This is a genomic window from Mesorhizobium sp. CAU 1732 (assembly GCF_039888675.1).
Taxonomy (GTDB): Bacteria; Pseudomonadota; Alphaproteobacteria; order Rhizobiales; family Rhizobiaceae; genus Aerobium.
In genome coordinates, this window is record NZ_JBDQQR010000002.1 from 375,908 (window position 1) to 431,410 (window position 55,503).

At 63.9% G+C, this 55,503-nt stretch carries 56 protein-coding genes and 1 riboswitch (2 of these 57 only partly in view); of the genes, 17 read left to right on the plus strand and 39 right to left on the minus strand.

Annotated features, from left to right (window positions below):
• The 7 genes from panB to AAFN55_RS19565 all read right to left on the minus strand — a co-directional run.
• A protein-coding gene (panB, locus tag AAFN55_RS19535) for a 3-methyl-2-oxobutanoate hydroxymethyltransferase (RefSeq protein ID WP_347800644.1) crosses the window boundary here: on the minus strand, positions 1-142 show its beginning. It extends 704 nt beyond the left edge of the window; only the first 142 of its 846 coding nucleotides appear in the window; the start codon lies at positions 140-142; the stop codon falls past the left edge of the window.
• Positions 143-343: 201 nt separating this feature from the next.
• Positions 344-1,303: an ATP-binding cassette domain-containing protein gene (locus AAFN55_RS19540; RefSeq protein WP_347800645.1), complete on the minus strand. Its 960-nt coding sequence runs from the start codon at positions 1,301-1,303 to the stop codon at positions 344-346.
• The gene (locus tag AAFN55_RS19545; RefSeq protein ID WP_347800646.1) at positions 1,300-2,208 is read right to left on the minus strand and encodes an ABC transporter ATP-binding protein; all 909 of its coding nucleotides are present in this window, start codon (positions 2,206-2,208) and stop codon (positions 1,300-1,302) included. Before AAFN55_RS19545 ends, AAFN55_RS19540 begins: the two co-directional genes overlap by 4 nt.
• The gene (locus AAFN55_RS19550; RefSeq protein WP_347800647.1) at positions 2,205-3,026 is read right to left on the minus strand and encodes an ABC transporter permease; all 822 of its coding nucleotides are present in this window, start codon (positions 3,024-3,026) and stop codon (positions 2,205-2,207) included. The genes AAFN55_RS19545 and AAFN55_RS19550 overlap by 4 nt, the downstream gene beginning before the upstream one ends.
• A 6-nt stretch (positions 3,027-3,032) precedes the next feature.
• Positions 3,033-3,968, minus strand: a complete 936-nt coding sequence (locus AAFN55_RS19555) for an ABC transporter permease (protein ID WP_347800648.1) — start codon at positions 3,966-3,968, stop codon at positions 3,033-3,035.
• A 111-nt stretch (positions 3,969-4,079) separates the two neighbouring features.
• Positions 4,080-5,672: an ABC transporter substrate-binding protein gene (locus AAFN55_RS19560; protein WP_347800649.1), complete on the minus strand. Its 1,593-nt coding sequence runs from the start codon at positions 5,670-5,672 to the stop codon at positions 4,080-4,082.
• 108 nt (positions 5,673-5,780) lie between these two features.
• Positions 5,781-7,406, minus strand: coding sequence for an amidohydrolase (locus AAFN55_RS19565; protein ID WP_347800650.1), 1,626 nt, complete (start codon positions 7,404-7,406; stop codon positions 5,781-5,783).
• A 391-nt stretch (positions 7,407-7,797) separates the two neighbouring features.
• Between AAFN55_RS19565 and AAFN55_RS19570 the strand changes: the two genes are divergently transcribed.
• Positions 7,798-8,736, plus strand: coding sequence for a LysR family transcriptional regulator (locus AAFN55_RS19570; RefSeq protein ID WP_347801048.1), 939 nt, complete (start codon positions 7,798-7,800; stop codon positions 8,734-8,736).
• Here AAFN55_RS19570 and AAFN55_RS19575 read toward each other — a convergent pair.
• Together AAFN55_RS19575 and AAFN55_RS19580 are read right to left on the minus strand one after the other, a co-directional pair.
• Positions 8,726-9,523, minus strand: a complete 798-nt coding sequence (locus AAFN55_RS19575) for a M55 family metallopeptidase (protein WP_347800651.1) — start codon at positions 9,521-9,523, stop codon at positions 8,726-8,728. The two genes, AAFN55_RS19570 and AAFN55_RS19575, sit on opposite strands and share 11 nt — an antisense overlap.
• Positions 9,520-10,554: a P1 family peptidase gene (locus AAFN55_RS19580; RefSeq protein WP_347800652.1), complete on the minus strand. Its 1,035-nt coding sequence runs from the start codon at positions 10,552-10,554 to the stop codon at positions 9,520-9,522. The genes AAFN55_RS19575 and AAFN55_RS19580 overlap by 4 nt, the downstream gene beginning before the upstream one ends.
• 208 nt (positions 10,555-10,762) lie before the next feature.
• On the opposite strand from AAFN55_RS19580, the gene AAFN55_RS19585 reads away from it, so the two are divergent.
• Positions 10,763-12,232, plus strand: a complete 1,470-nt coding sequence (locus AAFN55_RS19585) for a M81 family metallopeptidase (RefSeq protein WP_347800653.1) — start codon at positions 10,763-10,765, stop codon at positions 12,230-12,232.
• Positions 12,233-12,266: 34 nt separating this feature from the next.
• Here AAFN55_RS19585 and AAFN55_RS19590 read toward each other — a convergent pair whose 3' ends face one another.
• Genes AAFN55_RS19590 through AAFN55_RS19610 form a run of 5 tightly spaced genes read right to left on the minus strand, consistent with a single transcriptional unit; the run spans position 12,267 to position 17,125 of the window.
• Positions 12,267-13,727: an aldo/keto reductase gene (locus tag AAFN55_RS19590; protein ID WP_347800654.1), complete on the minus strand. Its 1,461-nt coding sequence runs from the start codon at positions 13,725-13,727 to the stop codon at positions 12,267-12,269.
• Entirely contained in the window at positions 13,724-14,698 is a 975-nt protein-coding gene (locus AAFN55_RS19595) for a branched-chain amino acid ABC transporter permease (RefSeq protein ID WP_347800655.1), read from the minus strand. Before AAFN55_RS19595 ends, AAFN55_RS19590 begins: the two co-directional genes overlap by 4 nt.
• Positions 14,695-15,606 (minus strand): branched-chain amino acid ABC transporter permease, encoded by a 912-nt coding sequence (locus AAFN55_RS19600; RefSeq protein WP_347800656.1) that lies wholly within the window; start codon positions 15,604-15,606, stop codon positions 14,695-14,697. The genes AAFN55_RS19595 and AAFN55_RS19600 overlap by 4 nt, the downstream gene beginning before the upstream one ends.
• Positions 15,603-16,343: an ABC transporter ATP-binding protein gene (locus AAFN55_RS19605; RefSeq protein WP_347800657.1), complete on the minus strand. Its 741-nt coding sequence runs from the start codon at positions 16,341-16,343 to the stop codon at positions 15,603-15,605. Before AAFN55_RS19605 ends, AAFN55_RS19600 begins: the two co-directional genes overlap by 4 nt.
• The gene (locus AAFN55_RS19610) at positions 16,340-17,125 is read right to left on the minus strand and encodes an ABC transporter ATP-binding protein (protein ID WP_347800658.1); all 786 of its coding nucleotides are present in this window, start codon (positions 17,123-17,125) and stop codon (positions 16,340-16,342) included. The genes AAFN55_RS19605 and AAFN55_RS19610 overlap by 4 nt, the downstream gene beginning before the upstream one ends.
• Positions 17,126-17,240: 115 nt before the next feature.
• Between AAFN55_RS19610 and AAFN55_RS19615 the strand changes: the two genes are divergently transcribed.
• The 4 genes from AAFN55_RS19615 (at position 17,241) to AAFN55_RS19630 (ending at position 20,703) form a co-directional block, all read left to right on the plus strand.
• A complete protein-coding gene (locus AAFN55_RS19615; protein ID WP_347800659.1) occupies positions 17,241-17,966 on the plus strand; it encodes a GntR family transcriptional regulator in 726 nt (241 codons plus the stop codon).
• A complete protein-coding gene (locus tag AAFN55_RS19620) occupies positions 17,963-18,313 on the plus strand; it encodes a TIGR04076 family protein (protein WP_347800660.1) in 351 nt (116 codons plus the stop codon). The genes AAFN55_RS19615 and AAFN55_RS19620 overlap by 4 nt, the downstream gene beginning before the upstream one ends.
• A gap of 1 nt (position 18,314) precedes the next feature.
• Positions 18,315-19,364, plus strand: a complete 1,050-nt coding sequence (locus AAFN55_RS19625) for an aldo/keto reductase (RefSeq protein WP_347800661.1) — start codon at positions 18,315-18,317, stop codon at positions 19,362-19,364.
• Positions 19,365-19,437: 73 nt separating this feature from the next.
• A complete protein-coding gene (locus AAFN55_RS19630) occupies positions 19,438-20,703 on the plus strand; it encodes an ABC transporter substrate-binding protein (RefSeq protein WP_347800662.1) in 1,266 nt (421 codons plus the stop codon).
• A gap of 192 nt (positions 20,704-20,895) precedes the next feature.
• Here AAFN55_RS19630 and AAFN55_RS19635 read toward each other — a convergent pair whose 3' ends face one another.
• From AAFN55_RS19635 to AAFN55_RS19660, 6 genes are all read right to left on the minus strand, one after another.
• A complete protein-coding gene (locus tag AAFN55_RS19635) occupies positions 20,896-21,123 on the minus strand; it encodes an NINE protein (protein ID WP_347800663.1) in 228 nt (75 codons plus the stop codon).
• 88 nt (positions 21,124-21,211) lie between these two features.
• Positions 21,212-21,901: a YafY family protein gene (locus AAFN55_RS19640; RefSeq protein ID WP_347800664.1), complete on the minus strand. Its 690-nt coding sequence runs from the start codon at positions 21,899-21,901 to the stop codon at positions 21,212-21,214.
• A gap of 108 nt (positions 21,902-22,009) precedes the next feature.
• Entirely contained in the window at positions 22,010-22,192 is a 183-nt protein-coding gene (locus tag AAFN55_RS19645; RefSeq protein ID WP_347800665.1) for a hypothetical protein, read from the minus strand.
• Between the two features lie 71 nt (positions 22,193-22,263).
• Entirely contained in the window at positions 22,264-23,052 is a 789-nt protein-coding gene (locus AAFN55_RS19650; protein WP_347800666.1) for an SDR family oxidoreductase, read from the minus strand.
• A gap of 62 nt (positions 23,053-23,114) precedes the next feature.
• Positions 23,115-24,383 (minus strand): Hsp70 family protein, encoded by a 1,269-nt coding sequence (locus AAFN55_RS19655; RefSeq protein WP_347800667.1) that lies wholly within the window; start codon positions 24,381-24,383, stop codon positions 23,115-23,117.
• A gap of 123 nt (positions 24,384-24,506) precedes the next feature.
• Positions 24,507-26,414 (minus strand): propionyl-CoA synthetase, encoded by a 1,908-nt coding sequence (locus tag AAFN55_RS19660; protein ID WP_347800668.1) that lies wholly within the window; start codon positions 26,412-26,414, stop codon positions 24,507-24,509.
• 152 nt (positions 26,415-26,566) lie between these two features.
• Between AAFN55_RS19660 and AAFN55_RS19665 the strand changes: the two genes are divergently transcribed.
• Complete coding sequence (locus tag AAFN55_RS19665) at positions 26,567-26,728, plus strand: hypothetical protein (protein WP_347800669.1); 162 nt, start codon at positions 26,567-26,569, stop codon at positions 26,726-26,728.
• Here the strand turns inward: AAFN55_RS19665 and AAFN55_RS19670 are convergent.
• From AAFN55_RS19670 to tkt, 5 genes are all read right to left on the minus strand, one after another.
• On the minus strand, positions 26,725-27,468 hold the full coding sequence (locus AAFN55_RS19670) for an SGNH/GDSL hydrolase family protein (protein ID WP_347800670.1): 744 nt from the start codon (positions 27,466-27,468) through the stop codon (positions 26,725-26,727). The two genes, AAFN55_RS19665 and AAFN55_RS19670, sit on opposite strands and share 4 nt — an antisense overlap.
• 81 nt (positions 27,469-27,549) lie before the next feature.
• Positions 27,550-28,458 carry a fructose bisphosphate aldolase gene (locus tag AAFN55_RS19675; protein WP_347800671.1) on the minus strand — a complete coding sequence of 303 codons (909 nt, stop codon included), beginning with the start codon at positions 28,456-28,458 and terminating at the stop codon, positions 27,550-27,552.
• A gap of 124 nt (positions 28,459-28,582) precedes the next feature.
• The gene (locus AAFN55_RS19680) at positions 28,583-29,776 is read right to left on the minus strand and encodes a phosphoglycerate kinase (RefSeq protein WP_347800672.1); all 1,194 of its coding nucleotides are present in this window, start codon (positions 29,774-29,776) and stop codon (positions 28,583-28,585) included.
• A gap of 23 nt (positions 29,777-29,799) precedes the next feature.
• Complete coding sequence (gene gap, locus AAFN55_RS19685; protein ID WP_347800673.1) at positions 29,800-30,807, minus strand: type I glyceraldehyde-3-phosphate dehydrogenase; 1,008 nt, start codon at positions 30,805-30,807, stop codon at positions 29,800-29,802.
• A 160-nt stretch (positions 30,808-30,967) separates the two neighbouring features.
• A complete protein-coding gene (tkt, locus tag AAFN55_RS19690) occupies positions 30,968-32,962 on the minus strand; it encodes a transketolase (RefSeq protein ID WP_347800674.1) in 1,995 nt (664 codons plus the stop codon).
• Between the two features lie 277 nt (positions 32,963-33,239).
• Between tkt and AAFN55_RS19695 the strand changes: the two genes are divergently transcribed.
• Positions 33,240-33,512, plus strand: a complete 273-nt coding sequence (locus AAFN55_RS19695; RefSeq protein ID WP_347800675.1) for a DUF4164 domain-containing protein — start codon at positions 33,240-33,242, stop codon at positions 33,510-33,512.
• 10 nt (positions 33,513-33,522) lie between these two features.
• Entirely contained in the window at positions 33,523-33,894 is a 372-nt protein-coding gene (locus AAFN55_RS19700) for a cell division protein ZapA (protein ID WP_347800676.1), read from the plus strand.
• A gap of 10 nt (positions 33,895-33,904) precedes the next feature.
• Here AAFN55_RS19700 and AAFN55_RS19705 read toward each other — a convergent pair whose 3' ends face one another.
• The gene (locus AAFN55_RS19705; protein ID WP_347800677.1) at positions 33,905-34,204 is read right to left on the minus strand and encodes a CcdB family protein; all 300 of its coding nucleotides are present in this window, start codon (positions 34,202-34,204) and stop codon (positions 33,905-33,907) included.
• Positions 34,204-34,443 carry a type II toxin-antitoxin system CcdA family antitoxin gene (locus AAFN55_RS19710; protein ID WP_347800678.1) on the minus strand — a complete coding sequence of 80 codons (240 nt, stop codon included), beginning with the start codon at positions 34,441-34,443 and terminating at the stop codon, positions 34,204-34,206. The genes AAFN55_RS19705 and AAFN55_RS19710 overlap by 1 nt, the downstream gene beginning before the upstream one ends.
• 155 nt (positions 34,444-34,598) lie before the next feature.
• Between AAFN55_RS19710 and AAFN55_RS19715 the strand changes: the two genes are divergently transcribed.
• Positions 34,599-34,994 (plus strand): DUF1801 domain-containing protein, encoded by a 396-nt coding sequence (locus AAFN55_RS19715; protein ID WP_347800679.1) that lies wholly within the window; start codon positions 34,599-34,601, stop codon positions 34,992-34,994.
• Positions 34,995-34,996: 2 nt separating this feature from the next.
• Here the strand turns inward: AAFN55_RS19715 and AAFN55_RS19720 are convergent, their stop codons facing one another.
• Both AAFN55_RS19720 and AAFN55_RS19725 read right to left on the minus strand, forming a co-directional pair.
• Complete coding sequence (locus AAFN55_RS19720; protein WP_347800680.1) at positions 34,997-36,820, minus strand: ABC-F family ATP-binding cassette domain-containing protein; 1,824 nt, start codon at positions 36,818-36,820, stop codon at positions 34,997-34,999.
• A gap of 14 nt (positions 36,821-36,834) precedes the next feature.
• Complete coding sequence (locus AAFN55_RS19725; RefSeq protein WP_347800681.1) at positions 36,835-37,467, minus strand: thiamine diphosphokinase; 633 nt, start codon at positions 37,465-37,467, stop codon at positions 36,835-36,837.
• Between the two features lie 143 nt (positions 37,468-37,610).
• Positions 37,611-37,732, plus strand: a riboswitch (TPP riboswitch).
• Positions 37,733-37,772: 40 nt separating this feature from the next.
• Here AAFN55_RS19725 and thiB point away from each other — a divergent pair.
• The 4 genes from thiB to AAFN55_RS19745 all read left to right on the plus strand — a co-directional run bounded on the left by thiB (position 37,773) and on the right by AAFN55_RS19745 (position 42,850).
• On the plus strand, positions 37,773-38,768 hold the full coding sequence (gene thiB, locus AAFN55_RS19730; RefSeq protein WP_347800682.1) for a thiamine ABC transporter substrate binding subunit: 996 nt from the start codon (positions 37,773-37,775) through the stop codon (positions 38,766-38,768).
• Between the two features lie 67 nt (positions 38,769-38,835).
• Positions 38,836-40,443 carry a thiamine/thiamine pyrophosphate ABC transporter permease gene (thiP, locus tag AAFN55_RS19735; protein WP_347800683.1) on the plus strand — a complete coding sequence of 536 codons (1,608 nt, stop codon included), beginning with the start codon at positions 38,836-38,838 and terminating at the stop codon, positions 40,441-40,443.
• Entirely contained in the window at positions 40,440-41,168 is a 729-nt protein-coding gene (gene thiQ / locus AAFN55_RS19740) for a thiamine ABC transporter ATP-binding protein (RefSeq protein ID WP_347800684.1), read from the plus strand. Before thiP ends, thiQ begins: the two co-directional genes overlap by 4 nt.
• 251 nt (positions 41,169-41,419) lie before the next feature.
• A complete protein-coding gene (locus tag AAFN55_RS19745) occupies positions 41,420-42,850 on the plus strand; it encodes a M48 family metalloprotease (protein WP_347800685.1) in 1,431 nt (476 codons plus the stop codon).
• Between the two features lie 79 nt (positions 42,851-42,929).
• Here the strand turns inward: AAFN55_RS19745 and AAFN55_RS19750 are convergent, their stop codons facing one another.
• The 5 genes from AAFN55_RS19750 to AAFN55_RS19770 form a co-directional block, all read right to left on the minus strand.
• Positions 42,930-43,793, minus strand: a complete 864-nt coding sequence (locus AAFN55_RS19750) for an RNA polymerase factor sigma-32 (RefSeq protein WP_347800686.1) — start codon at positions 43,791-43,793, stop codon at positions 42,930-42,932.
• Between the two features lie 289 nt (positions 43,794-44,082).
• The gene (locus tag AAFN55_RS19755; protein ID WP_347800687.1) at positions 44,083-44,661 is read right to left on the minus strand and encodes a CarD family transcriptional regulator; all 579 of its coding nucleotides are present in this window, start codon (positions 44,659-44,661) and stop codon (positions 44,083-44,085) included.
• A gap of 382 nt (positions 44,662-45,043) precedes the next feature.
• Complete coding sequence (gene fdxA / locus AAFN55_RS19760; RefSeq protein WP_347800688.1) at positions 45,044-45,382, minus strand: ferredoxin FdxA; 339 nt, start codon at positions 45,380-45,382, stop codon at positions 45,044-45,046.
• A gap of 119 nt (positions 45,383-45,501) precedes the next feature.
• Entirely contained in the window at positions 45,502-45,888 is a 387-nt protein-coding gene (locus AAFN55_RS19765; RefSeq protein WP_347800689.1) for an RNA-binding S4 domain-containing protein, read from the minus strand.
• Positions 45,889-49,248 (minus strand): helicase-related protein, encoded by a 3,360-nt coding sequence (locus AAFN55_RS19770; protein ID WP_347800690.1) that lies wholly within the window; start codon positions 49,246-49,248, stop codon positions 45,889-45,891.
• A 776-nt stretch (positions 49,249-50,024) separates the two neighbouring features.
• On the opposite strand from AAFN55_RS19770, the gene aqpZ reads away from it, so the two are divergent.
• On the plus strand, positions 50,025-50,750 hold the full coding sequence (gene aqpZ / locus AAFN55_RS19775; protein ID WP_347800691.1) for an aquaporin Z: 726 nt from the start codon (positions 50,025-50,027) through the stop codon (positions 50,748-50,750).
• Between the two features lie 56 nt (positions 50,751-50,806).
• On the opposite strand, the gene phbB is transcribed toward aqpZ, so the two are convergent.
• Positions 50,807-51,532: an acetoacetyl-CoA reductase gene (gene phbB / locus AAFN55_RS19780; RefSeq protein WP_347800692.1), complete on the minus strand. Its 726-nt coding sequence runs from the start codon at positions 51,530-51,532 to the stop codon at positions 50,807-50,809.
• A gap of 116 nt (positions 51,533-51,648) precedes the next feature.
• Positions 51,649-52,824 (minus strand): acetyl-CoA C-acetyltransferase, encoded by a 1,176-nt coding sequence (locus tag AAFN55_RS19785; RefSeq protein WP_347800693.1) that lies wholly within the window; start codon positions 52,822-52,824, stop codon positions 51,649-51,651.
• Positions 52,825-53,153: 329 nt separating this feature from the next.
• Here AAFN55_RS19785 and phaR point away from each other — a divergent pair, with 329 nt between their 5' ends.
• Complete coding sequence (gene phaR, locus AAFN55_RS19790) at positions 53,154-53,765, plus strand: polyhydroxyalkanoate synthesis repressor PhaR (RefSeq protein ID WP_347800694.1); 612 nt, start codon at positions 53,154-53,156, stop codon at positions 53,763-53,765.
• Between the two features lie 159 nt (positions 53,766-53,924).
• Positions 53,925-54,356 (plus strand): heme-binding protein, encoded by a 432-nt coding sequence (locus tag AAFN55_RS19795; protein ID WP_347800695.1) that lies wholly within the window; start codon positions 53,925-53,927, stop codon positions 54,354-54,356.
• A 48-nt stretch (positions 54,357-54,404) separates the two neighbouring features.
• On the opposite strand, the gene AAFN55_RS19800 is transcribed toward AAFN55_RS19795, so the two are convergent.
• The 3 genes from AAFN55_RS19800 to mtgA form a co-directional block, all read right to left on the minus strand.
• Positions 54,405-54,806, minus strand: a complete 402-nt coding sequence (locus AAFN55_RS19800; RefSeq protein ID WP_347800696.1) for a hypothetical protein — start codon at positions 54,804-54,806, stop codon at positions 54,405-54,407.
• A 150-nt stretch (positions 54,807-54,956) separates the two neighbouring features.
• A complete protein-coding gene (gene rpmF / locus AAFN55_RS19805; protein WP_047147461.1) occupies positions 54,957-55,139 on the minus strand; it encodes a 50S ribosomal protein L32 in 183 nt (60 codons plus the stop codon).
• A gap of 153 nt (positions 55,140-55,292) precedes the next feature.
• A protein-coding gene (mtgA, locus tag AAFN55_RS19810; protein WP_347801049.1) for a monofunctional biosynthetic peptidoglycan transglycosylase crosses the window boundary here: on the minus strand, positions 55,293-55,503 show its end. 497 nt of this gene lie beyond the right edge of the window; 211 of the gene's 708 nt are visible here — the last part of the coding sequence; its start codon lies beyond the right edge, outside the window; the stop codon is at positions 55,293-55,295.

The following is a 55,503-nucleotide window of genomic DNA, read 5'->3' on the forward strand; positions in this document are numbered from 1 at the left end:
CGACAAGCACCACGTCGCAATGCGCATCGACCAGCTTCGCCATCGGTGTCGTGTAGGCGGTCAGGCAGACCAGCGGCGTTCCGCCCTTGGACTTAGCCACCTGCGGCGGTGTCAACGCCGGATTCTTCCCGGTTACGCTCACCTGCGATCCTCCCTCAAGCGCGCCTGCTGCATCTTTATGTGGCATACTTTCTTCGCAAATGCGAACCGCAAGTGTGCATCTGCGAACAAGCCACGCCTCCGGCGGCGTCGCGCGCTTTCATCGGTCATCGGGATCACTTCTCGTGCCATCGCCGCCACCGCAGGGGGAGACAGCAAGGCCAGGCCTATCCCGGCCCAGGCATCAGTCCCGCAGCAGGCGGACCTTGTGGTTCGGCCCGATATCCACGAGCTCCGACGCCTCAGGCGGCGAGAACACGTTCGGCGCCATGCTGCCATCGGAGCCGAAACGCCAGCCCGGCGGGGCGGCCGGCCGGGTCACCTCGGTCGCCTTGCGGGCGAGTCCAAGAGCGGCATCCGGATCGGGAATCGCGTCGATCAGGCGCCTTGTATAGGGGTGTTGCGGATTCTCGAATATCTCCTTCCAGCCGCCCTGTTCGACGATCTGGCTGAAGAACATCACCAACACCCGGTCGCTCATGTGCTCGACCACCGACAGATCGTGCGAGATCATCACATAGGACAGGCCGAACTCGTCCTGCAAATCCAGGAGCAGGTTGATGATCTGCGCCCGGATCGACACGTCCAGCGCGGAAACGGGCTCGTCCAGCACCACGATCTCTGGTTCGAGGATCAGCGCCCGGGCAATGCCGATCCGCTGCCGCTGCCCCCCTGAAAATTCATGCGGATACCGCCCGCCCTGCTCGGCGGTCAGGCCAACGCTCCTGAGCATGGCGGCGATGCGGTCGGCGGCTTCGGAACCGGTTATCCCGTGCAGTTTGAGGGGCTGGGTCAGCGACGCGTTCACCGTCTGACGCGGGTTGAGGCTGGCATAGGGGTCCTGGAAGACCATTTGCGCGGCTTTGGCGCGGGCCATGCGGCTCGGCGCGCCCGGACCCGCGATCGGCCTGCCCTTGAAGCGGATCGCGCCTTCGGTGGGCTCCTGAAGACCCATGATGGACAGCGCCGTGGTGGACTTGCCGCAGCCGGATTCACCCACGATGGACAGGCACTCGCCCTTGGCGAGCGAGAAGCTTACGTCGGTCACCGCATAAAGCGTCCGCTTTCCCGAGCCCAATATGCCGCCTCCCGAGATCGGAAAGCGGACGTGGAGGTTGTCGACCTCGAGGATTGGCGCGCTCACACCGGCGCTCCTTCCCCGCGCGGGCTGATGAAGCGCGTCTGTGTCAGCGTCGACCGGTCGGCGACGATGCTGTCGATATCCACCAGCCGATGCCTTCCATGGGTCGAGCGGCTGCCGAGGCGCGGCAGCGCTCCCAAGAGTCCGCGCGTGTATTCGTGCTGCGGATTGGAGAACAGCGCCTCGGTCCAGTTCTCCTCGACCAGCGCCCCGGAATACATCACGCCCACGCGCTGGCAGGTCGATGCGATGACGCCGAGATCGTGGCTGATGAACAGCACCGCAGTGCCGCGTTCGGTACAAAGCTCCTTGATCAACCGCAGCACCTCGGCCTGAACCGTCACGTCGAGCGCGGTGGTCGGCTCGTCCGCGATCAGCAGGTCAGGATCGCAGGCCATTGCCATGGCGATCATCACGCGCTGGCGCAGCCCGCCCGACATCTGGTGCGGATAGTTTTTAGCCCGCCGGTCGGGATTGGGCACGCGCACATTCGCCAGCGCCTCGATCGCCAGTTTCTCGCCTTCCGCCCACGACTTGCCCTGATGCAGGTAGAACATCTCGGCGATCTGCCGTCCTACAGTCACCAGTGGGTTGAGCGCCGTCATCGGCTCCTGGAAGATCATCGCGATGCGGTCGCCGCGCAGCTTGCGCATGTGCCGCTTCGAAAGCTTCAGCAAATCGTTTCCCTGGAACAGGATTTCCCCCGCGGTCGCGCGCAAGGGCTTTTTCAGCAGGCCCATGGTGGCCAGCGAAGTCACAGACTTGCCCGAGCCCGACTCGCCCACGAGCCCGAACGCCTCGCCGGGCATGATCTGGAACGAAACCCCTTGCAGGATCGGGAATGACTTGCCGCCTCCCAGGGGCAGGCCGACGTGAAGGTCTTTCACCTCGAGAAGCGGAGCACTCATACCTTGCGCGTCCTCATATGGGGGTCGAGACTGTCCCGCAGGCCGTCGCCCAGAAGGTTGAACCCCAGCACGGACAGGAAGATGGCCAGGCCGGGGAAGATGGCGACCCAGGGAGCGAGCTGGATCATTTCGCGCGCATCGGTCAGCATCGAACCCCAGGACGGGAACGGCGGCTGGATGCCGAGGCCGAGAAAGCTGAGCGCCGCCTCCGACAGCACCGCCCCGCCCATGCCGAGCGTCGCCATGACGAGGATCGGGCCCATCATGTTGGGCAATATCTGGGTGAACATGATGCGCAAATCGGAATAGCCGAGCGACTGCGCGGCCAGCACATAGCCCTGAGACTTGAGCGAGAGCGTGGATGACCGGGCGATGCGGCAGGTCCAGCTCCAGTTGGTCAGGCCGAGCGCGATCAGCAGCGACACGAGGCCGGGACCGAGAACGGCCATCACCGCCAGTGCGAAGATCAGCGAGGGGATGGCAAGCATGACGTTGGTCAGGCCGTTCACGAGGTCGTCCCACCAGCCGCCCCAATAGCCGGCCGTCATGCCGAGCGTCACGCCGATGAGCGAATTGATGACCTGCGAGACGATCCCGACAGTCAGCGAGATTTGGGCGCCGTAGAGAATGCGGGAATAGACGTCCCTGCCCTGGCTGTCGGTGCCGAACCAGAACTCGCCATCCGGCGGCAGTTCCGCGTTCATCAGGTTCGCGCCCAGGACCGGGTCGAAGGGGGCCAGCCAAGGGGCAAGGATACCGGCAAGGACGACCAGAACGGTCAGAAAGCCGCCGAAAACGAGGTTGAAGCCAAGACGCATCGCCGCTCACTCCTGCTTGATGCGCGGATCGATGGCTGCATAGAGCAGATCGACGACGGTGTTGATGACGAGGAACCACAAAACGATGACGAGGATCGTGCCCTGGACCACGGGTATGTCGCGGATCGCCACGCTGTCGACCAGCAGCGATCCGATGCCGGGCCAGGCGAACAGCTTTTCGATGACCACGGCCTGACCGATCAGCGAACCGAATTGCAGGCCGACGGTGGTCACGATCAGCACCAGCGCGTTGCGGGCGACATGACGGCGCACGACGGCCCCCTCGCTCATGCCCTTGGAATGGGCGGTGCGGATGAAGTCCGAATTCATCACGTCCAGAACGCCGGCGCGGGTGGTGCGCGCCAAAAGAGCCAGCGGCGTCACGCCGAGAGTCACGGCGGGCAGGATCAGGTTGCGGAACGACCCGCCGCCGTAACCGAAGCTCGGCAGCCAGTTCAGGTGCAGCGCAAACAACAGCATCATCAGCAGGCCCAGCCAGAACTGCGGCAGGGACAGGCCCGAGACGGCGCCGATCATCGTGACGGTGTCGAGGATCGAGCCGGGACGCAGGGCGGCCATGAAGCCGAGCGGCACGCCGATCGCGATGGCGAAGACCATGGCGGCGGCGGCCAGTTCCAATGACGCCCAGATGCGCTCGTTGATCATCTGGATCACCGGCAGACGGGTGCGGAAGGATGTGCCGAGATCGAACCGCGCAAGGTCCCACAGATAGGTGAAGAACCGCTCGTGCAACGGCTTGTCGAGGCCGAATTCGGCTGTCAGCCGGGCGATGAGTTGCGGATCGGCACTGGTGCGGCCGTCCGAGAAGAGGCTGGCGGCGAAGCTGCCGGGAACGACACTGAAGATCACGAAGATCAGCAGGGCGACGACGATCACTGTCGGGATGATCTGGAGAATGCGTCGAAGCGCAAAACGTAGCATGGACGGGTCCCGGTTCAGGCCGCTTGGGGTGTTGGAGGCGGCGACTATCCCGCGAACGGATCCGAGGGCAGTCCACGAGGGGAACGTCCCCTCGTGGATGGTGGCGTCAGCCTACTTGCGGTTGGCCGGGGCCGTGTCGTCGATCCAGATATCGTCATAGGGCTGGAGCGCGAGTTCGGTCGCGTTCGGAACCAGCCCGTGAACCCAGGGCTGATAGGCCATGACCGCCTTGTTGTAGTTGAAGAACCAGACAGGGGCCTCTTCCTGGATGAAGTTGTTGGCCTGCTTCAGCAGTTCCAGTTGCTTCGCCGGATCGCGCTCGGCGCGGGCCGCCTCGTAGATCTTGTCGTATTCAGGATTCGAGTAGGCGGTATAGTTGCAGGCCGATTGCGGGGTCTGCGACCAGAAGCAGCGCATCACCGTCAGCGGATCCGGCCCGGTCAGGTTCGACCAGATATAGGCCTGGAAGTTGTCCGCGGAGACGGTCGAGGCGAGTGCCGCCGATTCGACAGGACGCGGCCTCACGGTGATGCCGACCTGTGCCAGCATCGGCAGGATGGCCTCGACGATCGGCACGCCCCAGCTTTCGTTCGGCGTTGCGGTCACTTCGAACTCGAAGCCGTCCTCGTAGCCGGCTTCCTTCAGCAATTCCTTCGCCTTTTCGGGATCGTAGGGATAGGGCTCGGCATCGGCGTCGAAGGCGGGCAACCCGACCGGCAGCCAGCTTACGGCGCGCACGGCCTTGCCCTTGACCAGCCGTTCGATGATCAGGTCCGTGTTGATCGCGTAGTTGATGGCCTGGCGGACGCGCTTGTCCTTGAACGCCTCGACCTGGGTCTGGCTGAAACCGATGTTGCGGGTAAAGGTTTCCGCCACCTCGAGCAGGTTGTCCTTGAGCGCGGGATCGGCCTGATAGGCGGAATACTGCACCGGTCCCAGGATCGAGACATCGACCTCCTGGTTGCGGAAGGCCACGTCGCGCGCCGAGCCTTCGGACATGACGATGATGTTGACCCTGTCGAGATAGGGCCTGCCTTCCTCGTAATAATCGTCGAAGCGCTCGACCACGATCTGCGAGCCGGGAATATGCTCCTTGAAGACGAAGGCGCCCAGACCGACCGGGTTGATCGCCTGCTGTTCCAGCGGCACGTCCGCCGGATAGATCGCCGTGGTCGGCTCCATGAGGTTGAAGCCCGGATTTCCGGCGGTGGTCAGGGTGATTTCCAGCGTGTGATCGTCGATCTTCTTCAGGCCTTCGATCTCGGTGGCCGCGCCCGAGCCGAATTCCGGCACGCCCTTGATGATGTTGATGTAGCTGGCACCCGACAGCGCGTTCGCGGCGGTCGCCAGGCGCTCGAAGCTGAAGATGAAGTCATCCGCGGTCAGCGGCGTGCCGTTGTGGAAGACCGCGTTCTTCTTCAGGTGGTAGGTATAGGTGGTGCCGTCGTCGGACGTGTCGACCGAATCCGCCAACTCCAGCACCGGGGTGTTGGCGTGAGAATCCCACGAATACAGGCTGCGATGGATCGCGAAGGCGAGGAACTGCTCCTGGATGCTCGGGCTGGCCTGAGTGTCCAGCGTCGCGAAGGCCGAGCCATAGGGCGCCGTGAAGTTGAAAGTGCCACCATAGCGCGGCTCTTGCGCAAAAGTCATCGTCGCCATGCCGACGCTCAGCAACGCAGCGAGTGAAAGTCTCTTCAGCATTTCGTCTCTCCTCTGGTGGCGCGCTGGTTCTTTATGCTCCGGCGCAATTATTGTTGTTGGTCGTTGTCTCCTCCGGGAACGGCCATTGCATTCAGGCCGTCCTGTTGTTCATCGTGCATCATGGACGACGCGACCCGCAAGCAGGGTCAGCATGCAGCGCGTCTCGTCCCGAAGGGTTTCGGGGGTGGCTTCCAGCAGGTTCTCGCTGAAAACCGCGATATCGGCCCATTGTCCCGGCACCAGCCGGCCTTTGACGTCTTCGGCCTTTTGCGAATAGGCCCCGTGCTCGGTGAAGGCCTGCAAGGCCTCCTCACGGCTCAGACACTCGGATTCGAGCAGGACGGTGCCCTTGCCGCTTCGCCGCGTGATCATCGTATAGAGGTTGGGGAAAGGGTTGGGCGAGCAGACCGGTGAATCGGAACCGGTCGAGGGCCGCAGGCCCATGCGCATCCAGGTGCCGATCGGATAGGACCCCGCACCCCGCTCCTCGCCAAGGACCGAGACGTAGCTGTCGCCGAAATCATACAGGAAGGCCTGTTGCGGCGCCGGCACTATGCCTGCGGCCTTCATCCGCCGGTTCTGCGCATCGCTTGGATAGCCGCAATGCTCGACACGATGCCTGCGCTCCGGGTCGGGCGAGGCCGCAAGCGTCTTCTCGTAGGCGGTGATGATCTGCTCGATGGCCCCGTCGCCGATGGCGTGGCAGGCCAGCGCATAACCTTTGTCGTGATAGTCCTGCACCAGGGCGAAGACCTGCTCGTCAGGCAGCATCTGGACGCCGAAATTCTCCGGCTCATCCCTGTAGGGCTTGGTCATCCAGGCGGTGCGGCCTCCAGCCGAACCATCGAGGAAGATTTTGACCGCGCCGACGCGCAGCATGTCGTCCCCCGCGCCTGAGACCAGACCCATCTTCCAGCAGTCCTCGACGATCGACTTGCCCGGATCGCCAAGCAGCGTCAGCCAGACGCGCACCGGCAGACGCCCCGCCAGCTTCGCGAGCTCATAGGCGCGGATCTCCGACAGGCCGGAGACCTGCCCGACAGCCGCATCCATCGTGCTGGTGATGCCGAAGGAGAGCAAGCGCCGACCGCCGAGTTCGATCGCGTCGATCAGCCGTTCTTCCGACACCTCCGGGATGGCTGCGCTGACGAGGCCGATGGCGTTCTCGGCCAAGAGGCCGTTCAGCCGGTTTCCCGACATGCCGAGGACGCCGCCATCGGGTGTAGGCGTGGATTCCGACACGCCGGCGAGGTCCAGCGCCTTCGAATTCGCGATCGCGATATGGCCGCAGGCACGAGTCACCAGAACGGGATGATCGGGAGCGGCGCGGTCCAAATCCTCGCGGGTCGGGTGCACGCCGGTGTCCAGCTTGACCTGATCGTAACCCCGCGCCAGCACCCAACCGCCCTTCGCGGTCTGGGCAGCGCGCGCGGCAATCGCCTCGCCCATCGAAGCCAGCGTCGGCACGGCGGCCGGGGTGACGTCCACCATCCCCATCACCAGTCCGGTCGAGATCAGGTGCAGGTGGTTATCGATCAGGCCGGGACACGCAAAGCGGCCCTGCAAGTCGATCATTTCGGTCTCCGGCCCCTTGAGAGCCAGGATGTCGGCATCCGAACCCGTGGCCAGAACCTTGCCCTGCCAGACCGCGACGGCCTGACATCGGCCGTCATCGCGGCCGCGCCAGATTTGGCCGTTGTGAAGGATCAGATCAGCAAGGATACGATTGGACAAGGAAACCCCCGGAACTGGACGCTTGCAGCGTCGGACCACAGTCGGGGATTGCGGTGACGGACTCCCGATGCATGGCGGACCGGCTTGCGAAACTGCAAGCCCAGACGGCCAGTTGGGCCGCTGCGTGGTCGATGGCTCCGCAGCACGGTATCGCTCGACACCGGCTGGATTTCCCCGCACCCTGGGCAATCCGCCCCATGCATTCCCCTTTTCACGTTCTCGCAGGGCGTCTTCCTGCGCCCTTTCGTTGCGTCAACAGTGGAACCCCGGACTGGCGCTTGGCAAATTCGCTTTTGGCAAATGGTTATGCAAAATATGCATAATCGGGAACGTGCAGCCTTGCCGTTCCCAGCAAGCAGAATTGTTCGTCCGATCAGAACGGAGCGTTGCTTTGGAGATCAAGTGGCTCGAAGATTTTGTGGCCCTTGCCGAGGCCTCGAGTTTTTCCCGCGCTGCGGAATTGCGCAACGTCACCCAGTCGGCCTTCAGCCGGCGGATCAAACAGCTTGAAACCTGGCTGGGTGCCACCTTGATCAGCCGGGCCACCATGCCCGCCGAATTGACCGCGGCGGGGCGCAACTTCCTGCCCGTGGCGCAGGAAACCATCCGCACCTTCCACACCATACGCGAAACGCTCCACCCCGGCACGGAGACGCGCCTCGTCCGCATCGCCGCCCTGCACACGCTTACATTGACCTTCTTTCCCGAATGGCTCCGACGGCTGGAAGCGGTGGCAGGCCCTTTCGGCACGGCGTTCATTCCAGACCGCGGCGGCATCGAAGCCAATGTCGAGGCGATGGTCATGGACGAGGCGGATCTGTTCCTGACCTACGCCCATCCCGAGGTGCCCTTTCACCTCGACCACGACAGGTTCGAATATTTGATCATCGGCACCGACCGCCTGATCCCGGTAGCCGCACCACAAGTGCGCATCTCAGGCGCGCTTCATCCCGGCGCGGGCATCCTGGACCGGGCGGTCTCCGGCGATTTGGTCGTGCCCTGCCTCTCCTACGGCCCTTCGTCCTTCTTCGGGGTGGCGCTGGGGCAGCTTCTGGCCAAACGCCCATCATTTGGCCGACGGACGGTGCACGAGAACACCATCAGCGCCGGCCTGAAGACCGTCGCCGTCACCGGATCCGGCCTGTGCTGGCTGCCCGAAAGCCTCGTCGCCGACGAATTGGCCGATGGCAGGCTGGTCATCGCCAGCGCCTCGCGGAACTGGCTGATGGACCTGGAAATCCGGCTCTACCGTCACGCGGCCAACCGGGTGAAGCCGGTCGAAACGATGTGGGATGCCGCCGCGCAGATCCGGGCGTGCCTCACCCCTTGATGAACCGCAGGGCACGCAGGATTTCGAAGAACTCCGCCGCCTCGAAGGCCACCGCCCGCGGGCCATGCGCGCTGGCCCCCGGATACCAGCGCGATTGATAGGCGTTGACCGGATTCACGAACTCGACCACCACCTCCCAGGGGCCATCGGTGGCGGGAATGCCGCCCGCGTCGGTCTTCAGCGCGGCCTCGACCCCTTCGCGGATCAGGCGGCAGGATCGTGTCGGCGCGATCGAATTCGAAGCGGGACCGGCGCCGAACAGCGTTTCCACCGTTCCCATGCCGGGGATCATCGTCCGCGCGTCGCCGCAGATGCCGGCATCTCCCGCCAGAAACACCGAGGGCACACCGTAAAGTGCGGCGCAGAGCGCATTGACCGTGAACTCGGACGCCACCTCGCCATTCAGCAGCAGGCGCGAGATCTTGAGGTTCGAGGTATGGGCGAGAGGATTGTCCTCGGTCCCGGCCTTGGAATGGTAGCCGGTGTAGATGGCGGCGGCGAAGCTGTCGTCCAGCCCGAACATCATTGCGTCCGGATGCCCCGACCAGTTGCGCACGATCCGGACATAGTCCGGCAGCCGTTCGACGAGCAGGTTGCGGCCGCTGTCATGCGCGTCCTTGACGACGACCTCGGTCGCGCCGGCAGCACGCGCGCCTTCGCAGGCGGCAAGCACCTCGGCGGTCATCAGGGCGCGGTATTCCGTCCAGTCGGCATGGCCGTGGATCGTCTCGTCCCAATGGTTGATGCCGGCGGTGCCTTCGATGTCGGCGGAAATGAAGATCTTCATCGTAGGGGGTTCTCCTTGAGCCAATCGGCCAGCGCCGGATAGAGCCGGCCAGTGCGACTTCGGGTAGCGGGCGCCTCGCATAGCGCGTTCAGGACAGCCTCCTGCGTGGCCTCGGCAACCGCACGAAACGCCAGATCGATCTTGCCGTCATCCAGCCGCCGCAGCGGCGCGAAGGCTGATTTCGGGTCATGCTCGACCGGATCGGCGGTGGTGAAGCAGATCGCCAGATCGCCGCTGCCATTACCCCAGAACGCGCCAAGCCGCGCCAGCCCGGCCCCGGCCCGACGCGCCACGCGCTGCAATTGCCGGTCACCGAGCGGCAGGTCCGTGGCCAGAACGACGATCACCGAGCCTTTTTCCGCCTCGGCATCCGCACCGGGAACGGGGCGGCGGCCATCCGGCAGGACCAGTTGCCCCGCCGACCCGAAATTCGCCAGAACCAGCGCCCCAAGCGTGAAGTCCTCGGCCCCGATGCGCATCAGCCGCGACGACGTGCCGATCCCGGCCTTGAAACCGAATGCGGTCATGCCCGTTCCCGCGCCGACCGCACCTTGCGCGAAGCGGCCGGGCCTCGCGGCATCCAGCGCAGCACCCGCATCCTCGGGTGTGACGGCCATGGCCTGAATGTCGTTGATTCCGCCGTCATTGCATTCGCAGACCAGGGCGTTGACGGTCGCCGTCCTGCGCCCGATCGCGGGATTGGCCGCAATCGCTCTGCGGATCAGCTCCTGCGTGCAGGAGGCGACGCCGAAGGTATTCGTCAGCAGGATCGGCGTTTCGAGCGTACCGAGCTCGGCAACCTGCATCAGCCCTGCCGACTTGCCGAAACCGTTGATGACGTCGACAGCCGCCCGCGGCTTGAGCCGAAACGGATCGCCCCCATGCGGCAGGATCGCGGTAACCCCCGTCGCCAATCCGTCACCCGACAGAGTGCGATGGCCGACCGACACGCCGGCAACATCGGTGATCGCGTTGAGTGGGCCGACGGCCAAGCCTCCGATCATCAGTCCCAGCTCGCGTGCGGTCGCCATCCCGTCCCGTTCCTTGTCCCTGCGGGCGCATCATGCCAGCCTGAAATTACAGCCGCTACCGGCAATGCGTCATCGGTCCAGACAACACCCGTCGCCGGATCGCGCCGTCTGGGTCTCTGGAGCAATCATATCTGAAGCGTGAAGAGTGCTTTTGACTATGCTGATGCCGACGACGCCTGAAACGATCCTGTGAAGAGGCCCTCAACATATGGCTGCACGCGTATTGATTGCCGAGTTCATGCACGAAACGAATACGTTCAGCGTTCAGAAGACGGACCGAACCAGTTTTGAGACGTGCTCTCTTTGTCTTGAGAATGAAATCAACGCCGCCTTCCAGGGCACCCATACTTTCATGGGCGCCGGCTACGAGGCAGCCGAACGGTTCGGCTGGACGATCGCTGCGCCTCTCGTCGCCGGAGCCAATCCGGCGGGGCGGGTCACGGACGCATGCTTCGAGGAGTTCGCGGCGATCCTTCTTGCGGCGGCCGGTGAGGTGGACGGCATCCTGCTGCATCTTCATGGTGCCATGTCCACGCAGAGCCATGACGATGGCGAGGGCGAACTGCTCGCGCGCATCCGGGCGGCTGTCGGGTCGGCGATTCCCGTTGTCGTGGTGCTCGATCTCCACGCCACCGTGACGCAGCGCATGGCCGACAATTCCAGCGCCCTGATCTCCTATCGCACCTACCCGCATATCGACCAGTATGAGCGCGGGCATCAGGCGGCGGCGCTGCTGGACCGCACTTTGCGGGGCGCGGTCCGACCCAAGGTCGCCATAGCCCGTCGCCCCATCCTCTACGCCATGGATGGCGGACGCACGACGTCGAAGCCGATGGTGGAGCTGCTGAAACGAGCAGACGCGCTTGAGGCGTCCGGCGAGGCGCTCGTCGTCAGTATCCAGGCCGGCTTCTCGTCGGCCGACATCCATGACATCGGCCCTTCCATCGCCGTCACCGCCGAAGATGAAACCAGGGCGCAGGCGATCGCGGAAGAGCTGATGGACTATGTCTGGCAGGAACGCCATTGGTCCACGATCTCCTTCACGCCGCTGGACGAGGCGATCGCCGAGGCGGTCTTGCCGTCACCCGACGGCAGGCCGCTCGTCATTTCGGACTATTCCGACAATCCCGGCTCAGGCGCCTATGGCGACGCAACGACCCTGCTCCGCGCGATCCTTGCAGCCAAGCTCACCAATGTCGGCTTCTACGCCATCTGCGATCCCGAAGCGGCCTTGCAGGCGCAGGAAGCCGGGGTGGGCAACATGGTGCGCCTGAAACTGGGCGGCAAGGTCGATCCCACCATCGGCGGTGCACCTCTGGAGGTCACGGCGGAAGTCGTCACCCTCTCAAACGGCCGTTTCATCGCCTACGGCCCCATGGGCGGCGGGGCATGGCGCAACCACGGCCTCTCCGCGCTCCTGCGGGTCGACGGTGTCGAGATCGTGGTGATCACGAACAACGGCCAGGCAACGGATCTGGCGCAATTCACGTCCCTCGGCGTGGATCCGCAGCGCAAATCCACGCTGGTCGTCAAGTCGATGCAGCATTTCCGAGCCGCCTTCGAACCGATCGCCCGCAAGGTGATCGAGGTCGATACGGGCGCGCTTTCGACCAAGAACTTCCTTGTCCGGCCCTACAAAAACATACGTCGGCCAATCTGGCCGCTGGATGACATTTGATCGAAGCGCCGTCCGCGTTCGGGACGAAAGGACGTCAGCCTTCGCCGACCACTGCCTCGGCTTCGATCTCGACCTTGTAGTCGCCGATGAGCGCGTCGACGGCCAGCAGCGTATTGGCGGGACGGACATCGCCGAAGAAGCGGCCATGGGCGCGGGAGACGGCCTCCCAGTCCTGCACGTCGGCAAGATAGACGCGCGTGCGCACGACATCGTCCATCGTGCCGCCGAGCGCGCGGATCGATGCCGCGATCTTGTCGAGGCAATAGGTTGCCTGCGCGCCCGCATCGCCCGGCGCCACCACCCGGTCGGCGCCATGGGTCGCGGTCGTTCCCGACACCAGAATGCGATCGCCGGTCCTCACCGCGCGCGAATAGCCGGCAAGCGGCTCCCAGACACTGCCTGAGGACACACGCATACGGCCGGGCTTGCCCGCGAGGGGTTCGGCCGCATAGACGCTCGGAATGCTGTCGAGGTGATGCGACAGGTCGCCCGATGCGGTGAGAAACGGCGCCCGGCGATACTCGTCGCCGCAATCGCCGGAGATCGGGCGAGTGCCCGCAAATGCACCCTCTAGCAGCGCGTGGTCCTGCGCATCGAGCGCGAAGGAAAACAGCCGCGCATTGTCGGCGCGATGCTCGTTCTCGCCCAGCCGCGCCCCGATGATCACGCCTGCGACGCTGGCATGATCCAGCACCCAGCGCGTGGCGACGTTGGATACCGAGACGCCGTGCCTGTCGGCGATCGCGGACGCGGCGCGCAAAATGGCCTGATACGCGTCCCACCCGCCGGCCGCCTCGATGAAGCGACGATATTTCATCCCGGACCAGTCGCCGATTTCGGCCGGTTCAGGCTGGCCGAGCCAGCGTGACGACAGGAAGCCGCCGCACAGGGTACCGTAGGCGAAGAGCCTGACGCCGGTGCGCGCGCACAAATCCGACAGCGCGCCGGCCGCGCGCCGGTCGATCAGCGAGAACGACACCTGGTTGGAGACGATCGGAATGCCCTCGGCAAGCGCGACAGCGAGATGGGCGGCATCGAAATTCGTGAGCCCGATCTCGCCGATCAGCCCTTCCGCGCGCAGCTTCGTCATCTCGTGCAGCGCGTCGAGCCAGGCGGGATGCTCGAACGTCCACCAGTGGAACTGAAGGAGGTCGATCTTCGCCACGCCAAGCCGGTCGAGCCTGTCCTGCACGCCGCGGCGCACGACGTCCGGTGTCATGGGACCCGGCTCGGGGCACCATTTGGTAAAGGCGAGTGGACGCTGCGAACCGGTATGCCGCTTCAGAACCGCGCCGGCGATCAGCTCCGCGCTGCCATAATGATCGGCCATGTCGAAGGTCGTGAAGCCGTCGGTGACATAGGCTTCGAGATGGTCCGCCGCCCGTTCGACATCCAGCGGACCACCGTCCTTCTCGATGTCGGCAACCTGCCACAGCCCGGTGAGGACGCGCGAGATTTCAAGGCCTGGCGCGAGGCGAAGACGGTCGGGAATCATGGCGAAGCCTCGGTTCGTTTGCGGCCCAGCGCATGGCGGGACAAGGTCCTCACCTCGCGCAGGATGCCTTGCGGACGCAGAAGAAGGATGGCGCAGAGGGCCACGCCGATCACGACGAGGCGCAGCGATGCGGCGCGCGCCTGCGACCCGGCCGGGAACGTCGCCTCGATGAGCTGGCCGGACAGCGCCCACAGCGCCCAGACGAGCACCGCGCCAAGGATCGCGCCGCGATTGTTGCCCGAGCCGCCGACGATCAGCATCGCCCAGACCTGGAAGGTGATCATCGGCAGGTAGTTTTCAGGCGCGATGAAGCCGATGAAATGGGCCTGCACCGCGCCGGCCAGCCCCATGATGGCACCGCCCAGCGTGAAGGCCTGTATTCGCAGCCATTTCGGGCTCTTGCCGAGCGCCTGCGCGGCGATCTCGTCCTCACGCACGGCACGCAGGACGCGGCCCCACGGGCTGCGGACCAGACGTTCCAGCACCAGATAGGTGACGAGCACGACGAGCGCCACGATCGCCAGGTTGGCGAGCCCGAAGGCCAGCGCATTGCCCGCCAATCCCGCAAAGGGACGCGGTATGAAGGTGATGCCGAATGGTCCGCCGGTCAGCCCGACCAAATTGAGCGCGGCAAGCTGCACCGTCACCGAAACACCGAAGGTCGTGATGGCCAGATAATCGGCGCGCAGGCGAATCGTCAGCCAGCCGATGAAGAAGGCGAGCAATGCAGCCACCGCCATCCCGCCGGCCCAGCCGACGACGATGGGCAGGCCGAAGCCGCCGATGCGGTCGGCAGTGTCGGGCGTCGTCAGGATCGCGGATGCGTAGGCGCCCACGGCGACGAAGGCGGCGATGCCGACATTAAACAGCCCGGTCTGGCCCCACTGGACGTTCAGGCCCAGGCAGATGATGGCGTAGGTGAGCGCGATCGTCAGGAAAAATGCGCCGTAGGCCAGAAGCTCCGGGCTCATGCCTGCCTCCCGAACAGGCCGGTCGGACGGACCAGCAGGATAGCGACGAGGATGACGAAGGCGACGCCGGCCCGCCATTGCGCGCCCACGAACTGCACTGCAAGCGCCTCGCCGAAGCCGACGATCAACCCACCGACGATCGCGCCGGGCACCGAACCGATGCCGCCGAGAATCGCAGCCGCGAAGAGCGGGAGCAGGATGTCGAAGCCCATATAGGGGCGGATCTGGACGAGCAGCCCGGCAATGACACCGGCCGCGCAGGCAAGCGACGCACCGAGGATCCAGACGGTTCGGATCACACGGTCGACATCGACGCCGAACAGCCCCGACAGGCTCGGGTTCTCGCTGACGGCGCGCATCGCGCGGCCGGTCGGCGTCCGCGTCAGCAGCACATGCACTGCGACCACGAGCACGCATGTCAGGCCGAGCGCGAAAAGCTGGTCCGGCGTCGCGCGGATACCACCGCCCAGCGGCATGGCGATCTGAAGCTCGCGCGTGAAGTAGCCCGGACGCGACGTGTAGATGAATTCAAGCAGGCTGCGCAGCGCCATCGATGCGCCGAAGCTTGCCATCACGACGATGATCATCGCCGACTGGCGCTTGCGGAATATGCGAAACAGCACCGCGTCGGCGAGAAGCGCGAGCAGGGCCGTCAGCCCCATGGCGAGCACGGTCGCGATCACGAGGCCCCAACCGAACGAGAACGGACCGAGCGGCGAGCCTGCACCAGCCACCACCGCGCCGATCAGAGCCGAGAGCGACATGGCGAAATAGGCGCCCCATGCGATCAGTTCGCCATGGGCGAAATTGGGAAAGCGCAGGATCGAATAGACCAATGTCAGTCCGATCGCGCCGAGCCCGATCATCGAACCGGCGATCAGCCCGTCCATCAGGATTTGCAGGTTCATGACGCGGCCCTTTCCCTGGCGTGATCGAGTCCCAGGAAAAGGGCGCCTAGATCGGGATGGTCAGATAGGGCCTGCGCCGGAGCATCGAAACGAAGCCGGCCGTCGACCAGCACCACGCCGCGCTCGACGATCCTCAGGGCGGCGCGTACATTCTGTTCGACAAGGAGAATGGTCACGCCGCTCTCGCTGATCCGCTTCAGCGTCTCGAAGACGTCTGACACGAGTTTGGGCGAAAGACCGGCGGAGGGCTCGTCGAGCACCAGAACCGACGGTTCGAGCAGGAGCGCGCGCGCGACCGCCAGCATCTGGCGCTGCCCGCCCGACAGACTGCCGGCGCTGCGGCCCGTCTCCCGCGCGAGATCGGGAAACATGTCGAACATGCGCGCGATGGCGGCTGCCTGGCCGCCCTTGGCGAGCGGCGCCGCGGCAAGCTGCAGATTCTCGCGGATCGACAGCGTGGTGAAGATGTTCTCCGTCTGCGGGACGAATGCCATACCGCGCTTCAGGATCGCGTGCGGCTTCAGCCCGACGATCGATGCACCGTCGAGTTCCGCCGTGCCGCCGAAGATCGGCACCACACCGGCCAGCGCCTTGACGAACGTCGATTTGCCGGCGCCGTTCGGCCCGAAGATCGCAACGAACTCGCCCTTCGTCAGCGAGAAATCGATGCCCTTGACGATCGGTAGGTCGCGCTCGTAGCCGGCGACGAGACCGGTCGTGGCAATGACCGCGCTCATGCCGGTTCGCCCAGATAGGCGCCGGCCACCTCTTCGTCGCGGGCGATGTCGGCCGGCGTTCCCTCGGCGAGTCGCCTTCCCTGCGCCATCACGACCACCCGACCGCACAATCGCTGGATCATTTCCATGTTGTGCTCGATCAGCAGGATCGTCATGCCTGCCGCGTTGATTTCTGCGATGCGGTCGATGATCAGATCGAGCAAGGCGGGATTGACGCCGGCGGCGGGCTCGTCGAGCAGGATGACCTTCGGGTCCGTGATCATCACGCGGGCGAGTTCGAGCAGCTTGCGCTGGCCGCCCGACAGGATGCGCGCCGGCTCGTTCTCCAGATCGGACAACGACAAAAAGTCGAGGATCGAGCGCGCCTTGTCGACAGAACGGCGCTCTTCCTCCGCCACCTTGCGGAAGGCGAAGATGTTCGCCAGCATGCTCTCGCCGGTCTGGTTCTGGACGGCTGTCAGGACGTTTTCCAGCACCGTCATTTCGCCGAAAGGCCGTGGAATCTGGAACGTCCGGCCCAGCCCGACGCGCAGGCGCTTTTCGGGGCCGAGATGGGTGAGATCGGCGGCGCCAAGCCTGATCGTGCCCGCATCGGGCCTGACCGACCCAGTGATCAAACCGAAAAGCGTCGTCTTTCCAGCGCCGTTTGGACCGATCAGGCCGACGAGCTCACCGGGACGAAGCGCGATCGACATGTCGACGACGGCGCGCAGGCCGGCGAAACTTTTTGAAAGCCCCTGCGCCTCGAGAAGTGTCGCCTGTCCGGCGGTATCTTCGCTCATTGTCGATCCGGCCCGCGCCCCATGCCTTGCATCACCTGGTCACCATTTGATTTGTGATCACACTTTACATGATCACACAAGAGGCCTAGCGTAAACCGTCTTCAAGGAGCCGGATGTGCGCACAGCAAAGGATGGCACGGGATTGCAGAGCACGCTCGGCGTGCTTGGTCCGGTCGCGCGCCATACCGTGCAGGACCAGGTCTATGGCGAACTGCGCCGCTCTCTCATCCAGGGCCTGTTCGATGCCGGCGAAGTCCTGCGCATCCGCGATCTCGCGCAACGGATGTCGATCAGCACCATGCCCGTTCGCGAGGCGCTGGCGCGGTTAATCTCCGAAAAGGCGCTTGAGCCTCTCCCCAATCGTTCCGTGCGGGTGCCGCTGATCCGGCGCGAGACGCTGGAGGATTTGGCCCGCGCCCGCGCGCTCATCGAAGGGCGCCTCACCGAAATGGCCCTGCCCCGGCTTGGCGCCGAGGATCGCGACGCGCTGTGGCGCGACACCGACGCCTATGACAATTTGACCGGCGGACGCATCGAGACCGCCCACGAAGCGGCCGATCTCAACCACGCCTTTCATTTCCGTATCTATCGCGCTGCCGGTTCGGCAGTGCTGATCCCGATCGTCGAGAGCCTGTGGATGCAGTCCGGGCCCTACATCCGCAAGGCAGCCGAGCTGTTCGATCATGGCAGCGACGCGCCGGCGACCAATCACCATCACCGGCTGCTTGAAGCGATCGAGGCCGGCGACGTTGCCGCCGGGCGCGCGGCGCTCGTTGCCGATATCGACCGGGCCTTCGATCTTCTGCGCCGCCGCCACACATTCGACAGGGAAGCCGCATGAGCGCCGACGACCACTTCGAGTTGCACGATCTGCGCGTCGAGATCGTCGCTCCGGAAGGCGCGAAGATTTACTGCGGCAAGCCCGGCGATCATTTCGAATTGCGCGGCGAGATGCTGCATCTGCCGGAAGGCCAGGGCTTCTCGATCTACTCGCTCGCAGCCGTGCTGCCGCTCCTGCCCGCCAAGCAGCGCGTCACGCATCAGAACGACTGGATGAGCACCGACGCCGAAGTCGCCTGCCCCGACCCGAACTGCCCGTCGCGGCTGCGGATCACGCGACTCGGGAAGCGCTCGTTCAGCCACGCCGACACGACGGCCGTGCCGCTGCCGCCAAAATCCAGGGACTGACATGGAACGCACAGAACTTGCACCAGGCTACGAAATCTCGCGGGTCATTCGCGGCGGGTGGCAGCTCGCCGGCGGTCACGGTGCGATCGCGCGCGATGCCGCGATCGAAGACCTGATCGCAACGGCGCAGGCCGGCATCACGACCTTCGACTGTGCCGACATCTACACCGGCGTCGAAGAGATCATCGGCGATTTTCGCGTCGAGTACGCCAGGCGGCACGGCACGGCGGCGCTCGATGCGATCCGTGTCCACACGAAGTTCGTGCCCGATCTCGCAATCCTGCCCACGATCTCGAAAGCCTATGTCGAGAAGGTCATCGACACGTCGCGGGCGCGGCTGAAGCTCGACCGGCTGGACCTCGTGCAGTTTCACTGGTGGGACTACGCCGCGCCGGGCTGCCTCGACACGGCGCTATGGCTCAACGAGTTGCGCCAAGCCGGCAAGATCGCGCGCGTCAGCGGCACCAATTTCGATGCCGCTCATGTCGAGGCGATGGTCGATGCAGGCGTGCCGATCACCAGCGTGCAGGTGCAGTATTCGCTGATCGACGACCGTCCCGCCCGCCGCATGAGCGAAGCCGCCGTCGCGCATGGCTTCAAGCTCCTGTGCTACGGAACCGTGGCCGGCGGCTTTCTCTCCGACCGCTGGCTTGGCCGCAAGGAACCGGTCGAGCCGCAGGAAAACCGCTCGCTCACCAAGTACAAGCTCATCATCGACGATGCCGGCGGATGGGACTGGTTCCAGTCGCTTCTCGAAGCGCTGCGCATGATCGCCGACCGCCACGCGACAGACATCGCGACGGTCGCCAGCCGCGCCATGCTCGACACGCCGCACGTCGCCGGCGTCATCGTCGGGGCGCGCAACCGCTCTCATCTGGACGCCAATCTGGCGATCGGCAATCTGCCGCTCGACGCTGAAGACCGCGCCGTGCTTGCCGCGGCCCTTTCCGGCCGTCGGCCGATCGAGGGCGAGGTCTACGCGCTCGAACGCGACCGGACCGGCCGGCATGGCGCCATCATGAAATACAATCTCAACGCGGAACCGGCCTGACCGGCACGCTGACGACGAAAAAGGCACCCGGCGCCTTCGATAGCGATGCCGGCAACACAGGGGAAAAAGGCAAATGAGGAACATCGTGAAGGTTTCGGCGCTGGCGCTCCTTGGGAGCGTGATTGCGCTTCCGGCGTTCGCGCAGGACAAGGACTGCAAGATCAAGATCGGCGTCGTCATGGAACTGACGGGGCCGGCGGGCCAGTACGGGCAGGCTGGCGCGAAGTCCGTCGAGATGGCGTTCCGCGACATCAACGAGGCGGGCGGCGCTGCAGGCTGCGACCTGACGATGGACGTGCGCGACTCGCAATCGCAGGGCAATGTGGCCGTCGACCAGGCGACCCAGCTCGTCAACGTCGAGAACGTGCCGGTGATCATCGGCGGCATCATCTCGTCGGTATCGATCCCGATCCTGACGTCAGTCACCGCATCGGCCGGCGTCGTGCAGGTATCGCCCGCATCCTCGTCGCCGACGCTGACCACGATGGCCGTCGACGGTAAGACCAATGGCTATTTCTTCCGCACCATCACGTCGGATGCGCTGCAAGGCACGGCTGCGGCGAAGTACGCGATCGACCAGGGCCTGAAGAAGCTCGCTATCGTTCACGTCAACAACGATTTCGGCGTCAACATGATCAACGAGTTCCGGTCCTCCTTCGAGGCACTGGGCGGCGAAATCACGTCGGTCACGCCCTACAACGAGCGCCAGCCGAGCTACAGCGCCGAGGTCACCGTCGGCATGGCGGGCGAACCCGAGGCGCTTTATCTGGTCTCCTACCCGACCGACGGCGCCACGATCGCACGTGCCTGGATTTCGCAAGGCGGGCCTGCGAAGTTCCTGCTCAATGACGGCATGAACTCCGCCGAGTTCATCGAAGCAGTCGGCGCGCAATATCTCAACGACGCCTACGGCACCTCATCGGGAACCGTCGAGACGGCATCGACGAAGTATTTCTACGACAATTATACTGCGATATCCGGCGGCATCGCGCCTGACGCGCCGGCTGCCGACCGCTCTTACGACGCCGGCGCCATCGTCGGGCTGGCGATCGCCAAGGCGGGCTCGGCCAAGGCCGAAGCCATACGCGACGCGATCCGCGAGGTCGTGGACCCGGAAGGAGAGCCGATTTATGCCGGACCCGAGGAATTCACCAAGGCGCTTGGCCTTATCGCCGAAGGCAAACCCATCAAATATGAAGGCGTGATCGGCCCGGTTTCCTTCGACGAGAATGGCGATATCAGCGGTCCGTTCCGCCTCTGGCGCATCCAGGACGGCGAGATCACCACGACCGGCGAAATCAGCGCCAAGGAAGTCGCCGACCTGAAGGAAGACGGCTGAGCCGGTCAGGGCGTAAGCACCCCACCGCGCTCACGGCCAAGCCGCGAACGAGCTTTGCTCGCGCACGTTCCTGCCAAATGCCAGCCGCCGGAATCGTCCCGGCGGCTGGCCCTCCAAAGCCCGGGATCAACCACCTAGGCAGCCTGTATCTGGGAAGGAGGAGCCACTGCCCGAGGAAACCGAACTCAAACGCTACCGAACGCGAGCGGCTTCCATCACGTCGACGCGCCGTTCGAGATTGGCCTGGCGGACCATCGACGGCAGCAGGAAGAGATCGATGATCTGGCCGATGCCGAGCAGGCCGAATGTGAACAGCCACAACAGCCCCGTCCAGAAACGGCCGACATAGATGCGGTGTATGCCGCACAAGCCTACGAGGCACAGGAGCCAGAGTATGAATGTTGCGGGGCCGGACTTCATCACCTTCACCATCGAACCGATATGTTGATCGACAGATAGGAACGCGCCGGCGCAATGTCGAGGAAACGTGCCCTCGCGCAGCCGCGCCTCAGTGCTGTTCGCGCACTTCCAGCGTGCGATAGAAGTCCTGTAGCTGCTTGCCGCGCTCCGGGCGGAACGATCGCTCGCGGTGCGCGATGAGCTTGATCCGGTCGATGCGGAAAGCACGAAAATCGTTGCGCAACTCGCACCATGCGACCAGCGTCCAGACCTTGCCCCAGAACCAGAGACCAAGCGGGCGGATGTCGCGCTGCGATGTATTTCCGGCCTCGTCCGAATAGTCGATGCCGAGAACGGCACGTGCCTCGACTGCCCGCTCCAGGACGTCGATCGACTTGCGCTCTGTATCGCTCACCACCCAGTTGGGCATGTGGATTTCGGTGCGTGCGATGCGGGCTTTTTCGGAGTCCGGAAGCACCGCGCCGATCTTGACCAGCGCCTCGTCGGCAGCCCGCGCCATCTCGGCGCCACCGAAGGCACGCACCATGCGTGCGCCTGCCACCAGGGCTACGATCTCGTCACGCGTGAACATCAGCGGCGGAAGGTCGAAACCTTCCCTCATGAGATAGCCGACACCGGCTTCCCCGTCGATCGGCACGCCGGTCGACTGCAAATCCGCGATATCGCGATAGATGGTCCGCTCGGATACTTCGAGACGCTCGCCCAGCATGCGCGCGGTGACGAGCCTGCCACCCCGCAGATGCTGGACGATCTGGAACAAACGATCTGCACGGCGCATGGATCTGGTCCCTCTCGCGATCCGGTATGACATCGCGATAATGCCAGTACCCTCCTGACAACATTGTGTCAGGAGGACGGCAGGATGAACCCATTTCCGCGGCGCGGATCATAACCACCAGTTCGCGCGGCTTGGCATCCGGTCAGGCGCAGTGTCGCGCCAGCCGATATCCTTGCGGATATGCTCCGGAAGACTGGAAACGATGCGGCGTGTACGGACCGCCTCCCGCATCCCGCGCCACCGGGACAGCGCACTCTCGAACACGACAAGAACGGCATTTGTATCGGACATGGTCGTCTCCTCTCATCTTGGGAGACGACAATGACACAACCCTCCGGACAGCCTGACGTCAGCAGCCTTCGCTATGCCTCTGCGACGGGAACGGTGTAGTTCAACGGCAGGCGGCCGCCATCGGCATAGATGGTCTGGCCGGTGACATAGCTTGCATCGTCGGAGGCCAGGAACGACGCGATCGATGCGATCTCTTCCGGCTGTCCAATGCGCCCCAGCGGCGTGCGCGACAGGATACGCGCCTTGGCTTCCGGGTCGTGGTTCACGTTTGCAAGCATGTCCGTGTCGATCGAACCGGGGCCGATCGCGTTGACGCGGATGCCGTAGGGCGCGAGCGCCAACGCCATCACGCGCGTCAACTGGTTCACGCCACCTTTGGATACCGAGTAGGGCACCTGATTGCCTATCGCGACGAGCGCGTTGATCGACGACATGTTGACGATCGACCCGGCAGCACCGCCGGCCTTGACCTTGTCGACCATGAAGCGCGCCGCCGCCTGTCCGGTCAGGAACGAGCCCTTGAGATTGACGTTCAGCACCCGGTCGAAATCCTCCTCTTTCAGATCGAGGAAGTCGGCGGCGTGCACGATTCCGGCATTGTTGACCAGAATGTCGATGTCACCATAGGCGTCGATCGTCGCCGCAACCAGATTGTGGACGTCGAGTTTCCTGGCGACGTCGGCGCGAATGAAGCGCGCCTCGCCGAGCTTGAGGAGATCGGCCTCGGCCGCCTCGCCGCGTTCCGTGTCATTGTCGGCAATGACCACGCGCGCGCCGTCGCGCAGGAAGCGCCGCGCAATGGCAAACCCGATGCCGCCCGCGCCACCTGTCACGATCGCCGTTTTCCCGTCGAGTGCCATTCAGGTCTCCTGATCGCAAGATTTTTATGCCACCCCGACAGTGGGCGGTCGGGGAGTTCAGGTCAACGCGCAGCGCCGAACTTGCGCGCGGCATCGACCGCGAGCCCCAGCCCCACCGACCCGAACTGGTCGGACTGTGCGATGCGCGCATCGGGAAACTTAGCCGTTGCCGCGGACAGCACGGCCGGCACCTGCGCGCCGCCTCCGGTCAGAATCACCGTGTCGATCGCGTCGGCACGCACGCCTGCCTTGTTGAGTGCTTCCTCGATAGCGGCGCCGATGCGCAAGACCAGTTCCGCGGCCGCGATTTCGAATTCATCGCGCGTCACCGGTATCTTCAGCGACAGGCCGGTCTCTTTCAGCCTGATCTCGGTGGCGCTGAGCTCCGTGAGCTCGATCTTCGCCTTCTCGACCTGTGCCGCCAGCCTGTGCCCCGAACGGTTGCGCAGCAGATGCTCGTAGCGTCCCAGCTTTTCAGGCTCCGCAGCCTCGCGAGCCAGCGCCTGGATGTCGCGCAGCGTCTTCGCCGTGTAGAGCTGGTTGATCTTGTGCCAGGTCGCCATGTCGTTGAAATACCAGACCGGCAGATGGCGCTTGCCGTCGGTCGTGCGCGACCCGAGCCCCATATTCGGCATCACCTTCGCGATATTGAGCTGACGGTCGAAATCCGTGCCGCCGACATGCACGCCGGACGTGCTGAGGATATCGTCGCGCCGATCGTTCGCTCGGGCGCGGTCCGGCGAAAGGCGGAGCACGGAGAAATCCGACGTGCCGCCGCCGATATCGACCACCAGCGCAAGCTCCTCGCCATTGATGCTGCGCTCATAGTGCATTGCCGCTGCAACGGGCTCGAACTGGAACTCGATGTGCCGGAAGCCTTCGGCGCGCGCGGCCGCCTCGAGTTGATCCTGTGCTGTGCGGTCCGCCGTTTCGTCCTCGTCGACGAAATGCACCGGACGCCCGAGCACGACGGATTCCGGAATGCCCCCCGTCTCCGCCTCCAGCCGCGTGCGCAGATGGCGCAGGAAGCGACCTATGAGGCCCTGGAATGTCATCCGGTCGCGGCCGACCTGCGTCGTCTCCTTCATCAGGCTCGTGCCGAGGATCGACTTCAGCGCCCGCATGAAGCGGCCTTCCGCGCCGTCCATATATTCGAAGACGGCGGCACGGCCGAAATATGTGTTGCCGTCCTCGATGCTGAAGAACAGGGCCGACGGGATCGTCACCTGCTCGCCCTCCAGCGCGATCAGGCTGGGCATGCCGCCCGGTTCACAAAGACCAACGGTGGAATTGGTGGTGCCGAAATCGACGCCACAATACAGAGGGGGCATGGGAAAGGCTCGCAATGCGTAGCCCATTGCGAACACGAGCGTCGCGGCCGGGCGGTTATGGGACGGAAGGGTCGTCCGTCTAACCGATCGGCGATGCGAAGGAAAGGGCGAATGTCGCGCCCGTTACACTCCGAGACCCTTGCCTTGCAGCGCTGTCGTGATCTCGTCGAGGATCGCCGGATCGTCGATCGTCGCCGGCATGGTCCAGTCTTCCTTGTCGGCGATTTTCTGCATCGTGCCGCGCAGGATCTTGCCCGACCGCGTCTTGGGCAGCCGCTTGACGGTGACGACAGACTTGAAAGCCGCGACCGGGCCGATGCGGTCGCGCACCAGCGCCACGACCTCGCGTTCGATCTCGCCAGGCTCGCGCGATACGCCTGCGTTGAGCACGACGAATCCGCACGGGATCTGCCCCTTCATCGCATCGGCGATGCCCACGACCGCGCATTCAGCGACGTCGGGATGTTCGGCGACCACCTCCTCCATCGCGCCGGTCGAGAGCCGGTGGCCGGCGACGTTGATGATGTCGTCGGTGCGCGCCATGATGAAGAGGTAGCCTTCGTCATCGATATAGCCTGCGTCCGCGGTCTTGTAGTAGCCGGGGAACTCGTTGAGATAAGCTTGCCGGAAGCGCTCGTCGGCATTCCACAGCGTCGGCAGGCATCCGGGTGGCAGCGGCAGCTTGATCACCACGTTGCCGAGCGTCCCGCGCGATACCGCATGGCCGGCATCGTCGAGGATTTGCACGTCGTAACCCGGCATGGACACGCCAGGCGAGCCGTATTTCACCGGCAGTTGTCCGAGCCCGACCGGATTATGACTGATCGGTGACCCCGTCTCGGTCTGCCACCAATGGTCGATCACCGGAATCTTAAGCTGGACTTCCGCCCATTTGATCGTCTCGGGATCCGCCCGCTCGCCCGCCAGGAAAAGCGTGCGGAACTTCGAGAGATCGTATTTGCCGACGAATTCGCCCTTCGGGTCCTGCCCTTTGATCGCTCGGAAGGCGGTCGGCGCCGTGAAGAGCGCGGCGACGCCGTGCTCGGCGATCACGCGCCAGAACGTGCCGGCGTCGGGCGTGCCGACCGGCTTGCCTTCGAACAGGATCGTCGTGCACCCATGCAGAAGCGGCGCATAGACGATGTAGGAATGCCCCACCACCCAACCGACATCCGACGCCGCCCAGAACACCTCGCCCGGCTTGATGCCGAACTCGTTCCACATCGACCATTTGAGCGCGACCATGTGGCCGCCATTGTCGCGCACGACGCCCTTGGGCTGTCCGGTCGTGCCGGACGTGTAGAGCACATAAAGCGGGTCGGTGGCGGCGACGGTCACGCATTCGATAGCGCGGCCCGCAGCCTTTGCAGCCGCGACAGCTTGCGCCATGTCGACGTCACGGCCCTCGATCAGGTCGCAGGGCTGCTGTTCACGCTGCAGGATCACGCAATGCTGGACCTTGTGCCTCGCCATGGCAATTGCGCCGTCGAGCAGCGGCTTGTAGGCAACGACGCGGCCCGGTTCCAATCCGCACGACGCCGACACGATGACGTTCGGCTTGGAATCGTCGATGCGGGTCGCAAGTTCCTTGGCGGCGAATCCGCCGAAGACGACGGAATGGACAGCACCCAGCCGCGCGCAGGCGAGCATGGCGATGACCGCTTCGGGAACCATCGGCATATAGATGATGACCCGGTCGCCCGCCTCGACGCTTCGGTCACGCAACACGGCGGCAAGCGCGACGACCTCGGCGAGAAGTTCGGCATAGGTGAATGTGCGCTGCGTGCCGGTGATCGCACTGTCATGGATCAGCGCCAACTGGTCGGCGCGGCCGGCTTCGACATGGCGGTCGAGACAGTTGAAGCACGTGTTGCAGGTCGCGTCCGTGAACCAGCGTCCATAAACGCCGTCGCCTTCGGAGTAGATGGTTGTTGGCGGCGAAACCCAGTCGATGTCGCGCGCTGCCTCCACCCAGAACGCCTCCGGGTCGGACTGCCAGCCCGCATAGGTCTCATGGTAACGCGATGCCAAGTTCGTCTTCCTCCCTAATTGCGTCCTCGCGGGCGTTCTATCCGCCTTCGTCCGGCCGCGTCCATCCGACTATCCGCCGATGGTGATTCTTTGACAGAGGCCAAGGATGCTGATCAAACGGGCGGGCGCAACATCGGCGCGTTCGGAGTCCCATGTCCAAGGTCATTTCCCTGCTGATCCTCGGCCTGATGGTCATCCAGATCATCAAGCCGCTCGGCCTGCCGGGCCTGCGCCAGCGCCGCGACGCCTGGAAGCTCGCGGTCCTCGCCCTTGCGGCAATCTCGCTCACGGCTCTTCTGAGCCACGATATCTAGCTCGGCGACACGCCGTGCTCGGCCGGTTCGCCGGCGATCAGCAACTCCGCGACATGTTCCGCCCATGCCTGGTATCCCGCGGCAGAGGCATGAAAGCCATCGGTCGAAAACCCCGCCTTCGCATCGATGATCGGCAGGCGCGATGCCGCGACGACGCCACGCTCCCGGCAAAGCCGCTCGCCCATGGCGTTGATCAGCGAGGCGCGGATTTCCAGCACCTTGCCAAGCGCGCGCGGCAGGGCCGGCACCAGCGTCATCTCCACGACCGGCGACCAGACGATGCGCGCCTCAGGCCATTTGGCGCGCAGTGCGTAGAGAAGCTGGCCGAACTCTCGGTCGAAGCGGTGCACGGTATGAAAGTTCTTGGCGTCGTTGGTGCCGACGGTGAGCACGATGTGATCCCACGCCTCATGCGCGAGATTGGGTACCACATGGTCACGAAGCTGGCCGGCAGTCGCCGAATTGAAGCCTGCGCTGCGCCACACGACGCGGCGACCGGTCTTCTCGGCCGCCAGCCGTGCCAGCCGCGCCGCGAGACCGTCGTCGGTGCGATCGATCCCGACGCCAGCCGCCGACGAGTCGCCCAGCACCAGCAGGTTGATCGACGGCTCCGCGCCCTCGATCAGATGCCGGACCGGCCCCGGCGGCGGCACCATGCGCGGTGTGCGCATGCGCACGGCGACGCCCTGCCAGACATAGACGGGAAAGGCGAGCCAGGACAGGAGAGCACGGAGGACCATGCTGCTGCGTTTACAGCCCTTGCCCGCAAAGGTGAAGCATCGACGTCAAATGCATCACCCGGCGCTGACGGTCGGCGACCGTCAATTGCTGCGGGATGCCTCGAAGATGCTGTCGATCGCCGACCCCAGCGCCGCATCGAACTCGGCATCGCTCTGGCCCGCGGAAAGCCCCTCGGTCAGTGCGCGCGAGAAGCTGGCGATCATGCCCGCATTCTGTGCCAGCTTTGCATTCGCATCGTCACGCGAATATCCGCCGGACAGCGCGACCACGCGCATGACGCGCGGATCGTCGATCAGCGGCTTGTAGAGGTTTGCCTTCTCCGGCAGCGTCAGCTTCAGCATGACCTGCTTGCCGGCCGGCACGTCGTCGAGGTGCTTCTGGATTTCCGCCAGAAGAATGTCCTCTGCTTCCGCCTTGTCAGAGATCGAGATCGTGACCTCCGGCTCGATGATCGGAACGAGGCCGTGGCCGAGAATCTGGTTGCCGACTTCGAACTGCTGCGCAACGACTGCCGCGATACCCTTTGGGTTCGCAGCATCGATCACCGAACGCATCTTGGTGCCGAAGACGCCCTTGGCAACGGCGCGTTCCAGAAGAGCGTCGAGATCCGGCATCGGCTTCATCAGCTTGACGCCGTCCTTATCGTCCGCCAGCCCCTTGTCGACCTTCAGGAACGGCACGACGCCGCGCTCTTCCCAGAGATACTGGGCCGTGGGCGTGCCGTCGATCTCGCGGTCCATCGTCTGCTCGAACAGGATGGCACCCATCACCTTGTCGCCTGTGAATGCGGGCGACTTGATGATCCTGGCGCGCATCTGATGGATGAGGTCGAACATTTCCGTGTCATTCGACCAGGCACCCTCATCGACACCGTAGAGCTTGAGCGCCTTGGGCGTGGAGCCGCCCGACTGATCGAGCGCGGCAATGAAGCCGTCCTTGTTTCCGGCCTGCGCCGTCATAGCCTGCACGATGTCGAGACGTTCGCTCATAGTGTCACTCCGATTGCTCTTGCTGGCCGCTTACCAGATGCGGCCCGAGAACGGAATGCAGAGGGCTTTTTCGAATCGATTGAAAGCAATTTCAATTGTTTAAGAAGCGCGCTCAGCCTGCCGATTACACCGACAGCGCGGTCACGCCGGGCAAATCCTTGCCTTCCATCCATTCGAGGAAGGCGCCGCCGGCGGTCGAGACATAGGTGAAATCGTCCGCTACGCCGGCATGGTTGAGCGCGGCAACCGTATCGCCGCCGCCCGCCACTGAGACGAGTTTGCCGTCCTTCGTGCGCTGCGCCGCGAATTTGGCGGCAGCCACGGTTGCCTTATCGAAGGGCTCGATCTCGAATGCGCCCAGCGGGCCGTTCCAGACCACAGTCGCGGCCCGCTCGATCCACTGGTTGATCGTCTCGATCGTCTTCGGCCCGACATCGAGGATCATGCCGTCCGCCGGCACCTTTTCGATGTCGACCGCCTCGTTCGACGCACCGGCTTTGAACTCCTTCGCCACCACACCATCCACAGGCAGGATGATGGCGCAGCCGGCCGTCGCCGCCTCGATCATGATCTGCTTGGCCGTGGGTGCCAGGTCGTGCTCGCAGAGCGACTTGCCGACGGCAGTGCCGCGCGCGGCGAGGAACGTGTTCGCCATACCGCCGCCGATCACCAGCGCATCGACACGCTTCACGAGGTTCATGAGCAGATCGATCTTGGTCGAGACCTTGGCGCCGCCGACAATCGCGACGACCGGCTTGACCGGCGTTCCGAGGCCCTTTTCGAGCGCTTCCAGCTCCGCCTGCATGGTACGGCCCGCATAGGCCGGAAGCACGCGCGCGAGCCCTTCGGTGGAGGCATGGGCGCGGTGCGCGGCGGAAAACGCGTCATTGACGTAGATATCGCCATTGGCGGCCAGCGCCTTGACGAAGTCCGGATCGTTCTTCTCCTCGCCCGCGTGGAAGCGCGTGTTTTCAAGGAGCAGGATGTCGCCATCCTTCATTGCAGAAACGGCCTTGGCGGCGACATCGCCGATGCAGTCGGATGCGAAGGCGACCGGACGGCCGATGACCGAGGCCGTTTCCTTGGCAATCGGTTCAAGCGACATCGACGCATCCGGTGCGCCCTTGGGACGGCCGAAATGCGCCAGCAGGATCACCTTCGCGCCCTTCTCGGAGAGCTCGGTGATCGTCGGCGCGACACGCTCGATGCGCGTCGCGTCCGTGATGGCACCATCCTTGACGGGAACGTTGAGGTCCACGCGCACCAGCACGCGTTTGCCGGCGACATCGGCCTGGTCGAGTGTGCGGAACCCTGTCACGGCGCGTCTCCCTCTGTCCGTGCTCAGATGGTCTTGCCGAATGCGACGGCCGTGTCGGCCATGCGGTTCGAGAAGCCCCATTCATTGTCGTACCACGACATCACGCGGACGAGATCGCCGTCGACGACCTTGGTCTGGTCGAGCGCGAATGTCGACGAGGCCGGGTTGTGGTTGAGGTCGATCGAGACGAGCGGCTCGTTCGTGTAGGCGAGGATGTTCTTCAGCTTGCCATCGGCGGCGGCAACCAGCGCTGCGTTCACCTCTTCGACGGTGACCTTGCGCTTCGGCACGAACTTGAAGTCGATGACCGAGACGTTCGGGGTCGGCACGCGAATCGAGACGCCGTCGAGCTTGCCCTTAAGCTCCGGCAGAACGAGGCCAACGGCCTTCGCGGCGCCCGTCGAGGTCGGGATCATCGACATCGCCGCCGCGCGGCCGCGGTAGAGGTCCTTGTGCATCGTGTCGAGCGTCGGCTGGTCGCCCGTATAGGCGTGAACCGTCGTCATGAAGCCCTTCTCGATGCCGAACGAATCGTTCAGCACCATCGCGACGGGCGCGAGGCAGTTGGTCGTGCACGACGCATTCGAGATCACGATGTGATCCTTGGTCAGCTTGTCGTGATTGACGCCATAGACGACCGTGAGGTCGGCATTGTCGGCGGGCGCCGAGACGATGACGCGCTTGGCGCCGGCGGTCAGGTGAGCCGATGCCTTTTCTTTGGACGTGAAGATACCGGTGCATTCCAGCACGATGTCGACGCCGAGATCGCCCCAGGGGAGCTTGGACGGATCACGCTCGGCAAAGACCTTGAATGAGTCGGAGCCCACCTCGATCGTGTCGCCGACAACCTTGACTTCGCTGGGGAAGCGGCCGTGGACGCTGTCGTAGCGAAGCAGGTGCGCATTCGTCTCGACCGGACCGAGATCGTTGATCGCAACGACGTCGATGTCCTTGCGGCCGCTCTCATAGATAGCGCGGACGATGTTTCGGCCGATGCGGCCAAATCCGTTGATGGCGACTTTGACGGTCATGTGGCGGTCTCCCGAGGGGGCTAGAAAAGACTCGTCGGCAGCGCACCACTAGGGCTCACCGCCAAGGCAGCGTCTCCTTAGCGGCGCACTGGCCAAGAATCCAGTCAGCCTCCGGGATAAAACCGATTAGCACAGAGGCGGCCTTCGCCGCCTCCCTGGATCAGCGCTTTGCGGACAGGCGCTTTTCAGCGGCTTCGGCCGCCTTTTCCGCCGTGATGCCGAAATGCGGATAAAGGTCTTCGATCTTGCCGCTGGCGCCGAAGCCGGTCATGCCGACGAAGATGCCATCGGACCCGATGATCGCGTCCCATCCCTGCCGGATGCCGGCTTCGATGGCGATTTTGACGGAAGCCTTGCCCACGATCGCGGCGCGATAGTCGTCGGACTGCTTTTCGAAAAGTTCGAAGCAGGGCACGGAAACGACGCGGGTCGGATGGCCGTTCTTTTGCAGGATCGCGCGTGCAGCAACCGCGATCTCGACTTCCGAACCCGTCGCAAAGATCGTCACTTCGGCATCCCCGTCGGCGGTCTCAAGCTCGTAGGCACCGTGGGCGCTGAGGTTTTCCTCGATATGGTCGGTGCGCAGCGTCGGCAGGTTCTGGCGGGTCAGAGCGAGCGTCGACGGCGTCTTGGTCGATTCAAGCGCCACCTGCCAGCATTCCGCCGCCTCGACCGCGTCGGCGGGCCGCATCACATAGTGGTTGGGAATCGCACGCAGGGCCGCAAGATGCTCGACCGGCTGATGCGTCGGGCCGTCCTCGCCAAGACCGATCGAATCGTGCGTCATGACGAAAACGGTGCGGATGCCCATCAGCGAAGCGAGGCGCATCGCCGGACGCGCATAGTCCGAAAAAGTCAGGAAGGTGCCGCCATAGGGAATGACGCCGCCATGCAGTGTCATGCCGTTCATGGCAGAGGCCATGCCGTGCTCGCGGATGCCGTAATAGATGTAGCGGCCGGAATAATCGTCCGGCTTGATCGGGTTCGTCTGGCTGGTCTTGGTGTTGTTCGAGCCCGTCAGATCGGCCGAACCGCCGATCGTTTCCGGCACGATCGCGTTGATGACCTCCAGTGCCATCTCGGACGATTTGCGCGTCGCGACCTTCGGCTTGTCGGACGACAGCTTCTTCTTGTAGTCGACGATGGCTGCATCGAAGCCTGCCGGCAGATCGCCCCGAATGCGGCGTTCGAACTCGGCGCGCGTTTCCGCGTCGGCTGCTGCGAGACGCTTCTCCCACGCCTTGCGCTCTTTGGCAGACCGCAGGCCGGCAAGGCGCCAGGCGTCGAGAATGTCGGACGGCACAACGAACGGCTCGGAAGTCCAGCCCAGTGCCTTGCGCGCACCGGCGATCTCTTCGGCACCCAGCGGCGAGCCGTGGGCCTTGTTGGTGCCGGCGCGGGTCGGCGCGCCGAAACCGATCGTGGTCTTGGCTGCGATCAATGTCGGCTTGTCGGAGGCCTGTGCTGCCTCGATGGCGGCGGCAATCGCGTCCGGATCGTGCCCGTCGATGCGCAGCGTGTTCCAGCCGGACGCTTCGAAGCGCTTGCACTGGTCGGTCGAGTCGGACAGCGAGATCGCGCCATCGATCGAGATGTTGTTGTCGTCCCAGAAGACGATCAGCTTGTTGAGCTTCAGATGGCCTGCAAGCGACAGCGCTTCCTGGCTGATGCCTTCCATAAGGCAACCGTCGCCGGCCAGCACATAGGTGTAGTGATCGACGAGATCATTGCCGAAGCGTGCGTTGAGAATACGCTCCGACAGCGCCATGCCGACGGAATTGGCAAGACCCTGGCCGAGCGGGCCGGTCGTCGTCTCGATACCGGCCGCGTGGCCGTATTCGGGGTGACCGGCCGTCTTCCAGCCGAGCTGGCGGAAATGCTTGATCTGTTCGATGTCGATGTCCTCATACCCGGTCAGGTAGAGGAGCGAATAGAGCAGCATCGAGCCGTGGCCCGCCGAAAGCACGAAACGGTCGCGGTCGGCCCAGTGCGGCTGCTGCGGATCGTAAGACAGGAAGCGCGTGAACAAGACGGTCGCGATATCGGCCGCGCCCATCGGCAGGCCGGGGTGGCCCGAATTCGCCTGCTCGACCGCATCCATGGAAAGGAAGCGGATCGCATTGGCCATACGGTCGTGCATTTCGCGTGAGGTCATGATCGCTCGCTTGTCGTTCTGACGGCAGAAAAGCCCGCAAAAAGGGGGCAAAAGGCGAGGGACACATAGCAGGCGCGGGGCATGAGTCAACGCTGCCCTTTGCGCTCTCCGCAGCCTTGTCGCGACTTTCGGAGCGTCGCAAACGCGTTAGAAGGGGATAGAGCGTCGAGCCTCGTTGACGCCTGCTTCACCCGGCGCCTAATGTTCCCACTATAACGCGTTAGGAACGTACGCGATTCGCCGCCGACCGGAGCCAGGCGCGGCTGGGACGGAAACCATGACCGGGGAAGCGACGCTCAAGGAAGTTATCCATCGCCTCGGAAAGGCGATCGAAACGCTCGAAGACGCAGCGGCGGCGCGGCTCGAACGCGAGCAGGATTATGGTGAGGCCGAAGCCGAGGTCCAGCGCATGAACGCGGACCGTGCGCGCCTCGCGCAGGAACTCGACAGCTCCGAAGCACGCGCCGACCGGCTCGAGGAAGCCAACAAGGAAGTCTCGCGCAGGCTGGTCGCGGCGATGGAGACGATCCGCGCCGTGCTCGACAGATAGGACGCCCTCAATGGCTCAGGTTACCGTAACGATCGACGGCAAGGCCTATCGGATGGCTTGCGACGAGGGTCAGCAGGAGCACCTGATCGACCTTGCAGGGCGTTTCGACCGCTATGTCTCGCACCTCAAGGGCTCGTTCGGCGAGATCGGCGACCAGCGTATCACCGTCATGGCCGGCATCATGGTGATAGACGAGCTGGCCGAACTGCAAAAGCGCATGAAAGGCATGGAGAGCGAGATCGCCACCCTGCGCAAGACGCGCGACGACGCACTCACCAAGGCCGACAAGAACGATGCCGCGCTGACGGGCGCGCTCGCCAGCCTTGCCGAGCGCATGGAAGGCCTCGCGGGCCGGCTCAACGCCGACCGGGTTCCTGGCTGAGGGCCAGCATTCAGAAACCGTGAAACAGCATGTCGAGCGCAACCGTGATCTCGTCGCGGTGCGCGGAGAGGCTGCCTCGCCTGCCGACGAGAATTTCACCTGGAACGGTGGCGATCAGGTGGGTCGCCAACACATGGTCGCGTCCCTCTATCGAGAAGACGGGATGCAGGCGGCCGATCGCCCGCGGCGTGATCGAGCTTGGAAGCAATGGAATGACCACCCGAGTCTTGGCGACATCGATAAGATCGGACTGAACATCGACGAGCATTCCACTGCCGTCAGGCGCTTCAAACAGATCAAATCGCGCCATCAGAACTGACGGTATTTGGCCAGAGGAAGCCCGTGTTCGTCGACATAGGCGTTCCAGCTCTCCAACGCTTCGCGATTCTCGATCTTCCAGAGGCGCTCCTTCTCGGCGCGCACCGCGCTGGCGATACCTTCCTCGGCCGCCCGTGAAATGTTTACCGACAGCGTCTTCGCCTCGGCAAGCAGCGTGGCGTCGATCGATAGATTCGCGGCTTTGCGGATGGAAGGGGCTTCGTTGCGCATGGCATGCTCCTGTTAATGCGCAAATATTATGCGCATGACGATGCGCAGGCAAGCAGGTTCCAGTCGAACCACCGTGTCCCGCTGCACGCAACAGTAACAACTTCGTCCGTTCCGCATTAGTGTCATGACGGGCCGAACGAAACGAGGTGGCGACGATGGCAAAGCGCGGTACGAATGACGCAGAAGGTCCCTCTCCTTCTCACCTGATCGACGAGCGGATCAAGGAGCTGAACGACTGGCGTGGCGAGACACTCGCCCGCATCAGAGCCCTGATCAAGGCGGCCGACCCGGACATCATCGAGGAATGGAAATGGCGCGGCGTTCCGGTGTGGTCGCATGCGGGCATCATTTGCACGGGCGAAACATACAAGGCTGCCGTGAAGATGACCTTTGCCAAGGGTGCGTCGCTGGAGGACCCGTCCAATCTCTTCAACGCAAGCCTTGAAGGCAATACGAGGCGCGCCATCGACTTCCATGAAGGCGACGAAATCGAAGAAGAGGCGCTGAAGACGCTGATCCGCGCTGCAGTAGCGCTGAACGTGGCGCGGTAGTCCTAGCCTTCGATTTCTTCGCGCAGCATTTCCAGTTCCAGCCATTCTTCTTCCATGCCCGCGAGCTTTGCCCGCAGCGCATCGAGTTCGTCGGCCACTTTCTGGAAACCTGCCGGGTCGCGGTTGTAGAAAGCCGGATCGGCCATTCTGGTTTCGAGCGTGGCCATCTTGGCCTCTGTCTCGGCCATCTGCTTTGGCAGGTTTTCCAATGCGAACTTCTGCTTGAAGGACAGTTTTTTGGACGCAGACTTCGACTCCGCCGCCTTGATACCTGACGCCCCGGAGCCGCCATTCTGTTTTTCTGCCTGCCTGGCGCGCGGCGCACGGTCGTCGAGTTTCGCCCCACCACGCTGCGCGAGCATGTCGGAGTAGCCACCGGCATATTCCACCCAACGCCCCTCGCCTTCCGGCGCGACGACGCTGGTCACGGTGCGATCGAGAAAATCGCGATCATGGCTGACGAGGATGACAGTGCCCGCATAGCCGGACACGAGTTCCTGCAGGAGATCGAGCGTCTCCATGTCGAGATCGTTTGTCGGCTCGTCGAGCACCAAAAGGTTGGCGGGGCGCGACAGAATGCGTGCCAGCACGAGGCGTGCGCGTTCGCCGCCCGACAGTTCCCGAACCGGAGTGCGCGCCTGTTCGGGCTTGAACAGGAAGTCCTTCATGTAGGACACGACATGCTTCTGCTCACCATTGACGACGAGGCTATCACCGCGCCCGTCCGTCAGATAATGCGCGAGCGTCTCGGTCGGGTCGAGTTCGCGCTTCTGGTCGAGTGCCGCGATGTCGAGGTTCGCGCCGAGCCGAACGCTGCCCGTATCGGGCGCAAGCTGGCCGATCAGCATCTTCAGAAGCGTCGTCTTGCCCGCACCATTGGGCCCTACCAGACCGACGCGGTCGCCGCGCTGGATACGGGTCGAGAAGTCGCTCACCACGGTGAGATCGCCGTAGCTCTTCGCGATCTTTTTCGCCTCGATGACGAGCTTGCCGGATTCCTGGCTGTCGGCCGCGGTCAGGGTCGCAAGCCCCTCGGGGCCTCGCCGCGTACGGAATTGCTGGCGCATGGAGTGGAGATCGCCCAGCCGGCGCATGTTGCGCTTGCGGCGCGCAGTCACGCCGTAGCGCAGCCAGTGCTCCTCGCGCACGATCTGCCGACCGAGCTTGTGCTGATCTCGTTCTTCCTCTTCGAGGATCTGGTCGCGCCATTCTTCGAAATGCGAAAAGCCCTTGTCCAGCCGCCGCGTTACGCCGCGATCGAGCCAGACTGTTGCCCGGCTGATGCGCTCGAGAAAGCGCCGGTCGTGCGAGATCATGATCAGCGCCGACTTGGTGCGCATCAACTCACCTTCCAGCCATTCGATGGTGGAAAGGTCGAGGTGGTTTGTCGGCTCGTCGAGCAGAAGGATGTCGGGTTCCGGCGCCATGACGCGAGCCAGTGCCGCGCGTCGCGCCTCGCCGCCCGACAGGGTCGTCGGCTCTTCATCGCCGGTGAGCCCAAGGCTCTCGATCAGATAGGCGGCGCGGTAAGGATCGTCCGCTGGTCCCAGCCCGGCCTCGACATAAGCGCGCACGGTCTGCGCGCCATACCAGTCCGGCTCCTGCGGAAGATAGCGGATGGTGGCGGTCGGCTGGCGGAATATCTCGCCATCCTGCGCCTCGACCATGCCGGCAGCGATCTTCAGAAGTGTCGATTTGCCCGACCCGTTGCGCCCGACAAGCGCGATCTTGTCACCGGCGGACGCCATCAGCGATGCACCGTCGAGAAGCGGGGTGCCGCCGAATGTCAGCCTGATGCCGTCGAGAATGAGAAGCGGTGGTGCCATGAATCACATGCGGGTTAGGAAACGGGATGGGCGACGAGCATGGCGCGACCGCTCAAGAGGCCGACCGTCAATCGGCCGGCAACTGCGTTGGAAAGCGTCAACGAAGAACCGAACACGACGTCACGATCAGCCAGCGGCCATTTGGCGCCAGATAGCGTCAGGCCTGCGAGATCGGAGAAGGCGAGAATGCTGAAGAGCGTTCCCTCATCATAGTCATAGCTGGTCTTGCCGGGAAGAACCGGAGAGCCTTCCTGATGACCGCTCGAAAGCATGCAGGCAACGCCGCTCTCGGCAAGCCGAAGCGCGGCCGTCAGATGCAGGAACGCGTGGTCGGCCCGGGCGCCACCGAAAGCACCGACGAGAAGAAGGTCGGTCGCGCCACGCTTCAACGCTGCATCTATGGCGATCTCGCCGTCGGTCATGTCCTTTTCAGGCGGGAATGCCTCCACCGGAACATCGGGATTGGCCTCCCGCATGCTGTCTTCGACGGAATCAAAATCGCCCGTCCACAGTTCGGGCTTCAGCCCGAGCGTCGCCGCATGCCGCATGCCGGAATCGGCCGCGATGACGCGCGTGCCGTCGAGCTGTGCCGACAGGCGGGGCGTCGCGACAACGTCGCCGCCGAGCAGGATAGCGAAGCGGCTCATCGGGGCTGAGGGTTTATGGAAATCGTCATGCGCGTCGCCTCTATCATGGCGAGACACAAAAGCGAAAGCGCAATGCAAGACCAACTGCCGCCTCGTCTTGCGAGATGGTCTTGCCCTCGGCCTCGCTCGGCTTTATGTCTGGTCCCGCTCTAACGGGGTGCCGGTCGCAATTGCGGTCCGGCTGAGAGGCATGAAGGGGAAACCCTGCCAACCCGCTGAACCTGATCCGGCTTATACCGGCGGAGGGATTAGACGCTCCTGAGAAGGCGCCTGATTTCCCTTGAACACGAACCAAGGAGGCGCCGATGCGCAATTCTCTTCTCACCCTGTCCGCACTCTCGCTCATGGCCGCACCTGCGTTCGCGCAGGAAAAGCTCACCGTCTACACCTATGACAGCTTCACGGCGGATTGGGGGCCAGGCCCCGCGGTCGAGAAGGCCTTCGAGGCGGAATGTTCCTGCGATCTCGAATTCGTGGCCGTCGCCGATGGCGTGGCGCTTCTCAATAGGCTGAAGCTGGAAGGCGCAGGCAGCGCCGCCGACATCGTGCTCGGGCTGGACACGAACCTGACGTTCGAGGCCAGGGAAACCGGGCTCTTCGCCGAGCATGGCATCGCGCTCGACGCGGTCGATGTTCCCGGCGGCTGGAACGACGATATTTTCGTTCCCTTCGACTACGGCTACTTCGCCTTCGTCTACGACACAGAAGCGCTCGACACGCCGCCCGCGAGCCTGAAAGAGCTCGTCGATGGCGATCCGGAGGACAAGATCGTCATCCAGGATCCGCGCACCTCGACGCCGGGTCTCGGGCTGCTGCTTTGGGTCAAGGCGGTCTATGGCGACGATGCGGTCGAGGCGTGGACGAAACTTCAGAAGCGCGTCCTGACGGTCACGCCCGGCTGGAGCGAGGCCTACGGCCTGTTCACCAGCGGCGAGGCGCCGATGGTGCTCTCCTACACCACGTCGCCAGCCTACCACGAGATCGCCGAGGATTCGCAGCGCTACAAGGCTGCCGCCTTCGCGGAGGGGCACTACCTCCAGGTCGAGGTGGCCGGCGCGACGAGGAAGGGCGCGGAGAACCCGCTTGCGAAACAGTTCCTCGAATTCATGACGGGCCCCGGCTTCCAGGATGCGATCCCGGAAACCAACTGGATGTTCCCCGCGGGCGCGATGTCGAAGCCGCTCAATCCGGTCTTCGACGCACTGGTCAAGCCCGCCGAGACACTTGAGTTCACACCGGAGGAAGTGGCTGAAAACCGCCAGAACTGGGTGAACGAATGGCTCGGCGTGATGAGCCGGTAACGACATGACGGCGGATGGGGCGGCAAGCTGATGGACCGCATGCCTTCACGCCCCCCTCCGGCCTGCCATGGATAGGATCGACCGCCGCGTCCTCGCGGGCATCATAGGCCTCGCCGCGATCGCGATCCTGATCGGCGGGGCCTTCTCAGGCCTCGCAGTCGAGGCGTTGAACGACTGGTCGGGCGCTGTCTCGGCGCTCGACGCCTACCTTTTCCGTGTTGCCCGTTTCACCGTCTGGCAGGCGGCATTGTCGACGATCCTGTCGGTGCTTCCGGCCCTGTTCGTGGCGCGCGCGCTCGCGCGCCACCCGCATTTCCCGGGGCGTGCATTCATCTTGCGCCTTTTCGCCCTGCCGCTGGCACTGCCGGCGATCGTGGCAGCCCTCGGCATCCTTGCTCTGCTTGGGCGAGCAGGCATTCTCGCACAGCCGCTGACGGATGTTCTCGGCGCGCGATGGCAAGGGATTTACGGGCTCTCGGGCATCCTCGTCGCTCACGTTTTCTTCAATCTGCCACTCGCCACGCGTCTGCTGCTCCATGCGTTGGAAACCGTTCCGGCCGATCAGTGGCGGCTGGCGGCACAGTTGGGCATGGGCGCGCGTTCCTCGTTCAGGCTCATCGAGTGGCCCGTGCTCCGCGCCGCACTCCCAGGCGTTGCCGGCCTCGTCTTCATGCTCTGCGTGACCTCGTTCACCATCGTTCTGACGCTCGGCGGCGGTCCTCGCGCCACGACGCTGGAAGTCGCGATCTACCAGGCGCTGCGCTTCGATTTCGACCCCGCACGCGCCCTGGCGCTCACCGCATTGCAAATCGTGCTGACCGTCGTGGTGGTGATTCTCCTGACGCGAACCGGCGCAAACATGGCCGGCGACGCCAACCTGCCCGTCGCGCCAAGACGACCCGTCGTGGCCGGTCGTGCGGAACGACTCACAAACGGTGCGACCATCCTCGCGGCGCTTGTTTTCGTTGCCGCACCGCTCGCCGCGACGATCATCGCGGGACTGCGGGCCGATCTGTCGCGCCTCGCCGTGGATCCAGCCGTCCATGCGGCAACGGTGACCAGCCTGCTTCTCGCATCCCTGTCCGCGTTTCTGTGCGTCGCGCTTTCGCTGTCGTTGACGATGGCACGACGGGCCATGGAAATGCGCAGACCGACAAGCGCTGCTCCGTCGCTGCTTGAGCGTATGCTCGACACCGGCGCAGGCTTCGTTCTCGTGGTGCCGCCCATCGTCGTCGGCGCTGGGTGGTTCATCCTGCTGCGCCACACCGGCCAGGTCTTCGCAATCGCGCCGGTCATGGTCGTGACCGTCAACGCGGTCATGGCGATGCCTTTCGCGATCCGCGCGATTCGTCCGGCTTGGGATGCGGCAAGCGCACGCAACGATCGCCTATGCGCCTCGCTGGGCATCACCGGAACGAACCGCCTTCGCCTGATCGACTGGCCGTCGATCCGTGGACCGGCCCTGATGGCGCTCGCCTTCGCCATGGCGCTCTCATTGGGCGACCTCGGCGTCATCGCGCTCTTCGGCAGCGAGTCCGTGCAGACATTGCCCTATCTTCTGCTGGCGCGAATGGGCAGCTACCGGACGGAAGACGCGGCGGGTCTCGCTCTGTTTCTGGGCGCGCTATGCCTGCTTCTGATGCTGCTGGTGGATCGATCGAGAGCGAAATCATGACCAAATCTACGGCTCAACAAGGAGCATCGGTTCGGCTCGACGACGTCGCCTTCAGCTTCGGCGAGACGACAATGCATTTCGATCTGTCGATCGAGCCTTCGCACATCGTCGCGATCATGGGACCCAGCGGCTCGGGCAAGACGACCCTCCTGAACCTGATCGCGGGCTTCGAGCAGCCCGCCTCCGGCCGTGTCGTGATCGGCGAGACGGATGTGACCGGCATGCAGCCATCGACGCGGCCCGTCTCGATGATCTTCCAGGAAAACAACCTGTTCGCCCATCTCGACGTCGCCAGAAATGTCGGGCTGGGACGCTCCCCGTCGCTGAGGCTGTCGGCGCAGGACCATGCCGACATCGCAGCCGCCTTGGAGCGCACCGGTCTTGGCGGAAAGGACAAGCGGCTTCCGTCGGAACTCTCGGGCGGCGAGCGCCAGCGCGTGGCGCTGTCACGCGTTCTGGTGCGCGATCGCCCCGTCCTGCTGCTGGACGAGCCATTCGCCTCGCTCGGACCCGCGCTACGCCTCGAGATGCTGGATCTCCTGCGCGATCTCCACGCGGAGCGTGCAATGACCGTCCTGATGGTCACGCACCAGCCCGAGGACGCGAAGGCAATCGCCCAAAGCATCGCCTTCGTCGAGAACGGCCGCATCGCGGCCTTCGACAGGACGCGGACGATGCTGTCCGGCAACGCGCCTGCGGCATTCAGGGCTTATCTCGGCGGATGACGCCGCCCGGCGCCAAAAGCGCCCGGAAGCCGACACAATTTGGCGACAAACCCCAGCCAAATCCGAAATCATGGCTACAAGTCGCAAAAGGTTGACTTGCGTGAGAGCCATTGCAACCGTTCTGAACCGAAATGAGTTATAGAGTTCGAGCGAGACGAGAGGAAGCCGAACTGCCGACATCAAACAAGGACTTGGCGAAGGACCGGGCACACCCGGCCCGCGGCTTCCAGCGCGGGCTGTTTGCGCTTGTCATGACGACTGCGCTCGCTGGCTGTCAGGTGCTCGATTCGGCAAGCACCACCGACGCGTTCAAGCCATCCGCAAATCCGGTGACCGTCGATACGGTGACCCGCAACGATCGCATCGTTTCGATCGCGCGCGAGCAGCATCCGCGGATTCTCGCGACCTATGGCGGAAACTACTCGGACCCCAAGCTTGAGCGCATGGTCGCAAAGGTGGTTGGCACGCTGACGCTGGATCCAGAAAATCCGAACCAGACTTACCAGATCACCATCCTCAACTCGCCGAACATCAACGCCTTCGCCTTGCCCGGTGGATATCTCTACGTCACACGCGGCCTGCTTGCGCTGGCCAACGATTCCGCTGAGTTGGCGGCGGTGATCGCGCATGAAATGGCGCACGTGACCGCCAATCACGGCATCCAGCGCCAGCAGAAGGAAGCCGAGGAGGTTCTTGCTTCTCAGGTGGTGAACGACGTTCTGGGCGGCGATCCGGCTGCCCGCGTGGCGCTTGTCCGCGGCAAGCTGAGGCTCGCTCAGTTCTCGCGAAACCAGGAACTGGAAGCGGACGCGATCGGCATCAAGGCGATCGCGCGCGCCGGCTTCGACCCGTTCGCAGCCGCGCGTTTCCAGCAGTCGATGGCTGCCTACGGAACCTCGCGCAGCGTGACGGGCGCCGTCGATGAAAATCTCGATTTCCTCGCGAGCCACCCAACCGCGCCGCAGCGCATCGAACTTGCCTTGCGCCATGCCCGCCAGTTCGGCGCGCCGGGTACGGGCAACCGGGATCGCGACTCGTTCCTCGCAGGCATCGACGGCATGCTGTTCGGCGACACGCCCGACGAAGGCTACATCAGGGGCCGTGTGTTCCTGCATCCCAAGCTCGGCGTCACCTTCGCGGTTCCGGACGGCTTCGTGATCGACAATTCGGCGGCAGCAGTGACGGCGGCGGGGCCCGGCGACATCGCCGTGCGCTTCGACGGGGTGCAGATCGACCAGCGGGTGAGCCTGTCGGACTATGTCCGTAGTGGCTGGGTCGCCGGTCTCGACCAGCAGACCATTCGCCAGACGACGATCAACGGAAACGAAGCCGTGACGGCAAAGGCGCGCGCCGAAGGCTGGCAGTTCGACGTCACCGTCATCCGCTCGTCAGGGCAGGTCTATCGCCTGTTGACCGCAGCGCCTGCCGCAAGCAACCAGCTCGACGCGATCGCGAGCCAGGTCGGCGGAAGCTTCCGCACGCTGACGCCCGCCGAACGCGAGGCCTTGCGCCCGTTGCGGATTCGTATCGTAACGGTTCAGCCCGGCCAGACGGTCGCGACGCTCGCTGCTCAGATGCAGGGCGTCGATCGCAAGCTCGACATGTTCCGCCTGATCAACGCCATGGGTGCCGGCGCGACCGTTTCGGCAGGCTCCAAGGTCAAGATCATCACCGATCGCTAAAGCATTTCAGGCTTTCACCGAAACACCCCCTCCACCGCCTACGGCGGTTGGAGGGGGTGTTTCGCGCAAAGAAGCGTCGTCAGGCGGCGCTTTGCATGACATTCGCGTCGATCTGGACCAATGCGACCCGCAGCTTCTCCAGCGCCCGGCCCTCGATCTGGCGTACGCGTTCCTTGGAAATTCCCAGCGCGCTGCCGAGCGACTCCAGCGTCGCACCCTCGTCCTGCAGCCGGCGCTCCTTGATGATCTGCAATTCGCGCGCGTTGAGCGTGGCCAGCGCCTTTCGCAGCCAGTTTGTCCGCCGCTCGTCGTCGATCGTCTTGGTGACGATCTCGTCGGGAAGCGGCTGATCGGAGACGAGAAAGTCCATACGGTCCGAACCGCCGTCATTGTCGCTCGAGACGGGCGCATTGAGCGAGGTATCGGGCCCAGACAACCTCGCATCCATCATCGCGACATCGGCAATGGACACGCCCAGCGTCGACGAGACCTCGCGGTAGAGATCATCGCTCGACAGCGCGTTCGTTCCCTGTGACAGGCGCGCGCGCAGCCTGCGGAGATTGAAGAAGAGCGCCTTTTGCGCCGAGCTGGTGCCGCCACGCACGATCGACCAGTTGCGCAGAATGAAGTCCTGCATCGACGCCCGAATCCACCATGTCGCATAGGTCGAGAACCGGACCTCGCGCTCCGGCTCGAACCGCGCTGCCGCTTCGAGAAGGCCGACATGGCCCTCCTGGATGAGATCGCTCATCGACAGGCCGAAATGACGGAATTTCGATGCCATCGAGATGACGAGGCGCATATGTGCCACGGTTATCTGGTGCAGCGCCTGCTGGTCGCGGTTTTCTTTCCAGCGGACGGCAAGGTCGTGTTCCTCGCCACGCTCGAGATACGGGGCCTTCATCGCCTCGCGGATCATGCTTCGCTTTGCTGGGTCGTCCATCCTGCGCTCCCAATCTTGCGACGGCGTCTGGTCAGTATCTCACGCCACCCATCCAGGCTTTCAGTTGCCACTCCTTTGGAGTTGCAGCCGTAGACCCCCTGCAAAGCAAGACGAATATCGACGTCAAAAGTTCCGTGGCGGCGTGGCAAATCTCAAGATCGTTACCATCGACGCAAGCTCGGCCCCACAGATTCCACGCCTGTCCCGTGGCCGTTTCTGGGCAGGGAAACAAAAAGAACCCGGCCACAAGGACCGGGTTCCGATAGTCTCGACGTTGGGGAAAGATCGCTTACGCGGCCTCTTCCTGCTCCGTCTCTGCTTCCTCGTTGTCGGCCTTGGCGCCGCGCTTCGGACCCTTGTTCAGGTTGGTCTCGATGAGACGCACCGCTTCGGTGTCCGACATCTTGTTCACGGCGGCAATCTCGCGCGCCATACGGTCGAGTGCCGCTTCATAGAGCTGGCGCTCGGAATAAGACTGCTCAGGCTGGTTCTCAGCGCGATAGAGGTCGCGAACGACTTCCGCGATCGAGATCAGGTCGCCCGAATTGATCTTCGCGTCATATTCCTGAGCACGACGCGACCACATGGTGCGCTTCACGCGGGCGCGGCCCTGCACGACCTTGAGCGCGCGTTCGACATAGTCGGTCTCGGACAGCTTGCGCATGCCGATGGACGCGGCCTTCGCGACCGGCACCTTCAGGCGCATCTTGTCCTTCTGAAAGTCGATGACGAAGAGTTCCAGCTTATGCCCGGCGACTTCCTGGTCTTCGATCGCGGCGATCTGGCCGACCCCATGCGCGGGATAGACGATGTATTCGCCGGTCTTGAAGCCGTGCCGCGTCGCGGATTTCTTCTGCTGGGTTGCCATACGCCCTGTACTCCTTGTTATGCCGCGGGCCATTGCGGTCCGCGATTGCGTGTTGGCCGACAAGCCGGCCCGCCAACTGCCTGGACATGACAAAAAAAAAGCTGCGCATCCCGAGAGAAGCCCTGGCACGGACATCGCGGCAAAGCCACGGCCCGGCCCAGATCGCCCTGGTCCTTGATGCGTATCAGCCTTTCAATGATTGGAGCGCTAGCGCCATAAATCGACGTCTGTCATCGGCATGTTGATTGTGTCTAGCACAAAAAGTGGCAAGAATCAAGAATTTGCCGCACGCGCGAACACCGCCGGCAAAAAGCAAGCGTCTAAAGCGGCTTTCATTCGCCGAAATTTTTGCATCGTAGCGATCGATGCTCGGCAGGTTCGATCAATCCCCGTCGCCAGGCTCCGCGGAAAAGTACTTCTCGAACTTGTTCTCGACGCCGTCGAAGTCCTTGGCGTCGGCGGGAGCATCCTTCTTCGCCGTGATGTTCGGCCATTTGGACGCATATTCGGTGTTGATCTGCAGCCACTTGTCGAGGCCCGGCTCGGTATCCGGCTTGATCGCGTCAGCAGGGCATTCCGGCTCGCAGACACCGCAATCGATGCACTCGTCCGGATGAATGACGAGCATGTTGTCGCCTTCGTAGAAGCAGTCGACCGGACAGACCTCGATGCAATCCATGTACTTGCACTTGATGCAATTGTCGGTGACGAGGTAGGTCATAGGGCGGCTCCAGCCGGCATGTCAGTCTGATATCCGGCGGTGAGGTAACGCCTTTGGCGAAACCGCGCAAGGGCGACCATTGCGCGCAAAGCACCTGTGCGGGAACCAAATTCCAACGGCTATTCCTCGTCGCGCAGCGCGTCCGTCAATCGTCGGTCGCGCTTGGTGGGCCGGCCGCTGCCCGGCGCGCGTACCGGGACGAGCGCACCAGCCGAGATGTCGTCCCCTGAGGGCGGTGGCGGTGTCAGATCGTCGTAGAGGGTGCGCGCCTCTTCGGCTGGACCACGTCGCGCACCGCCATCCACCACGCGATAGATCACCACGCGGCGTTCCAGCGTGATGGTCAGCACATCTCCGATCTTCACCGCGTGGGCCGGTTGATCGATCTTCTCGCGATTGAGACGAACACGCCCCGCCTGCACCAGCTTGGCTGCAAGCGAACGCGATTTTACCACGCGCGCGAAGAACAGCCATTTGTCGATGCGCTGACGGGCAGCCGACGCCATCTACTTCTTGAGCTGGTCGCGCAATGCGGCGAGCTTGGCGAAGGGCGAATCCGGATCGATCTTGGCCGGACGCTCCTCGCGCGGCTTACCACCGCCGAAGGCAGGCTTGCCCTTGTCGCGGAAGCCCGGCTTCGAGCGGTCGTCGCGTCCGCCGCCCGCGCCGTCATTGCGACGGCTATCCTGGCGGCGTCCATCCTGACGACCATCCGGACGTCCCTCGCCCGGCTTGCCCTTCGGCTTGCCACGGAAGTGCTCGCGCCCTGCGGGACGCTCCCGCGCCTCGCCCTGGCCGCCTGCCGCCTGGGTGCCTTCCGACGGCGCGCCATCGCGCCGCTGGCCACGACCTTGCGCGGGACCACGCGCATGGCGCTGTCCCTGGTTGCGACGCCCTTCGAAACGGGCAGGACGCCAGAGCAGGATCGGCTTGGGCGCTTCGGCCGGCTCTGCACCCGCCTCCGCTGCCTCGACCGTCTCCAGCGCCGGCTGAGCAACCACAGTGTCAGCGTCTGCTTCCCCGCTCGAAGCGTCCTCGACGGGCGCAGCTTCCGCGTCCTGTGCGGTCGCTTCATGAGACCGGTCGGCCCGAGCGTCCTCTGACGAAGCCGTCTCCGAAATTTCTGCAGGAGCCTCTTCAGTCGTTCCCGCGTCTGCCACCGCAGCCTCTGCAACGACTGTCTCGACCTCGGCGGCCACCGTTTCGGCTTCGGCTGGTGTCCCCGCCTCGGCCTCGATCGGCGCGTCCCCGGCTACCACTGCACGCGTATCCTCGGCAGCAGGCGCAGCCGGTTCGGCTGCGGCTTGCGCGGCGGCCGCCTTTGCCTGCTCGGCGGAAGCGGCCTTGGCCGCGGCAGCCTCGTGTTCCGCCGCGTCGAACGCGTCGAGCTTCGCCTGCACATCCGCCGCCGACTTCGGTTCGGCGCGGTAACCCAGGCCCTTCAGGATTTCTTCCATGTCTTCGGCGGTCGCGCCGAGGATCGACATCATCGCGGGCGTCACGATGAACGCCGCGCCGTCGAACGCGCCTTCGGGGCGTTTGCCCGTACCCGCACGCCACGACAGGGCCGGGCGAATAAGATCGGCAAGGCGCTCCAGAATATCGACGCGCACCGCGCGACGCCCAAGCGAGCGATAACCCGCCAGGCCATAGAAGGTCGGCTCGAACGATGTATCGACAACAAGCGACGTGCGGCCGGAAGCCAGTCCGTTGACCACGTCGCCGAAGCCCGGTTTGTCCTTGCCGTCGTTGCGCAGCGCCCAGAGCAGCGTCACGAGACCGGCCGGACCCGGCTTGAGAAGCGCCGGCACGAAAATGTGAAACGCACCGAAGCGGACGCCGAGACGACGCAACGCCCCACGGGCATCCTGGTCCAATGCTTTGACGTCGTCTGCCACGTCGCGGCGATTGAGGATGCCGAAATTCTCGACCAGCCGGAATGCGATGCCGCGCGCGATGCCGGTGAGCTGGTCCGCATTCTTCAGATCGAAGAGCGGCTTCAACAGTGTCTCAATCTGGTAGTGAACGAAGCGCTCGGCACGCGCCGCGACCTTGTCGCGCGCAGGACCGGTCAGTTGCTCGTCTGCCAGAAGAATGACGCGCGGCGACAGATCGTCCTCGCCGGCAGTCAGCGTCGCGACGGGCGAGCCGATCCAGCGCAGCAGCCCGTCGGAGGCGAGCGCGAAATCGCCATTGGCCGCCACGGCGAACTTGTCGGCACGCGTCTCGAATTCCTGCGCAAGCGCCTTCTGCGCGGCAGCCTTAACCGCCTTGGCATCCTCGCCGCCCGCCGATGGATCGGCGGTAAAGCGGAAGCCCTGCAGTGCTCCCACATGGTGTCCCTCGACGACGACGTCTCCGGACGGGTTTATTTCAGCTTCCAGCATTGCGTTTTCTCTCAGGCGCCTCATGAGCACGGAAGTCCTGCGGTCTACGAAGCGTTTCGTCAATCGTTCGTGGAGCGCATCGGACAGTCTGTCCTCTATCTCACGCGTTTTTTCCTGCCAGTGTGCCGGATCGGCAAGCCATCCGGGTCGGTGGGACACGAAGGTCCAGGTGCGGATCTGTGCGATTCTCTGCGACAAGGTGTCGATGTCGCCATCCGTCACATCGGCGCGGCGAACCTGCTCGGCCATGTAGTTTTCATCGACATGGCCCTTGCGGGCCAGGTCGAGATAGATCGATCCGATGATATCGGCATGCTGCGCCGGCGCTATGCGTCGATAGTCCGGAAGCGCGCAGGCCTCCCACAACATCTCGACCCGCTTGGGCGCCGTGGCCAGCGCGACGATCTGCGGATCCTTGGAAAGCTGCTCCAGCGCCCGCGCATCGACCGCCGGCAAAGCGCGGGTCAGGCCTTCCACGGGCGGGATCGTGTCGATGGATCGCTTCAGGGCATCGAGGCTTGAACAGTCCAGCCTGGCGGTTCGCCACTGCAGCACTTTCATGGAATCGAAATTGTGGGCTTCGATGCGGTCTATCAGCTCGTCCGAGAGCGGATCGACCTGACCGGTGACGCCGAATGTCCCGTCACGCAGATGGCGGCCGGCGCGGCCCGCGATCTGGCCCAGTTCGGCGGCGGACAGATCGCGATACTGATAACCGTCGAACTTCCGGTTCTGGGCAAACGCCACATGGTCGACATCGAGATTGAGGCCCATGCCGATGGCGTCGGTCGCGACGAGGAAATCGACGTCGCCCGATTGATAGAGCTCGACCTGCGCATTGCGCGTCCGGGGAGAAAGTGCGCCGAGCACGACGGCCGCGCCGCCGCGCTGGCGGCGAATGAGTTCGGCGATGCCGTAAACCTCGTCGGCCGAGAAGGCGACGATGGCGGAACGCCTCGGCAGGCGCGTCAGCTTTTTCGATCCCGCATAGGCGAGGTGCGACATGCGCGGACGCGTGACCACGGAAATGCCGCGCAGGAGCTTTTCCAGGATGCCGCGCATCGTGCCGGCACCGAGCAGCAGCGTTTCCTGCCGCCCGCGCAGATGCAGGATGCGGTCGGTGAAGATGTGGCCGCGCTCCAGATCGGCGGCAAGCTGCACCTCGTCGATGGCGACGAAGGCGGCATCGGTCTCGCGTGGCATCGCCTCGACCGTACAGACCGAGTAGCGCGCACCGGGCGGCACGATCTTTTCCTCGCCGGTGATCAGGGCAACCTTCGACGCGCCCACCTTCTCGCAGACACGCGCATAGACCTCGCGCGCCAGAAGCCGCAGCGGCAGACCGATGACGCCGCTCTCATGGGCGACGAGGCGCTCGATCGCGAGATGCGTCTTGCCTGTGTTGGTCGGCCCGAGCACGGCAGTCACATCCCGGCCTGATAGGACGAGCGGTCCGTCGTTTCTGGTCTGGATGTTCATCGTGGGAAATCGTGCCCTGTTTGCGCGCGTGCGCGGCGGATGTTTCGGTTAGCACGCCGTCCCGGTGAAGCGAAAGGTGGCGTTTGCCGTTGAAGATAGGTGGCGGTTCGCTCAGCACCAGTGAAAACCGACCACGATTAACAAACGGAACGAGTCTGGAACGAATCAGCGACGAATCACTGACTCGGTGATGTTCCCGATTTGATCACCACAAGATGTTGATTTTCGTCCTGGCATTTCACCACATGCTGAATCGAATGAAACACATCTCGGGTGGATTTGCCGATGCGCGTTAACACTTTTAAGCAGCGCCTTTCACGCTGGCGGCAGCGCACCCACAACCTGCGGCCAAGCGTAAGATTTCATTATGGAATTTTTCATAGCTCGTTAACGTCTGGCCGTTTTGAGCTGCTTTGCCGTTAAGGATCGGCCCAAAGCCGGAACGAATCAGCGACGAATCACTGCCTTCGGAAGTTTCCCGCTTTGTTCACCACAACATCTTGTGTTGCACACAGCTTGTCCACAATAACTCCACAGGCTTTCCACTGCTTGCGAACAGCACATGCAGATAACCGTTAACCCATACGTCCCGATTTGGATCACAGACAGCGGGGGTCACCTCCCGAAAGGCTGCTGCTTCCACCGTCCCTATCGCCACGTCCGCATCGCCATCGGCGAATGTCGCAATTGAACAAGTCTTGTCTATTCGCGCCATAGTTGCATTCTTTCGTTATCCGTGCCTCCTTACGTAACGTTAGTCTAATGGAGGGGTCCACATGACAAAGCGTCTCTTCGCAGAGTGTCTGGGTACGTTCTGGCTCGTTTTCGGCGGGTGCGGCAGCGCGGTTCTCGCCGCCTCCTTCCCGGAGGTCGGCATCGGCCTTCTCGGCGTTTCGCTGGCGTTCGGCCTGACGGTGCTGACCATGGCTTATGCGGTCGGCGGCATTTCCGGCGGCCATTTCAATCCGGCCGTTTCGGTCGGCCTGCTCTTCGCGGGGCGGTTCCCTGCGAAGGATGTCCTGCCCTACATCGCCGCGCAGGTGCTCGGCGCGGTGATCGCGTCCGGCGCGCTCTACCTGATCGCCAGCGGAAAGGCGGGTTTCTCACTGGCGGACGGATTCGCGTCCAACGGCTATGGCGAGCACTCGCCCGGCGGCTATTCGCTGACAGCGGCTCTCGTCGCCGAAGTGCTGCTCACCTTCATGTTCCTGATGATCATCCTCGGCGCGACGGGCAAGAGCGTGCCCCCGGGTTTCGCACCGATCGCGATCGGATTGGCGCTGACCCTCATTCACCTGATCTCGATCCCGGTGACGAACACGTCGGTGAACCCGGCGCGCTCGACTGGCCCGGCTCTCTTTGTCGGCGGCTGGGCTCTGCAGCAACTCTGGCTGTTCTGGGTCGCCCCGCTTGTGGGTGCCGCTCTTGCGGGGATGGCCCATCTGGCCCTCTTCGAAGAACGGGCACCCACGATCGACAATACGGCTATCCCCGCGGAATAGGCCTGCCATCATCCAACGCGAAAACGGCGCCTCCGGACGCGCCGTTTTCATGGAAACTAAACGAAGAACTGCCCGCCATTCGCCGAAATGGTCGAACCGGTGATGAACCCCGCCTCGTCCGAAGCCAGGAAGACCACGCAGCGCGCGATTTCTTCCGGCTCGCCAAGCCTGCCGACCGGGATCTGCGGGATGATGCGCTCGTTAAGCACCTTCTCGTCGATCGCCTTGACCATCTCGGTTGCGATGTAGCCGGGGCAGATCGCGTTGACCGTGATGCCGGCCCGCGCGCCTTCCTGCGCCAGCGCCTTGGTCAGGCCGAGATCGCCCGCCTTGGCGGCGGAGTAGTTGGCTTGTCCCGCCTGCCCCTTCTGACCATTGATCGAGGAAATCGTGATGACACGGCCGAATTTGCGGTCGCGCATACCCGACCACAGCGGATGCGTCATGTTGAAGACGCCGTTGAGATTGGTGTCGACGACCTCGCGCCACTGCTGCGGCGTCATCTTGTGAAACATCGCGTCGCGCGTGATGCCGGCATTGTTGACGACGATGTCGATCGGCCCGAGATCGGCCTCGACCTGAGCGAGACCTGTGACGCAGGCGTCGTAGTCTGCTACCGACCACCGGTAGACCGGGATGCCGGTCTCCTGGTTGAACTTCAGCGCGGCTTCGTCATTGCCGGCATAGTTCGCCGCTACCGCATAGCCGGCGTTTTTCAACCCGACCGAAATGGCTGCCCCGATGCCGCGCGTACCACCCGTGACGATTGCAACTCTGCTCATGGAAGTCCTCCCTTAGCGCTATTCCGGACGGGGAGTTGCGAAGGTTTATCGGGCTCTTTGTCCCTTGCCTTCGCACCCCTCTCCCCTGCCCGGCTAATTTCAATGATTTCTCGTGATCACATCGCCTCGACACACATCGCGACGCCCATGCCGCCGCCGATGCACAGCGTGGCCAGGCCCTTCTTCGAGCCGCGACGCTTCATCTCATAGACCAGCGTATTGAAGACGCGGGCGCCGGATGCGCCGATCGGATGGCCGATGGCGATCGCGCCGCCATTCACGTTCACGATGTCCGGGTTCCAGCCCATTTCCTTGTTGACCGCACAGGCCTGCGCCGCGAAGGCTTCGTTCGCTTCGACCAGATCGAGATCGCCGACCGACCAGCCGGCCTTTTCGAGGGCCTTGCGAGAGGCCGGGATCGGGCCGGTTCCCATGATCTGGGGATCGACGCCTGCGGTTGCCCACGAGACGATGCGCACCAGCGGCGTGATGCCGCGGCGCACGGCGTCTTCCTCGGTCATGAGCACGACGGCAGCCGCGCCGTCATTGATGCCCGACGCGCTCGCGGCGGTGACCGTGCCATCCTTGTCGAAGGCGGGCTTCAGCTTCTGCATCGCCTCGATGGTCGCGCCGTGGCGGATATACTCGTCCTGGTCGACGACGGTCTCGCCCTTGCGGGTCTTCAGCGTGACGGGAACGATCTCATCCTTGAAGCGGCCGGCCTTTTGCGCGGCCTCCGCCTTGTTTTGCGAAGCGACCGCGAAATTGTCCTGATCCTCGCGCGAAAGCTGCCACTGGCGAGCGACGTTCTCCGCGGTATTTCCCATGTGGTAGCCATGGAAGGCGTCCCACAATCCGTCCTTGATCATCGTATCGATCAGCTTGAGATCGCCCATCTTCACGCCGGAGCGCAGATGCTGGGCGTGCGCCGCCATCGACATCGATTCCTGTCCGCCGGCCACGATGACCTTCGCATCGCCCGTCGCGATCTGCTGCATGCCGATCGCGATCGCGCGCAGGCCCGAACCACAGATCTGGTTGAGCCCCCAGGCGGTCGTCTCCTGCGGAATCCCCGCCGCCATGGCGGCCTGGCGTGCCGGGTTCTGGCCCTGGGCGGCCGTCAGGACCTGGCCCATGATCACCTCGTCCACGTCCTTGCCGTCCACGCCGGCGCGCAACAGCGCCTCCTTGATGGCGATGGAGCCGAGCACATGCGCGGGCGTATCCGCGAAGGCTCCGTTGAACGAACCGACCGGCGTGCGGGCAGCACTGGCAACGACGATTGAGGTCATGATGGTTTCCTCGTTTATTGGAATTGTCTTTAGCGCTGTTTTTGCCCGATCGGGGTCCCAAGTCAAATGTGAACGCTGCAGTGCAAAAACAATGTGGATCGCCGCAACGCTGCGCCATAGCGCGCAGAAGGCAGCGATTCCGCCGGTCCTGGGGCGGAACACATCAAGACAAATGACATGGAATTTCGATGGCGCGGCGCGAGCAAAAGCCTTTCCGCACTGCACAAAGCGCTTTCAATTGCCAACCGTTTGCGCATATCCTGACGATCCGGTGACAAAAGTGTGGCATCGGTTCACGTCTGATTACGCTGCATTCCGGGAGGTCATGAATGCCCGCAAAAGACGATCCGGTGGTTATCAAGAAATATGCGAACCGCCGCCTCTACAATACGGGTACCAGCACCTATGTGACGCTGGAAGACTTGGCGGAAATGGTGAAGAAGGGCGAGGAATTCACCGTCCAGGACGCCAAGACCGGCAACGACATCACGCATCCGGTGCTGACCCAGATCATTTTCGAACTGGAGAACAAGGACGGGCAGAACATGCTGCCCATTCCGTTCCTGCGTCAGTTGATCTCGTTTTACGGCGATCAGATGCAGATGGTCGTGCCGAGCTTCCTGGAACAATCGATGGTCGCTTTTGCCAAGGAGCAGGAGCGTTTTCGTGATCAGATGAAGAATGCCATCGGCAAGTCGCCGATGGACATGATGAAGATCACCACGCCCATCAAGGCGATCGAAGAGCAGACCAAGCGCAACGTCGAGCTGTTCCAGAACGCCATGCGCATGTTCACGCCCTTTCCGCCGCCATCCGCTCAGACGAGCGATGACGAGACGGCCACCCCTGACGCGCCAGCGGAAAGGTCCGACGATCTGCAGGAACTCAAGGAACAGATCGCCGCGATGCAGCGCAAACTGGACAAGATGGGCAACGACTGAAGCCGATCTCCCTTACTGCGACAGCCTTATCGGACGAGCGCGCACCGCGCTCGCTCCCCGTCTTCGCGGTGATGCCAGGCCATTGAGTTGCCGAGAGCCCTTACATTGCGATGCGTGAGGCAATAGGTTGCCGCCGCTTACCCAAGAAGGAGAACTCGCATGGCGGAACTCACGCTTTCCAAGGCCAACACCATCATCACGCAGGCGCTGGCGAAAGCGGCCGCAGAGGGCATGAAGCCGCTCGGCGTCGCTGTGCTCGATGCAGGCGGACATCTCATCGCCTGCCAGCGGCAGGACGGCAACCCCTTCATGCGGCTGGATATCGCGTCGGGCAAAGCTTACGGCGCGCTTGCCGTCGGGACGGGCTCACGCTCGCTGAACGCGGCCGCGCAGGACCGCCCGCATTTCGTCAACGCGCTTATGGCTGCGTCGGGCGGCAAGATAATTCCCGTGCCGGGTGGCGTGCTCGTTCGCAATGCAGGGGGCGAGATCATTGGCGCCGTCGGCATCTCCGGCGACACCTCGGACAATGACGAGGCTTGCGCCATTGCCGGCATCGAAGCGGCCGGCTTCACCGGCGACGGCGGCTGACAGTCCTCATCGTCTCCCGCGGCAATGCGGCGGGAGACGATGCCTCCATCAACGGAAGTTCACATCGCGGGACGACGCGCGCAGCGACACGGTGAAGCCTGCCAGCACGTCGACGAACGTGATGATCATCAGGGTGAAGAACAGCGACGTCGCAGCCCCGCGCACGAGCAGGAATTCGACCAGAAACGCGACGAAGACGAATGTCGACAGCAGATGATCGACCACAGACGCGTTGGACGTGCGGGTCGACTTGAGAATCTCGAAGAACGACAGCAAAAGCGCGATCAGGATCATCAGGTCCGCGACCGTCATCGTGAACACGCCGCCCGACATCATGGGTACGGAGAAAAGCTGCTGCGCCCACGGCGCGCCATCGCCACCGAACACGCCGGCAAGGCCGAGATTGTAGAGGATGAACGGGACGATCATCAGCGGGATGTGGGCGAACATGCGCAAGCTCCGTCGCGACTGGTCAGTCTTGTAGCGCAGGAGATCCGCACACGGTCAAGCAGCATGCGATCACGCGCGCGTCGCAACGCCCGAAAACGCAAAAAGACCGGCGCGAGGCCGGCCTTAACGTGCAGAAAAGCGAGCGGTAGCTCAGCCTTCCTTGGGCTCCAGAACCTGGCGACCGCGATACATGCCGGTCTTCAGGTCGATGTGGTGCGGACGGCGCAGTTCGCCGGAATTCTTGTCCTCGACATAGGTCGGGGCCTTGAGCGCGTCGGCCGAGCGGCGCATGCCGCGCTTGGACGGCGAGGTCTTTCGTTTAGGTACAGCCATTGATCATGCTCCGGTGTTACTCAACAGCCGCTGCGCCCTCGCGAAAGGGCCTCGCATGGCGGCCGAAATCAAAGAAAGTCGCGTGCCTATACACGCAGGAGCCGCTTTTGACCAGCACCGGTACGGAAATTTTTCCGCCTGATGCGGCAAAGCCTACCGCAGGCACCGTACATAATCGCCGGCATGGTTCGCGCGGCGCTCGATCGTGGCCGCGAGCCGGTTGAGCCCCGGCCCTGGAGACGCCGGCGTGCGTGTCAGCGGACTGGGCAGGGTCACAGCGAGAAGTGCCGCCTGCCGCGCGGTCAGATCGCGCGACGACTTGCCGAAATGATGCTGGGCGGCGGCCTCCGCGCCATAGATGCCC

What these genes read in the sequence shown, in the direction of transcription:
- AAFN55_RS19545 (WP_347800646.1), bottom strand. Translation starts at nt 2,208, where the DNA reads ATGAGTGCTCCGCTTCTCGAGGTGAAAGACCTTCACGTCGGCCTGCCC.
- AAFN55_RS19550 (WP_347800647.1), bottom strand. Translation starts at nt 3,026, where the DNA reads ATGCGTCTTGGCTTCAACCTCGTTTTCGGCGGCTTTCTGACCGTTCTG.
- AAFN55_RS19555 (WP_347800648.1), bottom strand. Translation starts at nt 3,968, where the DNA reads ATGCTACGTTTTGCGCTTCGACGCATTCTCCAGATCATCCCGACAGTG.
- AAFN55_RS19560 (WP_347800649.1), bottom strand. Translation starts at nt 5,672, where the DNA reads ATGCTGAAGAGACTTTCACTCGCTGCGTTGCTGAGCGTCGGCATGGCG.
- AAFN55_RS19575 (WP_347800651.1), bottom strand. Translation starts at nt 9,523, where the DNA reads ATGAAGATCTTCATTTCCGCCGACATCGAAGGCACCGCCGGCATCAAC.
- AAFN55_RS19580 (WP_347800652.1), bottom strand. Translation starts at nt 10,554, where the DNA reads ATGGCGACCGCACGCGAGCTGGGACTGATGATCGGAGGCTTGGCCGTC.
- AAFN55_RS19585 (WP_347800653.1), top strand. Translation starts at nt 10,763, where the DNA reads ATGGCTGCACGCGTATTGATTGCCGAGTTCATGCACGAAACGAATACG.
- AAFN55_RS19590 (WP_347800654.1), bottom strand. Translation starts at nt 13,727, where the DNA reads ATGATTCCCGACCGTCTTCGCCTCGCGCCAGGCCTTGAAATCTCGCGC.
- AAFN55_RS19595 (WP_347800655.1), bottom strand. Translation starts at nt 14,698, where the DNA reads ATGAGCCCGGAGCTTCTGGCCTACGGCGCATTTTTCCTGACGATCGCG.
- AAFN55_RS19600 (WP_347800656.1), bottom strand. Translation starts at nt 15,606, where the DNA reads ATGAACCTGCAAATCCTGATGGACGGGCTGATCGCCGGTTCGATGATC.
- AAFN55_RS19605 (WP_347800657.1), bottom strand. Translation starts at nt 16,343, where the DNA reads ATGAGCGCGGTCATTGCCACGACCGGTCTCGTCGCCGGCTACGAGCGC.
- AAFN55_RS19610 (WP_347800658.1), bottom strand. Translation starts at nt 17,125, where the DNA reads ATGAGCGAAGATACCGCCGGACAGGCGACACTTCTCGAGGCGCAGGGG.
- AAFN55_RS19620 (WP_347800660.1), top strand. Translation starts at nt 17,963, where the DNA reads ATGAGCGCCGACGACCACTTCGAGTTGCACGATCTGCGCGTCGAGATC.
- AAFN55_RS19625 (WP_347800661.1), top strand. Translation starts at nt 18,315, where the DNA reads ATGGAACGCACAGAACTTGCACCAGGCTACGAAATCTCGCGGGTCATT.
- AAFN55_RS19630 (WP_347800662.1), top strand. Translation starts at nt 19,438, where the DNA reads ATGAGGAACATCGTGAAGGTTTCGGCGCTGGCGCTCCTTGGGAGCGTG.
- AAFN55_RS19635 (WP_347800663.1), bottom strand. Translation starts at nt 21,123, where the DNA reads ATGAAGTCCGGCCCCGCAACATTCATACTCTGGCTCCTGTGCCTCGTA.
- AAFN55_RS19640 (WP_347800664.1), bottom strand. Translation starts at nt 21,901, where the DNA reads ATGCGCCGTGCAGATCGTTTGTTCCAGATCGTCCAGCATCTGCGGGGT.
- AAFN55_RS19645 (WP_347800665.1), bottom strand. Translation starts at nt 22,192, where the DNA reads ATGTCCGATACAAATGCCGTTCTTGTCGTGTTCGAGAGTGCGCTGTCC.
- AAFN55_RS19650 (WP_347800666.1), bottom strand. Translation starts at nt 23,052, where the DNA reads ATGGCACTCGACGGGAAAACGGCGATCGTGACAGGTGGCGCGGGCGGC.
- AAFN55_RS19655 (WP_347800667.1), bottom strand. Translation starts at nt 24,383, where the DNA reads ATGCCCCCTCTGTATTGTGGCGTCGATTTCGGCACCACCAATTCCACC.
- AAFN55_RS19665 (WP_347800669.1), top strand. Translation starts at nt 26,567, where the DNA reads ATGTCCAAGGTCATTTCCCTGCTGATCCTCGGCCTGATGGTCATCCAG.
- AAFN55_RS19670 (WP_347800670.1), bottom strand. Translation starts at nt 27,468, where the DNA reads ATGGTCCTCCGTGCTCTCCTGTCCTGGCTCGCCTTTCCCGTCTATGTC.
- AAFN55_RS19675 (WP_347800671.1), bottom strand. Translation starts at nt 28,458, where the DNA reads ATGAGCGAACGTCTCGACATCGTGCAGGCTATGACGGCGCAGGCCGGA.
- gap (WP_347800673.1), bottom strand. Translation starts at nt 30,807, where the DNA reads ATGACCGTCAAAGTCGCCATCAACGGATTTGGCCGCATCGGCCGAAAC.
- tkt (WP_347800674.1), bottom strand. Translation starts at nt 32,962, where the DNA reads ATGACCTCACGCGAAATGCACGACCGTATGGCCAATGCGATCCGCTTC.
- AAFN55_RS19695 (WP_347800675.1), top strand. Translation starts at nt 33,240, where the DNA reads ATGACCGGGGAAGCGACGCTCAAGGAAGTTATCCATCGCCTCGGAAAG.
- AAFN55_RS19700 (WP_347800676.1), top strand. Translation starts at nt 33,523, where the DNA reads ATGGCTCAGGTTACCGTAACGATCGACGGCAAGGCCTATCGGATGGCT.
- AAFN55_RS19705 (WP_347800677.1), bottom strand. Translation starts at nt 34,204, where the DNA reads ATGGCGCGATTTGATCTGTTTGAAGCGCCTGACGGCAGTGGAATGCTC.
- AAFN55_RS19710 (WP_347800678.1), bottom strand. Translation starts at nt 34,443, where the DNA reads ATGCGCAACGAAGCCCCTTCCATCCGCAAAGCCGCGAATCTATCGATC.
- AAFN55_RS19715 (WP_347800679.1), top strand. Translation starts at nt 34,599, where the DNA reads ATGGCAAAGCGCGGTACGAATGACGCAGAAGGTCCCTCTCCTTCTCAC.
- AAFN55_RS19720 (WP_347800680.1), bottom strand. Translation starts at nt 36,820, where the DNA reads ATGGCACCACCGCTTCTCATTCTCGACGGCATCAGGCTGACATTCGGC.
- AAFN55_RS19725 (WP_347800681.1), bottom strand. Translation starts at nt 37,467, where the DNA reads ATGAGCCGCTTCGCTATCCTGCTCGGCGGCGACGTTGTCGCGACGCCC.
- thiB (WP_347800682.1), top strand. Translation starts at nt 37,773, where the DNA reads ATGCGCAATTCTCTTCTCACCCTGTCCGCACTCTCGCTCATGGCCGCA.
- thiP (WP_347800683.1), top strand. Translation starts at nt 38,836, where the DNA reads ATGGATAGGATCGACCGCCGCGTCCTCGCGGGCATCATAGGCCTCGCC.
- thiQ (WP_347800684.1), top strand. Translation starts at nt 40,440, where the DNA reads ATGACCAAATCTACGGCTCAACAAGGAGCATCGGTTCGGCTCGACGAC.
- AAFN55_RS19745 (WP_347800685.1), top strand. Translation starts at nt 41,420, where the DNA reads ATGACGACTGCGCTCGCTGGCTGTCAGGTGCTCGATTCGGCAAGCACC.
- AAFN55_RS19750 (WP_347800686.1), bottom strand. Translation starts at nt 43,793, where the DNA reads ATGGACGACCCAGCAAAGCGAAGCATGATCCGCGAGGCGATGAAGGCC.
- AAFN55_RS19755 (WP_347800687.1), bottom strand. Translation starts at nt 44,661, where the DNA reads ATGGCAACCCAGCAGAAGAAATCCGCGACGCGGCACGGCTTCAAGACC.
- fdxA (WP_347800688.1), bottom strand. Translation starts at nt 45,382, where the DNA reads ATGACCTACCTCGTCACCGACAATTGCATCAAGTGCAAGTACATGGAT.
- AAFN55_RS19765 (WP_347800689.1), bottom strand. Translation starts at nt 45,888, where the DNA reads ATGGCGTCGGCTGCCCGTCAGCGCATCGACAAATGGCTGTTCTTCGCG.
- AAFN55_RS19770 (WP_347800690.1), bottom strand. Translation starts at nt 49,248, where the DNA reads ATGAACATCCAGACCAGAAACGACGGACCGCTCGTCCTATCAGGCCGG.
- aqpZ (WP_347800691.1), top strand. Translation starts at nt 50,025, where the DNA reads ATGACAAAGCGTCTCTTCGCAGAGTGTCTGGGTACGTTCTGGCTCGTT.
- phbB (WP_347800692.1), bottom strand. Translation starts at nt 51,532, where the DNA reads ATGAGCAGAGTTGCAATCGTCACGGGTGGTACGCGCGGCATCGGGGCA.
- AAFN55_RS19785 (WP_347800693.1), bottom strand. Translation starts at nt 52,824, where the DNA reads ATGACCTCAATCGTCGTTGCCAGTGCTGCCCGCACGCCGGTCGGTTCG.
- phaR (WP_347800694.1), top strand. Translation starts at nt 53,154, where the DNA reads ATGCCCGCAAAAGACGATCCGGTGGTTATCAAGAAATATGCGAACCGC.
- AAFN55_RS19795 (WP_347800695.1), top strand. Translation starts at nt 53,925, where the DNA reads ATGGCGGAACTCACGCTTTCCAAGGCCAACACCATCATCACGCAGGCG.
- AAFN55_RS19800 (WP_347800696.1), bottom strand. Translation starts at nt 54,806, where the DNA reads ATGTTCGCCCACATCCCGCTGATGATCGTCCCGTTCATCCTCTACAAT.
- rpmF (WP_047147461.1), bottom strand. Translation starts at nt 55,139, where the DNA reads ATGGCTGTACCTAAACGAAAGACCTCGCCGTCCAAGCGCGGCATGCGC.